This window comes from Exiguobacterium sp. MH3 (assembly GCF_000496635.1).
Classification (GTDB): domain Bacteria; phylum Bacillota; class Bacilli; order Exiguobacteriales; family Exiguobacteriaceae; genus Exiguobacterium_A; species Exiguobacterium_A indicum.
In genome coordinates, this window is the sequence record NC_022794.1 from 230,687 (window position 1) to 288,357 (window position 57,671).

Annotated in this window: 59 protein-coding genes (2 of these 59 running past the window's edge); 30 read left to right on the top strand and 29 right to left on the bottom strand. The window is 48.6% G+C overall.

Going from position 1 to position 57,671, the window contains the following annotated elements; all coding sequences use genetic code 11:
* A protein-coding gene (gene speB, locus U719_RS01275) for an agmatinase (RefSeq protein ID WP_023466800.1) crosses the window boundary here: on the top strand, positions 1-24 show its 3' end. 849 nt of this gene lie to the left of the window's left edge; only the last 24 of its 873 coding nucleotides appear in the window; the start codon falls outside the window, past its left edge; the stop codon is at positions 22-24.
* Positions 25-69: 45 nt separating this feature from the next.
* On the opposite strand, the gene U719_RS01280 is transcribed toward speB, so the two are convergent.
* Positions 70-663 (bottom strand): LysE family translocator, encoded by a 594-nt coding sequence (locus tag U719_RS01280; protein WP_023466802.1) that lies wholly within the window; start codon positions 661-663, stop codon positions 70-72.
* Positions 663-1,121 (bottom strand): Lrp/AsnC family transcriptional regulator, encoded by a 459-nt coding sequence (locus U719_RS01285; RefSeq protein ID WP_023466803.1) that lies wholly within the window; start codon positions 1,119-1,121, stop codon positions 663-665. The genes U719_RS01280 and U719_RS01285 overlap by 1 nt, the downstream gene beginning before the upstream one ends.
* A gap of 220 nt (positions 1,122-1,341) precedes the next feature.
* Between U719_RS01285 and U719_RS01290 the strand changes: the two genes are divergently transcribed.
* Both U719_RS01290 and U719_RS01295 read left to right on the top strand, forming a co-directional pair.
* A complete protein-coding gene (locus U719_RS01290) occupies positions 1,342-2,130 on the top strand; it encodes a DUF4397 domain-containing protein (protein WP_023466804.1) in 789 nt (262 codons plus the stop codon).
* Positions 2,102-2,710, top strand: a complete 609-nt coding sequence (locus U719_RS01295; RefSeq protein ID WP_023466805.1) for a class F sortase — start codon at positions 2,102-2,104, stop codon at positions 2,708-2,710. The genes U719_RS01290 and U719_RS01295 overlap by 29 nt, the downstream gene beginning before the upstream one ends.
* 56 nt (positions 2,711-2,766) lie before the next feature.
* Here U719_RS01295 and U719_RS01300 read toward each other — a convergent pair whose 3' ends face one another.
* From U719_RS01300 to U719_RS01340, 9 genes are all read right to left on the bottom strand, one after another.
* Positions 2,767-4,068, bottom strand: coding sequence for a globin-coupled sensor protein (locus tag U719_RS01300; RefSeq protein ID WP_023466806.1), 1,302 nt, complete (start codon positions 4,066-4,068; stop codon positions 2,767-2,769).
* 172 nt (positions 4,069-4,240) lie between these two features.
* A complete protein-coding gene (locus tag U719_RS01305; RefSeq protein ID WP_023466807.1) occupies positions 4,241-4,465 on the bottom strand; it encodes a hypothetical protein in 225 nt (74 codons plus the stop codon).
* Positions 4,466-4,551: 86 nt separating this feature from the next.
* Entirely contained in the window at positions 4,552-4,758 is a 207-nt protein-coding gene (locus tag U719_RS01310) for a heavy-metal-associated domain-containing protein (protein WP_023466808.1), read from the bottom strand.
* Complete coding sequence (locus U719_RS01315) at positions 4,755-6,884, bottom strand: cation-translocating P-type ATPase (protein ID WP_023466809.1); 2,130 nt, start codon at positions 6,882-6,884, stop codon at positions 4,755-4,757. The genes U719_RS01310 and U719_RS01315 overlap by 4 nt, the downstream gene beginning before the upstream one ends.
* 13 nt (positions 6,885-6,897) lie before the next feature.
* Positions 6,898-7,194 (bottom strand): metal-sensitive transcriptional regulator, encoded by a 297-nt coding sequence (locus U719_RS01320; RefSeq protein ID WP_023466810.1) that lies wholly within the window; start codon positions 7,192-7,194, stop codon positions 6,898-6,900.
* Between the two features lie 119 nt (positions 7,195-7,313).
* On the bottom strand, positions 7,314-8,849 hold the full coding sequence (locus U719_RS01325) for a DHA2 family efflux MFS transporter permease subunit (protein ID WP_023466811.1): 1,536 nt from the start codon (positions 8,847-8,849) through the stop codon (positions 7,314-7,316).
* Between the two features lie 304 nt (positions 8,850-9,153).
* A complete protein-coding gene (ytxJ, locus tag U719_RS01330; protein WP_023466812.1) occupies positions 9,154-9,480 on the bottom strand; it encodes a bacillithiol system redox-active protein YtxJ in 327 nt (108 codons plus the stop codon).
* A gap of 5 nt (positions 9,481-9,485) precedes the next feature.
* Entirely contained in the window at positions 9,486-11,114 is a 1,629-nt protein-coding gene (locus U719_RS01335) for an acetolactate synthase large subunit (protein WP_023466814.1), read from the bottom strand.
* Positions 11,111-12,547, bottom strand: coding sequence for an NAD-dependent succinate-semialdehyde dehydrogenase (locus U719_RS01340; protein ID WP_023466816.1), 1,437 nt, complete (start codon positions 12,545-12,547; stop codon positions 11,111-11,113). The genes U719_RS01335 and U719_RS01340 overlap by 4 nt, the downstream gene beginning before the upstream one ends.
* Positions 12,548-12,938: 391 nt before the next feature.
* Between U719_RS01340 and U719_RS01345 the strand changes: the two genes are divergently transcribed.
* The 11 genes from U719_RS01345 (at position 12,939) to U719_RS01395 (ending at position 25,954) form a co-directional block, all read left to right on the top strand.
* Positions 12,939-14,597, top strand: coding sequence for an alpha-glucosidase (locus U719_RS01345; RefSeq protein WP_035399261.1), 1,659 nt, complete (start codon positions 12,939-12,941; stop codon positions 14,595-14,597).
* 501 nt (positions 14,598-15,098) lie between these two features.
* On the top strand, positions 15,099-15,521 hold the full coding sequence (locus U719_RS01350) for a DUF1934 domain-containing protein (protein ID WP_235147615.1): 423 nt from the start codon (positions 15,099-15,101) through the stop codon (positions 15,519-15,521).
* Entirely contained in the window at positions 15,511-15,930 is a 420-nt protein-coding gene (locus tag U719_RS01355; protein ID WP_023466820.1) for a hypothetical protein, read from the top strand. The genes U719_RS01350 and U719_RS01355 overlap by 11 nt, the downstream gene beginning before the upstream one ends.
* A 55-nt stretch (positions 15,931-15,985) precedes the next feature.
* Positions 15,986-16,423 carry an NUDIX domain-containing protein gene (locus tag U719_RS01360; protein WP_023466821.1) on the top strand — a complete coding sequence of 146 codons (438 nt, stop codon included), beginning with the start codon at positions 15,986-15,988 and terminating at the stop codon, positions 16,421-16,423.
* Positions 16,424-16,527: 104 nt separating this feature from the next.
* Positions 16,528-17,862 (top strand): alkaline phosphatase, encoded by a 1,335-nt coding sequence (locus tag U719_RS01365; RefSeq protein WP_023466822.1) that lies wholly within the window; start codon positions 16,528-16,530, stop codon positions 17,860-17,862.
* A 177-nt stretch (positions 17,863-18,039) separates the two neighbouring features.
* On the top strand, positions 18,040-20,175 hold the full coding sequence (locus U719_RS01370) for a (Fe-S)-binding protein (protein WP_023466823.1): 2,136 nt from the start codon (positions 18,040-18,042) through the stop codon (positions 20,173-20,175).
* Positions 20,176-20,331: 156 nt separating this feature from the next.
* Entirely contained in the window at positions 20,332-20,700 is a 369-nt protein-coding gene (locus U719_RS17060) for a MerR family transcriptional regulator (protein ID WP_035399153.1), read from the top strand.
* A gap of 36 nt (positions 20,701-20,736) precedes the next feature.
* Positions 20,737-22,053, top strand: coding sequence for a hemolysin family protein (locus U719_RS01380; RefSeq protein ID WP_023466825.1), 1,317 nt, complete (start codon positions 20,737-20,739; stop codon positions 22,051-22,053).
* A gap of 178 nt (positions 22,054-22,231) precedes the next feature.
* On the top strand, positions 22,232-23,908 hold the full coding sequence (locus U719_RS01385) for a LytS/YhcK type 5TM receptor domain-containing protein (protein ID WP_023466826.1): 1,677 nt from the start codon (positions 22,232-22,234) through the stop codon (positions 23,906-23,908).
* An 89-nt stretch (positions 23,909-23,997) separates the two neighbouring features.
* Positions 23,998-25,029: an aldose epimerase family protein gene (locus U719_RS01390; protein ID WP_023466827.1), complete on the top strand. Its 1,032-nt coding sequence runs from the start codon at positions 23,998-24,000 to the stop codon at positions 25,027-25,029.
* Between the two features lie 70 nt (positions 25,030-25,099).
* Positions 25,100-25,954 (top strand): DegV family protein, encoded by an 855-nt coding sequence (locus U719_RS01395; protein WP_023466828.1) that lies wholly within the window; start codon positions 25,100-25,102, stop codon positions 25,952-25,954.
* A 54-nt stretch (positions 25,955-26,008) separates the two neighbouring features.
* Here the strand turns inward: U719_RS01395 and crcB (U719_RS01400) are convergent, their stop codons facing one another.
* Together crcB (U719_RS01400) and crcB (U719_RS01405) are read right to left on the bottom strand one after the other, a co-directional pair.
* The gene (crcB, locus tag U719_RS01400; protein ID WP_023466829.1) at positions 26,009-26,359 is read right to left on the bottom strand and encodes a fluoride efflux transporter CrcB; all 351 of its coding nucleotides are present in this window, start codon (positions 26,357-26,359) and stop codon (positions 26,009-26,011) included.
* Positions 26,360-26,758 (bottom strand): fluoride efflux transporter CrcB, encoded by a 399-nt coding sequence (gene crcB, locus U719_RS01405; protein ID WP_023466830.1) that lies wholly within the window; start codon positions 26,756-26,758, stop codon positions 26,360-26,362.
* 152 nt (positions 26,759-26,910) lie between these two features.
* Between crcB (U719_RS01405) and U719_RS01410 the strand changes: the two genes are divergently transcribed.
* The 3 genes from U719_RS01410 (at position 26,911) to U719_RS01420 (ending at position 30,181) form a co-directional block, all read left to right on the top strand.
* Entirely contained in the window at positions 26,911-28,380 is a 1,470-nt protein-coding gene (locus U719_RS01410; RefSeq protein ID WP_023466831.1) for a methyl-accepting chemotaxis protein, read from the top strand.
* Positions 28,381-28,492: 112 nt separating this feature from the next.
* The gene (locus tag U719_RS01415; RefSeq protein ID WP_023466832.1) at positions 28,493-29,428 is read left to right on the top strand and encodes an NADP-dependent oxidoreductase; all 936 of its coding nucleotides are present in this window, start codon (positions 28,493-28,495) and stop codon (positions 29,426-29,428) included.
* 168 nt (positions 29,429-29,596) lie between these two features.
* Positions 29,597-30,181: a DUF4352 domain-containing protein gene (locus U719_RS01420; protein WP_023466833.1), complete on the top strand. Its 585-nt coding sequence runs from the start codon at positions 29,597-29,599 to the stop codon at positions 30,179-30,181.
* Positions 30,182-30,441: 260 nt separating this feature from the next.
* Here the strand turns inward: U719_RS01420 and U719_RS01425 are convergent, their stop codons facing one another.
* Positions 30,442-31,224 (bottom strand): nucleotidyltransferase domain-containing protein, encoded by a 783-nt coding sequence (locus U719_RS01425; protein WP_023466834.1) that lies wholly within the window; start codon positions 31,222-31,224, stop codon positions 30,442-30,444.
* A 103-nt stretch (positions 31,225-31,327) separates the two neighbouring features.
* A complete protein-coding gene (locus U719_RS01430) occupies positions 31,328-31,678 on the bottom strand; it encodes a helix-turn-helix domain-containing protein (protein WP_023466835.1) in 351 nt (116 codons plus the stop codon).
* A gap of 121 nt (positions 31,679-31,799) precedes the next feature.
* Between U719_RS01430 and U719_RS01435 the strand changes: the two genes are divergently transcribed.
* On the top strand, positions 31,800-32,648 hold the full coding sequence (locus U719_RS01435; protein WP_023466836.1) for a VOC family protein: 849 nt from the start codon (positions 31,800-31,802) through the stop codon (positions 32,646-32,648).
* Between the two features lie 48 nt (positions 32,649-32,696).
* Here U719_RS01435 and U719_RS16375 read toward each other — a convergent pair whose 3' ends face one another.
* On the bottom strand, positions 32,697-33,482 hold the full coding sequence (locus tag U719_RS16375) for an NUDIX domain-containing protein (RefSeq protein ID WP_023466838.1): 786 nt from the start codon (positions 33,480-33,482) through the stop codon (positions 32,697-32,699).
* A gap of 281 nt (positions 33,483-33,763) precedes the next feature.
* Between U719_RS16375 and U719_RS01445 the strand changes: the two genes are divergently transcribed.
* The 3 genes from U719_RS01445 to U719_RS01455 all read left to right on the top strand — a co-directional run bounded on the left by U719_RS01445 (position 33,764) and on the right by U719_RS01455 (position 36,458).
* Complete coding sequence (locus U719_RS01445; RefSeq protein WP_231681698.1) at positions 33,764-34,336, top strand: DedA family protein; 573 nt, start codon at positions 33,764-33,766, stop codon at positions 34,334-34,336.
* Between the two features lie 276 nt (positions 34,337-34,612).
* Positions 34,613-35,980 carry a PepSY domain-containing protein gene (locus U719_RS01450; protein ID WP_023466841.1) on the top strand — a complete coding sequence of 456 codons (1,368 nt, stop codon included), beginning with the start codon at positions 34,613-34,615 and terminating at the stop codon, positions 35,978-35,980.
* Positions 35,973-36,458, top strand: coding sequence for a FixH family protein (locus tag U719_RS01455; protein WP_023466843.1), 486 nt, complete (start codon positions 35,973-35,975; stop codon positions 36,456-36,458). The genes U719_RS01450 and U719_RS01455 overlap by 8 nt, the downstream gene beginning before the upstream one ends.
* Positions 36,459-36,524: 66 nt before the next feature.
* Here U719_RS01455 and U719_RS16380 read toward each other — a convergent pair whose 3' ends face one another.
* On the bottom strand, positions 36,525-37,544 hold the full coding sequence (locus U719_RS16380; protein ID WP_023466844.1) for a hypothetical protein: 1,020 nt from the start codon (positions 37,542-37,544) through the stop codon (positions 36,525-36,527).
* Between the two features lie 245 nt (positions 37,545-37,789).
* On the opposite strand from U719_RS16380, the gene U719_RS01465 reads away from it, so the two are divergent.
* The 3 genes from U719_RS01465 to U719_RS01475 all read left to right on the top strand — a co-directional run bounded on the left by U719_RS01465 (position 37,790) and on the right by U719_RS01475 (position 40,737).
* Positions 37,790-39,160, top strand: coding sequence for a hypothetical protein (locus tag U719_RS01465; protein WP_023466846.1), 1,371 nt, complete (start codon positions 37,790-37,792; stop codon positions 39,158-39,160).
* Between the two features lie 63 nt (positions 39,161-39,223).
* The gene (locus tag U719_RS16385; RefSeq protein ID WP_023466847.1) at positions 39,224-39,751 is read left to right on the top strand and encodes a copper resistance CopC family protein; all 528 of its coding nucleotides are present in this window, start codon (positions 39,224-39,226) and stop codon (positions 39,749-39,751) included.
* Positions 39,685-40,737 (top strand): copper resistance D family protein, encoded by a 1,053-nt coding sequence (locus tag U719_RS01475; RefSeq protein WP_081637447.1) that lies wholly within the window; start codon positions 39,685-39,687, stop codon positions 40,735-40,737. Before U719_RS16385 ends, U719_RS01475 begins: the two co-directional genes overlap by 67 nt.
* Before the next feature lie 50 nt (positions 40,738-40,787).
* Here U719_RS01475 and U719_RS01480 read toward each other — a convergent pair whose 3' ends face one another.
* From U719_RS01480 to U719_RS01495, 4 genes are all read right to left on the bottom strand, one after another.
* A complete protein-coding gene (locus U719_RS01480) occupies positions 40,788-42,581 on the bottom strand; it encodes an acyltransferase family protein (RefSeq protein ID WP_023466851.1) in 1,794 nt (597 codons plus the stop codon).
* Between the two features lie 135 nt (positions 42,582-42,716).
* On the bottom strand, positions 42,717-44,066 hold the full coding sequence (locus U719_RS01485) for a sensor histidine kinase KdpD (RefSeq protein ID WP_023466852.1): 1,350 nt from the start codon (positions 44,064-44,066) through the stop codon (positions 42,717-42,719).
* Positions 44,063-44,752, bottom strand: coding sequence for a response regulator transcription factor (locus U719_RS01490; RefSeq protein WP_023466854.1), 690 nt, complete (start codon positions 44,750-44,752; stop codon positions 44,063-44,065). Before U719_RS01490 ends, U719_RS01485 begins: the two co-directional genes overlap by 4 nt.
* Complete coding sequence (locus U719_RS01495) at positions 44,730-45,305, bottom strand: class I SAM-dependent methyltransferase (RefSeq protein WP_023466855.1); 576 nt, start codon at positions 45,303-45,305, stop codon at positions 44,730-44,732. Before U719_RS01495 ends, U719_RS01490 begins: the two co-directional genes overlap by 23 nt.
* A gap of 162 nt (positions 45,306-45,467) precedes the next feature.
* Between U719_RS01495 and U719_RS01500 the strand changes: the two genes are divergently transcribed.
* Genes U719_RS01500 through U719_RS01510 form a run of 3 tightly spaced genes read left to right on the top strand, consistent with a single transcriptional unit; the run spans position 45,468 to position 47,896 of the window.
* Positions 45,468-46,511 (top strand): bifunctional transcriptional activator/DNA repair enzyme AdaA, encoded by a 1,044-nt coding sequence (locus tag U719_RS01500; RefSeq protein WP_023466857.1) that lies wholly within the window; start codon positions 45,468-45,470, stop codon positions 46,509-46,511.
* Positions 46,508-47,554, top strand: coding sequence for a DNA alkylation repair protein (locus U719_RS01505; RefSeq protein WP_023466859.1), 1,047 nt, complete (start codon positions 46,508-46,510; stop codon positions 47,552-47,554). Before U719_RS01500 ends, U719_RS01505 begins: the two co-directional genes overlap by 4 nt.
* Positions 47,555-47,896, top strand: coding sequence for a GNAT family N-acetyltransferase (locus U719_RS01510; protein WP_023466860.1), 342 nt, complete (start codon positions 47,555-47,557; stop codon positions 47,894-47,896).
* A 38-nt stretch (positions 47,897-47,934) separates the two neighbouring features.
* Here U719_RS01510 and U719_RS01515 read toward each other — a convergent pair whose 3' ends face one another.
* Positions 47,935-48,513, bottom strand: a complete 579-nt coding sequence (locus U719_RS01515; RefSeq protein WP_023466862.1) for an AAA family ATPase — start codon at positions 48,511-48,513, stop codon at positions 47,935-47,937.
* A 132-nt stretch (positions 48,514-48,645) separates the two neighbouring features.
* On the opposite strand from U719_RS01515, the gene U719_RS16390 reads away from it, so the two are divergent.
* Entirely contained in the window at positions 48,646-49,173 is a 528-nt protein-coding gene (locus tag U719_RS16390) for an NUMOD4 domain-containing protein (RefSeq protein WP_023466864.1), read from the top strand.
* 48 nt (positions 49,174-49,221) lie between these two features.
* Here the strand turns inward: U719_RS16390 and U719_RS01525 are convergent, their stop codons facing one another.
* Both U719_RS01525 and U719_RS16900 read right to left on the bottom strand, forming a co-directional pair.
* Positions 49,222-50,865, bottom strand: a complete 1,644-nt coding sequence (locus U719_RS01525) for a methyl-accepting chemotaxis protein (protein ID WP_158408682.1) — start codon at positions 50,863-50,865, stop codon at positions 49,222-49,224.
* A gap of 95 nt (positions 50,866-50,960) precedes the next feature.
* Positions 50,961-51,137 carry a hypothetical protein gene (locus tag U719_RS16900; RefSeq protein WP_023466867.1) on the bottom strand — a complete coding sequence of 59 codons (177 nt, stop codon included), beginning with the start codon at positions 51,135-51,137 and terminating at the stop codon, positions 50,961-50,963.
* A 145-nt stretch (positions 51,138-51,282) separates the two neighbouring features.
* On the opposite strand from U719_RS16900, the gene U719_RS01530 reads away from it, so the two are divergent.
* Positions 51,283-52,374: a GGDEF domain-containing protein gene (locus tag U719_RS01530; protein ID WP_023466869.1), complete on the top strand. Its 1,092-nt coding sequence runs from the start codon at positions 51,283-51,285 to the stop codon at positions 52,372-52,374.
* A gap of 47 nt (positions 52,375-52,421) precedes the next feature.
* Here the strand turns inward: U719_RS01530 and U719_RS01535 are convergent, their stop codons facing one another.
* From U719_RS01535 to U719_RS01555, 5 genes are all read right to left on the bottom strand, one after another.
* Positions 52,422-52,829, bottom strand: coding sequence for an NUDIX domain-containing protein (locus U719_RS01535; RefSeq protein ID WP_023466871.1), 408 nt, complete (start codon positions 52,827-52,829; stop codon positions 52,422-52,424).
* Positions 52,826-53,476, bottom strand: a complete 651-nt coding sequence (locus U719_RS01540; RefSeq protein ID WP_023466873.1) for a Type 1 glutamine amidotransferase-like domain-containing protein — start codon at positions 53,474-53,476, stop codon at positions 52,826-52,828. The genes U719_RS01535 and U719_RS01540 overlap by 4 nt, the downstream gene beginning before the upstream one ends.
* 21 nt (positions 53,477-53,497) lie before the next feature.
* Complete coding sequence (locus U719_RS01545) at positions 53,498-55,576, bottom strand: methyl-accepting chemotaxis protein (RefSeq protein ID WP_081706885.1); 2,079 nt, start codon at positions 55,574-55,576, stop codon at positions 53,498-53,500.
* 73 nt (positions 55,577-55,649) lie between these two features.
* Positions 55,650-56,681, bottom strand: a complete 1,032-nt coding sequence (locus U719_RS01550; RefSeq protein ID WP_023466877.1) for an ABC transporter permease — start codon at positions 56,679-56,681, stop codon at positions 55,650-55,652.
* Complete coding sequence (locus U719_RS01555; RefSeq protein WP_023466879.1) at positions 56,674-57,354, bottom strand: ABC transporter ATP-binding protein; 681 nt, start codon at positions 57,352-57,354, stop codon at positions 56,674-56,676. Before U719_RS01555 ends, U719_RS01550 begins: the two co-directional genes overlap by 8 nt.
* A 149-nt stretch (positions 57,355-57,503) precedes the next feature.
* Here U719_RS01555 and U719_RS01560 point away from each other — a divergent pair, with 149 nt between their 5' ends.
* Positions 57,504-57,671: the 5' end (the start) of a hypothetical protein gene (locus U719_RS01560; RefSeq protein ID WP_023466881.1), read on the top strand. 213 nt of this gene lie beyond the right edge of the window; 168 of the gene's 381 nt are visible here — the first part of the coding sequence; the start codon lies at positions 57,504-57,506; its stop codon lies beyond the right edge, outside the window.

Sequence of the window (57,671 nt, forward strand, 5' to 3'; positions counted from 1 at the left end):
ATGATGATTGGATTCATTAAATGAAAAAGCAAAAGAGACAGGACGTGATGTCGGTCTCTTTTGTTTTGTTTAGAGGAAGAATTGAATGATCCCGAACGCACCGAATCCGATGATTAGACTGGCAGACGTCCACTGGATGATACGTAAAGTGGGTGTCGCAAGCTGGTGCTTGAGCAGGTGTGTGATGTTCGCCAAGATGACCCACCAAGTGGCAGAACCGAGAAAAATACCGATTAGAAACAAAAAGGCATCCTGTCCGTTCGTCATCGTCAATTTAAATCGTGCGAACAACGCCAGGAATAGCGTGATCGTCATGGGGTTCAAGAACGTCAGGAGTAAGACGGATAGATAGCTACTTAACCGTGACGAGGCTGTATCGGAAATTGAGGCGGTCGAAGAAGCTTGAAACATCGACCAGCCGATGTAACACAAAAACAGACTGCCGATCAGTTGCATCCAGGATGCTTGGGTGAGTAAAGATTGGACGAGTGAAAAACCAGATAAGGCAAGCAATCCATAAGTAAAGTCTGCCGTTGCGGCTCCGAGTCCGGAAACAATTCCGGAAATTCGTCCATGTCGAAGAGTTCGTTGCATGCATAAGAGGCCAATCGGACCGACGGGGGCGGCTAAGGCAAACCCGATTCCAAAACCAGTCGTAAACATCAGTCGACCTCGGGTAACGGAAAATGAAGCGACTCCTTTTCCGTTCGCATGATGATCGTCGTTTTCGTCCGCAGGATACCCGCTAATTCTTTGATGTGGTAGGTGATGATTTCATCAAGTTGTTCTGTATCCCGACAACGGATTTTAAGTAGGTAATCATCGTCCCCGGCGACGTGATGGCATTCCAGTACATACTCAAGTTCTTGAATCCGTTTTAGAAATGGCGCTCGATGTTCCGGTCGCTCGAGTGAAACAGCGACGAATGCAGCAAGACGATAGTCAAAGGAGGAGGGGTCTAGAACCGTCGTCAACTGACGGATGATACCTTGCTCTTGTAAGCGTGCGACGCGCTCTGCAACAGCCGGTGCCGATAAGCCGATGTGTTGTGCAAGTGTTGACCATTTCATCCGGGCATCCCTTTTCAAAAAAGTAATAATTTTTAAATCGTAGGAATCCATAGGTTTTAACCTTCTTTTCTATTGTTATTTAAGATATTTTATTTCGAAAAGAAAGAAAAAGTCAATGTGTTTGTAGAACAAGTTCATAGCACACTGAAATCTTTACACATTTACGGCAGTATCTTAAGTTTAAGATGTCACCACGAAGGAAATGTTCTGAAGTGTAAGAACATTGGTTTGAGAGCGATGTACATTTGACAATCAGAAAGGTGGAAAAAAGATGAAGAAACTCTTATCGTTTGTGACCGCTACGTTGCTGTTTGCACTATTCGTGCTACCAGTAGGCGCAGCAGATGACGCAATGGTTCGTGTCATTCATGCTTCACCAGATGCTCCGGCAGTCGATATCGCGGTCGATGGCAAAAAAGCGGTATCAGGAGCAAAATTCAAAGATGTCACAGATTATCTCACACTACCAGCTGGCGAACATAAAGTAGAAGTATTCGCTGCAGGAACTACGAAAGATCCTGTGCTCTCTCAAACACTCAACGTAGAAGCTGGTAAATTCTATTCGGTCGCAGCAATCGGCAAATTAGCTGATATCAAACTCGCGGTCATGGAAGACAATGGTAAAGGCGAAGATGGAAAATCAATGGTTCGTGTCGCACACTTTGCACCAGATGCGCCAGCTGTTGATGTCGCACCAAAAGGTGGAGACCCACTCTTCAGTAACCTTGAATTCTCAAAAGTCTCTGACTACGGTACACTCGATGCAGGTACGTATGACCTTGAAGTCCGTCCTGCAGGCGCAACGGATGTCGTCAAAGCACTGGATGGTGTCAAACTCGACAGTGGCAAAAACTATACAGCACTCGCAATCGGCTTACTTGAAGGCGAACCAGCATTTGAAGTCCTCTTGATCCCAGACGGTGGTGAAATGGCATCAATGCCAGAAACAGGACTTGGTGGTTCATCTGATACGGCTTCTGCTACACCATGGGCAGTCGCAGCAGCAGCTGCCTTGTTAGTAGGAACAGCGTATGTCGTCCGTCGTAAACAAAACGCTTAAGAGTAGTCTTCTTCTCTTACTCGTATTAGCCGGATGTCAATCGGGATCACCTCCAGATGCTACAAAGCCGGAAAAACCAAAACAAACCGAAACAAAGACGTCTTCTTCGTCCACGCCATCCGAAAAGGTGGACGAAGAGGCGTTCATACCAACGCGTATTACAATTCCGACGCTCGATGTGAAAGCGAACATCGAAGTCGTCGGGAAGGATAAACAAGGACGGATGGATGTTCCGAAACAGACCGATCAGGTCGCTTGGTATAAATACGGAGCAAAAGCCGGACAAACCGGAAATGTCGTGCTAGCCGGACATTTGGATGATCAAGAAGGTCCCGCTGTTTTTTATGATTTAGCCAAGATGAAAAAAGGGCAACGGATTGAAGTGACGGGAAAAACAGGACAACAGGTATCGTACGTGGTGACGAACGTCATGTCCTATCCTGTCGATGAAGCACCTGTCGGATCAATCTTCGGTGCAACCGTCATGAATAAACTGACGCTCATTTCATGTATAGGTACGTTTTCAGAATCAAAAGGATACGATCAGCGTCTTGTCGTCACAGCAGAACAAGACGAGTAAAGTAAAATAGGCAATTCTTATTTCGGTTAAAACCGAGAATAAGAATTGCCTATTTTTTAATGTGTTTCGGAAGCAGCGACAAGATCCGTCGTCAGTGTCGTCAAGCCTTGTGTCGTCTTACTGAGACCTTGGATCGTCTCGACGATTTGCCCGAGGTTTTCTTTGTTGCGTCCAAACAAGGTGAGGGAATTCTCCATTTCACTCTTAACGGTTTGAATTCCTTGTTTAACTTGTTGCAATTCTTGCTGAGATGCGGTGTTGGCACGTGTAATGTCTTCCATCTGAGAAACGAGTTGTGTGATATTACCATTGTTCTTTTGAATCAGACCGTTGATACTGCTACTCAACGATTTCGCATTCTCGGCAAGGTTTCGAACTTCCGTCGCGACGACAGCAAATCCTTTACCGTGTTCACCGGCACGTGCTGCTTCAATCGAAGCATTCAACGCGAGTAAGTTCGTCTGATTGGCGATCGCTTCGATGCTTTGCGTCATCTGGACGATCTCATCCGATGTCGTCTTCAATTCATGGATGCTTTCAAGCGAAGTACCAACTTGTTGTGTCGATTGAGCGAATTGTTGCTCCATCTGTTGCATCTGTCGTTCGTTAGCAATCGTCATTTGAACGAGTTGCTGGCTTGTCTGCTCCGTCTGAGCTGTTTCTGCTAATACTTGTGAAGCACGTCGGCTCGTCTCGATGATGGCATGATCCGTGTGCTCAACTGAGCTTGCGACTTCTTGACTGACACGAACGACGTCCGTCAAAAGTTGACGGCGTGACTCGTTCGCCGTCGTCACTTCATTCAAGCGAGAATCGACGTACTGGCTCGTCACGATCTGAGCGTCTAAGTTCATTGCGTGAGTCAATGCAAGCACAGCTGTTGTCAGTTGTGCTGGGTCATGCTGATAGTGTTCGACGATTTTTGGAATCAACAACGTCTGAAACGCAGCATACGAAGCGATGAACCAAGTGACGGGAACGAAGTTGTGTTTATGTGTCTGTCCCATTCGCGTACGCATCGCGAGGAATGACTCGTTCATATTTCCTGTCAGTAGACTCGTGAAGTAGTCAGCAAAGACTTTCTTCAGTCGTTCGCGTGTCGACGATTGTTTTGCGATGGTTGCCATCTCAGGATTTAATAGAAGATGATCGAGGACCTGTTCAAGAACCTCATCTAAGATGCCTTGAACGACAGGTGCCATCGATTTAAGTGTCTGTAGCTGTTCTTCTGTATACCCCATGTATACGAGACGGGATGTGAGATCAGGATCTGCCGTCTTCGTAATGAGACGGGAATCAGGAAAGCCGATGGTAGCTTGATAAGCCGAAGTAGTCTTACTTTTAAAAGGATTACGCACGTAGTTGCCTCCAATACTCAAGATGTGAATAAAATGATGTCTGTTTCTTATCGGTTCATCTTGCCGAAGCGATACTGGTTTTCGAAAAAAAAGACAAAAATATTGAAAAACATTGACCGGAAACAAAAAAACTCATGGCAAGCGCCATGAGGAGAATGGAAAAAGAACAGGATTAGACTGGTTGGTCTTCCTGAAATGCTTTTTTGGCGTCCACGATCGAGCGCATTCGTTGAACGCAAGCTTGAACGAATTGAATGTCAATGGAGGTGAAACGGGTGACAGGTCCACGAGCTGACTCGGCACTGAATGTGAAGGTTCCGAGATTCCAAAGTTCGATTTTAAATCGTTTTCCTTTGTTGTCGTCGAAGTGTTCTACGAATTCGATTTTCGGTACCATACGAACCCCTCCTTACTCCGTACATTCCCGCTTTTCAAAAAATAAAAAAGCCAAACTGCGTGTTAGAAGCAGTTTGGCATGAAAATTTAAGCAGTCGGTACATCGTAGCCGATTTCTTCGATCGCATCGACGAGACGTTCACGAGGAACATCCTCGTGCTGGACTGTAACCTGGTTTTGTTCGAGTGAGACAGTAGCATGTTGTACACCTTCGACTTCAGATAAAGCTGATTCGACACTTGCTTTACAGTGATTGCATGTCATACCGATAACAGATAATGTTGTTTCTTTCATGATGATGTTCCTCCTTCAGATAGTGGGGTACGTTTTAATCGTAACGCATTCGTCACGACAGAGACAGAGCTGAATGCCATCGCGGCACCCGCAAGCCATGGGGCAAGCAGACCGAGAAAGGCGACCGGAATACCAATCGTGTTATAACCGAGTGCAAAGACGAGATTTTGACGAATGTTTTTCATCGTCTGCTCACTCAGCTCGATCGCAAGTAAAACTTGTTTTAAGTCGTGTCCAAGTAGCGTCACGTCGGCTGCTTCAAGGGCAACGTCCGTTCCGCTACCGAGCGCGATGCCGACATCTGCTGTTACGAGAGCAGGGGCATCATTGATACCGTCTCCGACCATCGCGACACGTTTCGTTTGTTGAAGTGACTGAATGACATCTGCCTTTTCAATCGGCAAAACGTCAGCAAAGACGAACGCTGGATCCAGTCCCAGTTCTGTTGCTAAATGATCAGCGACTTCACGACGATCACCGGTCAAGAGATATACTTCTTTTGTCTCGCGCAACCGCTTGATCGTTTCTTTCGCTGAATCTTTTAGCGCGTCACGGATGGCGTATCCGGCTGCAACTTCTCCATCGACAGCGACGTATACGAGAGTCGCTCCAGGTGATGTCCAATCAGGAAGAACGATGTTTCGTTCCTGCATCATTCGCGCCGATCCGACGATGAGATCATGTCCCACGATTTGTCCCGTGATCCCACGTCCTGATTCGACGTGGAACCGTTCGATATCAAAGACGACATCCCGTTCTGCTGTGATGGCGCGAGCAAGAGGGTGTTCCGATTGCCGTTCAAGCGCAGCAGCGAAATCGAGCGCTGTCTCCGTACCGAACGTTTCGACGACGACAGGGCGACCGACTGTCAGTGTTCCGGTCTTATCAAAGACGACAGCATCGACATGTTGAAGATTCTCGAGTTGAGCGCCCCCTTTAAAGAGAATCCCTCGTTCAGCCCCTTTTCCAGTTCCGACCATGATCGAAGTCGGTGTCGCAAGTCCGAGTGCACATGGACAAGCGATGACGAGCACCGCGATGGCAGGACGAATCGCTTCCGCAAAGGATCCACTGATCATCCACCAAGCGGCTAACGTCAGAAGCGCGATGGCAACGACGATCGGCACGAACACACCAGAAATCCGATCGGCTTGTCGTTGAATCGGTGCCTTTTCAGTCTGCGCTTGTTCGACGACACGAATGATTTGTGAAAGAACCGTCGCTTGTCCGATCTTTGTCGCTTCGACTTGTAAAGATCCGTTCGTATTCAGCGTACCACCAATGACGGATGCCCCAACCGTTTTATGAACAGGCGCAGATTCACCGGTTAACATCGATTCATCGAGATACGCGTCGCCTGAACGAATGACACCATCTGTCGGAATTTTGTTCCCAGGTTTTACGAGTAAGATCATCCCGGTTTGAATCGCATCGATGGAGACAGTTCGTTCCTGTCCGTCCTCTAAGAGGACGGCTTCCTTTGCTTGTAGGGAGAGCAGGCTTTTAATTGCTCCCGTCGTCTGTTGTTTCGCACGGTCTTCGAGGACCTTGCCGAGTAAGACGAGTGTAATCAGAATCGCACTCGTCTCAAAGTAGAGATGCGGCATATCAGAGACGAGTAGCATTTCAGCAACGGAATAAAAGTAGGCTGCCGATGTTCCGAGTGCAACGAGGACATCCATGTTGGCACTCCCACTCCGTAAACTTTTATAAGCCCCACTATAGAAGGGCGCTCCGATGATGAATTGCACCGGTGTCGCTAAAGCAAACTGTAGCCACGGATTCATTAAGAATGGAAGGTGGAACGGACTGTTTGGAATATGCGTCAGCATGCTCGCGAGCAACGGTAACGATAGAATGGCCGCGATCATAAAGCGATACAGCATCCGGCGATTCGATTTTGTTGCGTGTGGTGCTTGTTTGACCGTTGCCCCGTAGCCGATTTTTCGGATTTTTTCGATGATCGCTTGATCGTCATAAGAATCAGAAATCGAAACACGAGCGGTTTCAAGCGGCAAGTTGACCGTTGCTTCAACCCCGTCCATCCGGTTGAGGACTTTTTCAATCCGGGCGGAGCAGGCGGCACACGTCATGCCTTCAATATCAAACTCAATCGTTTTTGACATCAGAAAACCCTCCTTACTTTTTCAATCGAGCGATGACCGACATCAATTCATCGACGTAAGCGTCCGTACTATCTTGACGGGTGGCGACTTCATGCATGCACATCTTAACGTGGCGTTCGATGATTTGTAGTTCGACTTGCCGCAAAGCTGCTTGGATTGATGCCGTTTGCGTCAAAATGTCGATACAATACCGATCTTCAGCGACCATATTAGCAATCCCGCGGACTTGTCCTTCGATGCGCTTCAATCGCTTCATCAACGCATCTTGTTCTTCATTCGTTCGTGGAACGACGGGGTGATCGTGTGTCATAGTCGTGCCTCCTTTGGTGATCTTGTTGTTATCTTTACTCTAACATATAGGTATGGGGGGTACCAGTATATAGCTTAAGAAATAAAAAAAGCAGTCGCGAGAGGCGACTGCTTTTGCACTTACTGATTGGAAACTTGTGGTTTGACGATCGTTTCGTTCAATGAGCGTTGATCGCTGATGATATCTTCGGCTTGTGTCGCCCGTTTAATGAAGAAGGCAAGGACGAATGCTAGACCAGCGATGAACGTCGAGATGAAGAACGCATAGTTGATTCCGTCAAGCGTCGCTTGCATCGTAATCTGCTGTTTCAGAGCAGCAGCCGCTTCAGCTGTCGGTTGACTCGTCATGTTCTTCGCCGCTTCAGCCGCGAGTTCTGTCCCACGTGTCTTCGCATGCGTCGACATGATCGTTACGAGCAAGGCTGTTCCGATCGCACCGGATACTTGTTGCAACGTATTGTTCATCGCTGTTCCGTGTGGATAGTAGCGCGTTGGTAACTGGTTTAAACCGTTCGTCGAGACTGGCATCATGACCATTGACATCCCGAACATCCGTAACGAATACAGGACGATCAGATGCGTATACGTCGTATCCATCTCGAGCTGACTGAAGTAGTAACTGGTAACGACTGTGATGAACAAACCAGTCAACGCAAGAGGACGTCCACCGATCTTATCAAACAGTTTCCCGTTGATCGGTGACATGACGGCCATCAAGATGGCACCTGGTAATAGCATGAGACCCGCATCAAGTGGTGAGATACCGCGAATCGTCTGGACATAGATCGGAAGCAATAACATGCCCGAGAACATCGCCATCGTGACGACCATCGAGATGGCAGAAGACAAGGCGAACATCGGGTAACGATAAATCTTGAAGTTGAGCATCGGACGTTCCATATGGAGCTGACGGTAAATGAATGTCACGAGTGCGATGACTCCGACGATCAGCGCTCCATAGACGTGGAAGCTATCCCAACCTTTAGAGCCGGCAGAACTGAAACCGTACAATAAGCCACCGAAACCAAGTGACGAAAGTGCCACGGAAGCGAGATCAATCCGAGTGGCAGACCGCTCCTTGACGTCACGAAGTAAGAAGAAACCAGCAACGAGCACGATCAAGGCGATTGGTGTGATGAAGTGGAACAACATCCGCCAATCATAGTGCTCGATGATCCAACCAGACAACGTCGGTCCGATTGCTGGCGCCCCCATCATGATTAATCCAAAGAAGCCCATTGCGGTTCCGCGTTTTTCAATCGGGAAACTGACGAGCATGACGTTCATCAGTAACGGCATCATGATCGCAGAACCAGATGCTTGAATCATCCGTCCTGCAAGCAAGACAGGGAAGACTTCTGCGAAGCCGGCAAGAATCGTTCCAGCCGAGAAGAGAGTCATCGCGAGTAAGAAGAGGCGACGAACCGAATATTTTTGAATCAAGAACGCAGATGTCGGAATCAAGACACCGTTGACGAGCATGAAACCAGTCGACAGCCATTGAGCAGTTGATGGTTCGATCGCTAGGTCCTTCATGATGGAAGGCAGGGCGATGTTGAGCAACGTATTATTTAAGAAAGCAATGAATGCCCCGATCATCAAAACGGCGAGAATGCCATAAGGAGCTCGAGCTGTGTGAGTTGCACTTTGTTGCATGAATATCCTCCTAACTAAACTAACGGTACATATTTCTATACGGTCGTTCTATCTGTAGTTTATCTTAATCCGATTTAGTTCGAATTACAAATAATAATAGCTAAGAAAGATAATTTTATTTTTTATGTAAGATTGAAAGCGTTTTTCTAGTGAAGTAAACAAGGAAAGAAGCATGTTGTACACTCGACATCGCTTCCTAGGATAACGATTCGTGGTAAACAAAAAAGCGCAATCTTTCTCGTTAAAGAAAAATTGCGCTTTGTCTTCAGTTTGAAACAGCCGGAGGCTTGTTTCACAGCAAGCATTACTGGACGTTCGTTTCGAGTGCATCTTTCGTGATGTCGTAATGCGAGGCTGTCCAGACCGATTTACCGTCTTGAATGAACAAGACTTGTGGTGACTCGTGCCGAACGCTGTAATGTTCGGCGATGTGATTCGATAAGGTCCGAGCTTCTTGGACGAAAAGATACGCTGTTGGAACAGACGTTTCATCTGCAAATTTCGTATACTCCGAGAATCCTGCGGCACTGATCGGACATGTCGTGCTGTGTTTACAAATCACGAACGCGTTGTGTTCGGACGCAAATTGATCAAAATCAGAAATGGATTGCAGCTTACGTGGTTGTGTCATGTATATCATCCTCCATACGTCCGGAGACGTTCACTTAACTTTAGATTTTCCCGGTAATCGACCGGACAGTCAATCAAAACGGGTCCATCACTTGCAAATGCTTGGTCAAGACAATGTGCGAGGGAGCCGTGTTCACCGACACGGAGACCGAGTGCGCCGAAAGCATGAGCCAGTTGAACGAGGTCTGGATTGTCAAACGTGATGTAAGACGAACGCCCAAACGCTTGTTGTTGTTTCCATTCAATCAGTCCATAGGTTCCGTCACGCCAAATCAATACGACGAGCGGAAGCTTCAGACGAACAGCGGTCTCGAGATCTTGTCCATTCATCAAAAAGGCACCATCTCCAGCGGCACAGACGATTCGCCGGTCCGGATATAACAGCTTGGCTGCGAGCGCACTCGATAAACCATAGCCCATCGAAGCAAATCCGTTGGAAATGAATAACTGATCCGGACGTGTCGTTTGATAATGGCGTGCGAGCCAGACTTTGTGTGCACCAACGTCCGAGAAGACCATGCCATCCTCCCCGACGGTTCGTTCGAGTTCACGAACGATACTTTGAGGATGTAAAGGCAAGGCAAGCGAGTACGTTTCTTGAATCTCGTCGCGTAATTTATCGCGATCTTGTTGCCAGTCGTTCCACGCTCGCTCGGGCAGTAAAGGAGTCAATGCAGTCAGCATATCGACGAGTGGTCCGACTACGTTCGCGACGACCGGATAATAGGCATCGATTTCGTGAGGATTCGTATCCAAATGGACGATCGGTGTCTTTTTCGGGTTCCATTTTTGCGGAGGTAACTCCGTAATATCGTAGCCCACCGTAATGATGAGGTCACTCGCATCGAGAATCCGCTGGTTGTAATCGACGTCTGGTAAACCGATCGTGTGTGCAGCAAGCGGATGGTGTGAAGAAATCGCTCCTTTTCCCATCATCGTCTCGACGACGGGAGCTTGGAGCTTTTCGACGAATGCTCGAAACGCATCGAGTGCTTGCTGCCGATGGATGCCAAATCCAGCAATGATGACCGGACGTTTTGCGCGCTCAATCAGACGTAAGGCATCGGGATCATCAATCGTCAGGGAATGGAGATGTGTTGGCGTGCTATCTTGTTGCAAGGGTGTCGCTGCTTGATCACGTTCTTGTGTTGCGATGTCTTCTGGAAAAGAGATATGGGTTGCCCCTGGTTTTTCACTTTTTGCTGTCGCGAAGGCACGTCGCACGATTTCCGGAATGACCTCCGCCGACAGAACGGATGTACTAGACTTCGTGACCGGACGATAGAGGTCTACGAGGTCAAATATTTGATGCGATGCTTTGTGTTGCCGTGCTGTCGCTCCTTGACCTGTGATCGCGACGACAGGGGAATGATCCATCGTCGCACTTGCAATACCGGTCATCATATTGGTCGCACCGGGACCAAGTGTCGATAGGCAGACACCCGGTCGTCCACTCAGGCGACCGAACATCGCTGCCATGAACGCAGCATTCGTTTCGTGACGCGTCGTGATGAACGTGATCGACGAACGACTGAGTGATTCGAGTAATGTGATGTTTTCCTCACCGGGAACACCAAAGATATGCGTGACGCCCTCTGCCTCTAAACATTGGACGAACCAATCCGCCGCGTTCACGCTAGTCCACCGATTGAAATGTACTTCGTCTCGAGATAGGCTTCGAGTCCTTCACTACCACCTTCGCGTCCGAGACCGGATTGTTTCATTCCACCAAATGGTGCTTGCGCAGCAGAAGGAACACCATCATTCCAGCCGACGATTCCGTAATCAAGCCCTTCGATCGCGCGAATCGCACGGGCGTAATCCTTCGTAAAGACATACGAAGCGAGACCGAATGGTGTCTGGTTGGCGTAACGAACCGCTTCCTCATCAGAACTGACACGCTGGACGGGAGCAACAGGTCCGAACGTCTCCTCGTTCATGATCAGCATGCCGGGTTTTACGTCCGCGAGAACGGTTGCTTCATAATAATAGACATCGTTCTCCTCATCCGTCGTTCCTGTTCCGCCCGTGACGACTCGTGCACCAGCGGATGTCGCATCATCAACATGTTTTTTGACTTTATCGTAACCCGCTTTATTGATCATCGGTCCAATCTTCGTCTCAGCATCAAGACCATTTCCGGTCTTCAGCTTCGCTGTCTCTTGCCCGAGTTTTTCAACGAACGCATCATAGATCGAGTCGGATACGTAAATCCGGTTTCCGCAGACGCACGTTTGACCGCCATTACGGAATTTCGACTTAATCGTCTCAGCGACAGCTAAATCGAGATCACAGTCATCAAAGACGAGAATCGGTGCATGTCCGCCAAGTTCAAGCGACATCGCTTTGATCGTCTCTGCTCCTTGAGCCATCAGCGTCCGTCCAACTTCGGTTGAACCAGTGAAAGTGATCTTATCGACATGTGGATGTGTCGCGAGTGATTCACCAAGCGCTTTCCCGCTACCTGTAACGGCATTGACGACGCCTTCTGGAATCCCGACTTCTTGACAGAGTTCAAGAAGACGAAGCGCGGTAAGCGGAGTCGCTGTTGGTGGTTTGATGACGAACGTACATCCGGCGACGAGTGCCGGAGCAAGCTTTCGGGTAATCATGGCAGCCGGGAAATTCCATGGTGTGATCGCAGCAACGACACCGACCGGCTGTTTGATGACTTGAAGTCGTTTGCTCGCATCATGCGTTGGAATGACACGCCCATAAGCGCGTTTTCCTTCCTCTGCAAACCATTTGACGAAGTTTGCGGCATACTGCACTTCACCTTCTGACTCAGCGAGCGGTTTCCCCATTTCAAGCGTCATCAGGCGAGCCAGTTCATCTTTTTTCTCAATCATCTTCGCATATAACTTCTCGAGAAGTTCGGCACGTTCGTAGACTGTCCGCTTCGACCAGTCAGGAAATGCCTTCCGTGCTGCTTCTACTGCGTCGTTGACGTCTGATTTTGTTCCGTTTGGTACACTACCGACGACTTCTCCAGTTGCTGGATTCGTAACATCCGTCCGTTCTCGTCCGTGATCTAGCCATTGCCCACCAATAAAGAATTGTCCCTTCATCCTGAAAATCCCCCTTTTTTACATGCATTGGTAAGGGTATACCCGAACGAAGAAAAAAAGATTCACTTTCGGAAGGAAAGGTTATGCAAAAGGGTAGAAATCGACCGATAAACAGTGTAGGATAATTCAGTAAATGTAATGTAAAACGATCTGAAATATTCAGTGTGAACGAAGAGTGACAACCGTTGATGTGAAATGGTGGAATCACCCCCGAAACATTGACTTTAAAAGTGGATTTGATAAGATGAAGGTAGAGGAATTGCGCAATCGGTTGCGCTATGTGTATAGAAGTTCAATAACTGATGAAAACAACACCCCAAAGACTGACCTACGAGAGGATTCACGACACATGACACAAATGATACCGCGCCCTGAAACGGCCCAACAAACAATTACACGAGCTTGGTGGAAAGAAGCAGTTGCTTACCAAATCTATCCACGCAGCTTTTACGATGCAAACAACGATGGAATCGGCGATATTCCGGGTATCATCGCAAAATTGGATTATTTGAAGGATCTTGGCGTCGACGTTCTTTGGATTTGCCCGATGTTCAAGTCACCGAACGACGATAACGGATATGACATTAGTGATTATGAAGACATCATGGATGAGTTCGGTACGATGACGGACTTCGATCTCTTGATGGAAGAAGCGCATAAGCGCGACATCAAGGTCTTGCTTGATCTCGTCGTTAACCACACATCGGATGAACACCCGTGGTTCCTTGAATCACGTTCGTCAAAAGATAATGAGAAACGCGATTGGTACATCTGGAAAGATGCGGTCAATGGTGGAGAACCGAACAACTGGGAAAGTATTTTCGGTGGATCAGCATGGGAATATGACGAAAAGACTGAGCAGTACTTCCTGCACGTCTTCTCTCGTCGTCAACCAGACTTGAACTGGCAAAACCGCGACATGCGTCAAGCCGTCTATACGATGATCAACTGGTGGCTCGATAAAGGTATCGACGGTTTCCGAATCGATGCGATCAGTCACATCAACAAGGATCAATCATTCGCTGATCTCCCGAATCCGCTCGGTATGCCGTATGTCCCTTCATTCGATATGCACATGAACGTCGAAGGCATCCATGCGTATCTCGAAGAGTTGAAGGATGAGACGTTCTCGAAATACGATATCATGACAGTCGGAGAAGCAAACGGCGTCACACCGGAAGAAGCGGATCTCTGGGTCGGAGAAGAGAACGGTAAGATGAACATGGTCTTCCAGTTCGAGCACATGGATCTCTGGCGTGCAGATGCAGAAAAAGGCGTCGACGTCGTCAAACTGAAACAAGTGCTGACGAAATGGCAAAAAGGACTTGAAGCAACAGGTTGGAATGCGTTATACCTCGAAAACCACGATAAGGTTCGTTCGGTCTCCCTTTGGGGTGACGAGGAACAGTACTGGAAAGAGAGCGCGAAGTCGCTTGCGATGATGTATTTCTTCATGCAAGGCACACCGTTCATCTACCAAGGACAAGAGATCGGGATGACGAACGTTCAATTCCCGGACATCTCGGATTATGATGATGTTGCGACAAAAAACATGTACGAGATGCAACTCGCTTCCGGGAAGACACATGAGGAAATCATGGAAGTCATCTGGAACTCGTCTCGTGATAACTCACGCACACCAATGCAATGGACGAATGAGCAAAACGGTGGCTTCTCAAATCAATCTCCATGGTTCGGTGTCAACCCGAACTACGCGGACATCAACGTCGCGTCGCAAGAACAAGATGAAGATTCGATCTTGAACTTCTACAAACGAATGATCCAAATCCGTAAGATGGAAGAGACGTTGATCTACGGCGCGTATGATCTCATCTTACCGGAAGATACGAAAGTCTACGCGTATACACGGACGTTTGGTGACGAACAATTCTTGATCGTTACGAACTTAAAAGGTGAAACAGCAGAAATCGATACGGACATCATCTTGCACTCGGACAATATGTTGCTTGGCAACTATCCGACGATGCACCATGAAGGAACAGAACTGGAACTTCGTCCATTCGAAGCTCGTCTGTACCGTGTGCGCTAATATGTTTTGAACGGATTCGAAGTACATCGAATCCGTTTGAGACTGAAGATAAGTGCAATTGTTCTCTAACGAGAAGGATTGCGCTTTTTTTGTTCGTCTCGCATCGTTTTCCTGGGACAAGCATCGCGCCGCTTCGCTTCGCTGCAGGGTCGCTCTTGCTTGTTTTTCCCTAGGAAGCGATGTCGAGTGAACAAAACGCTTCTCTGATTGTTCTTTCGATGTAAAAAAATGACACGTTACACGCCACTCCTACAGGAAAAAGCGCAATTTTGCGCTGTCAGAGACAAACAAGACCCGTTTTCCTGCTCGAATGGAGCGGGAAAACTGGCTTGTGTCTCGCCTGAGGAAAGGGCGTGAAAAGGTGCGTCATTTTTTGAGTCAGTCCATTTGTCTACAATCTGGAATGGATTCGAAGTACATCGAATCCGTTTTTTTCTTGCATGTAAGCAGAAGGTGCATCAGACGAAAAAATCGTGTACGCTAAACGATGAGGTGATAGAAGTGAAACCAGTAAAGTACCCGGTGTCATTACGACAAGTGACGACGATCGAAGATGGTCCGATGCGTGAATCGGTCGAACTTGAGGCGGACGGCACATTGTTCGAAACAAAAGACGGTTTTGCCGTGAAGTTCGTTCAGCCGGATGAACAACCGATCGATACGACGATCAAATGGTCAAAAGACCAGATCGCTTTGAATCGCAAAGGTCCTGTTGCGATGCATCACGTCTTCATTTTAGGAGAGACGACCAAAAGCCAATATGGCAGTCAATTCGGTCAGATGTTGATGGAAACGGACACGAAGACGATTGAGATGAAACGGCAGCAGATGCAGTTTCGCTATACATTAAAGATGAATGGACAAGCAGTCGGTACGTATATGATTGATTTAACTTGGGAACGGAGTGAGACGAATGGCATTTGAACAAACAGTACGTCAAATGGAGCAGATGTTGGAAGAGGAATGGTTTGAATGGCTCGAGAACGATGAGCCGCGTTACAACGAATGGCGCGATCAACTCGAAGGACTCGCAGAGCAGGTCATCACGGAATATAATCCGAAGGTCGATCCAGAAGCGATTGATACACTGCTTTTAATTAACGAAGAACTACCTGTCTTATACGGTGAAGATACCGTCATGCTGTATACAGCACTCTTGAAAGCACGTCAGGAAGACGATCAAGTATACGAGCGTTACTTGACGATTCTTGGTGCGTTCGCGGACGAACAGCATCCAGCAATCCGAGAAGTCGAAAAGTTAGTCGCGAAAAAGGACTATAAAAATGCCTTCGCACGTGCAGTTCGTCTGCCACAGTCGCTCGGTCTAGAATAAACAATCAGTGGACCATCTTGTTTTAGGCAAGCTGGTCTTTTTAGGAGGAAGCACCATGTATCCACTTTATCGAATCATCGTCGCGATCATCCGCAAGGGCGATCAACTGCTCATCGTCCATAATCAATCGGGTCAGGAGAAACGCTGGAGCTTACCCGGTGGACAGATTGAATCTGGAGAGACCCTCGAGCAAGCACTGCGTCGCGAGGTGGAAGAAGAAACCGGCTTGACGGTCACATCGTCGTCGTTTGCCTTCTTAACGGAGAACTTCATGCCGACCTATCAAGCGCACAGCCTCGTGACTTATTTTGATTGCGAAGTGAGTGGTGTACTTGATCCAAATGATCCCGATGAAGAAATCATTGAGACGAAGTGGATCAACCAAACAGAGTTAGCGGAGTACATCACGAGTGAAGACGTCCGTCTTCCATTATCGGCATATTTAGAAGAACAGCACAAAGGCTATTACATGTTTGAAGAGATGAAGTGGTAACTCGGCTGTTATCGTTTCTTTACATTCCTTAAAGCCGTCTCCATCGTTCATTTACATTCGCTCGGTATGATGAAACCATCATCGTGAACAGGGAGGAAACACAAATGAACAGGAAATGGATGGCGACAAGTATTCTCGGAACAGTGCTTATGACGGGAGTTGCGGGCTATACATATGAATCGGCTCAACCGGTCGAGGCAAAACAAAACACGAAACAAGCGAAGGTTAAAAATGTCATCTTCATGATCCCGGACGGTTATTCGGCTGCCTATGCAACGAATTATCGCTGGTATCAAGGAGGCGAGGAGACGGAACTCGACGGTCACTTAAAAGGAATGATGCGGACGTATTCGGCAAACACGAAAGTGACCGATTCAGCTGCTGCCGGAACGGCGATGGCAACAGGAACAAAAACAAACAACGGAACAATCGGTATGGATCCAAGTGGAAAAGAAGTGGCGTCTATTCTTGATCGGGCGGATCAAGCGGGCAAAGCAACAGGACTTGTCTCGACATCAGCTATCACCCATGCGACACCAGCTGTTTTTGCATCACACGTCGCAACGCGCGCGAACGAAGCGGACATCGCGAAGCAATACATGGATGAAATGAAAGTCGACGTCTTACTTGGTGGCGGTCAGAAGTTCTTTTTTGATCAGAAAAATGGTGGCGTTCAAGAGGCTGGTAATCTAGTGAAGAAAGCAGAACGAGCAGGATACCAGTATGCGGATTCACTCGAAAGTCTAAATGAGACGGACGGTCGTAAAGTTCTTGGATTGTTTGCAGAAGAAGGAATGGCACCAGAACTGGACCGGGAAAACACGAATCAACCGAGTCTTGCGACGATGACATCGAAAGCCCTGCAAACATTGAAGAAAGATCGCGATGGCTTCTTCTTGATGGTAGAAGGAAGTCAGATTGACTGGGCGGGTCACGCGCATGATGCTGCTTGGGCGATGAAGGATGCAGAAGCGTTCCACCAGGCTGTCGAAAAAGTGCTTCGTTTTGCTGCAAAAGATAAACATACTTTAGTCGTCGTTGCCGGTGACCATGATACAGGTGGTATGTCAGTCGGTGGATACGATGAGTACGTAGCGAAACCGGAAGTCTTGAAAAACGTCAAGGCGACGGGAGATGAGATGGTTCGTCAGTTCAACGACGACTTATCGAACATCGCAACTGTCGTCAAACGAGAAACGACGTTTGATTTGACGGCTGAAGAAATTCAGACGTTGCAAAAAGTGGATGCGAAGAAACGCGTCATGACATTGAATGAGATGATCAGTAAACGAGCGTATGTCGGCTGGACGACTGCCGTGCATACAGGTGTTGACGTTCCGCTCTACGCGTACGGTCCACAAAGCGAACAGTTCAGTGGATTGCATGAAAATACGGACATCCCTGGTCTGATGGCCAATGCGATGAAATTAAAAAAATGATGTATTGGACGTGATTAAATCAAGCGGTGGATGGTCCACTGCTTGATTTTTTTGAGTACTTTATCTGCTTGTGTGACACAGTAAAAACTAAATGAAAAAAATGAATGAATAGCCATTCATTATATGCTATACTCATTTCAACACAACTGCTTTAGGGGGAAAGGGGTTTGTTCGAACATGAATACGTTTTTACTCATCAACTGGATTGCCTTCCTACTCGTCATCGGCTATGCGGGCTATCTGTTCACGTCACTCGTCAAAAGTCGTTATGCCGCCATTAAACGGGGGAAAAAGGCGGAATGGACACTGACGAACAAAGAACGAATAGACGCAGTCTTAGTCAACGTCTTCGGTCAAAAGAAATTATTAAAGGATAAGAAAAGTGGCGCCATCCACGTCATGATGTTCTATGGCTTCTTACTCGTTCAATTCGGAGCGATTGATTTTATCTGGAAAGGACTCGCAGTCGGTCAGCGTTTCCCGCACGTCCCACTCGGTCCGCTCTATCCGATTTTTACATTCTTCCAAGAAATCGTCATGCTCGTCATCTTGATTGCCGTCGTTTGGGGATTTTATCGCCGGTACGTCGAAAAACTCGTCCGTTTGAAACGAAACTTCATGGCAGGTCTTGCGTTGATCTTCATCGGTGGTTTGATGGTCGCCGTCCTGTTCGGGAACGGATTCTTCCTTGTTTATGAGAATCATTCGACGCTCGGTGAACCGGTTGCTTCAAGCATCGCGTTCTTATTCAGTTGGGTGCCGGAGTCAATTGCGTTCGGATTATTCGTTTTCTTCTGGTGGGCACACTTATTGTTCTTACTTAGCTTCATGGTTTACATCCCGCAAGGTAAACATGCGCACTTGATTGCCGGTACAGCAAACGTTTGGCTCGGTCGAACGTCGAAAGTCGGGCGTTTGGCACCGATCGATCTATCGGTCATGGAAGAGGCGGAAGACGACGAAGCGGAATTCAGCTTCGGGGTCAACCGAATCGAAGATTTCAATCAGAAACAGCTCGTTGATCTATATGCCTGCGTCGAGTGTGGACGCTGTACGAATATGTGCCCAGCAAGCGGAACGGGGAAGATGCTGTCGCCGATGGATTTGATCGTTAAATTACGAGACCATCTCAACATGAAAACGGCAGCGATCACACAGCGCTCGCCATGGGCACCTGCCTTTGCGTTCGAAGGATCGCAAGGCAATCAGATCGCTTCACTGGCAGCAGCCGGACAGATGGATATTGTTCCCGATTCATTGATTGGGAATGTCATTACGGAAGAAGAGATCTGGGCGTGTACGACATGCCGGAACTGTGAAGATCAGTGTCCAGTCATGAACGAACATGTCGATAAGATCATCGACCTCCGTCGTCACCTCGTCATGATGGAAGGCAAGATGGATCCGGAGATGCAACGGACGATGGCGAACATCGAACGTCAAGGTAATCCGTGGGGGATGAACCGGAAAGAACGCGAAAACTGGCGGAAAAACCGTGATGAACTCGTCGTTCCGACAGCAAAGGAGAAGAAAAAAGCGGGCGAAGACTTCGAGTACCTGTTCTGGGTTGGTGCGATGGGATCGTACGATAACCGAAGTCAAAAAATCGCGATGGCGTTTGCACGTATTCTTAACGAGGCCAATATCTCGTTTGCGATTCTCGGAAACGATGAGAAAAACTCGGGCGATACACCACGTCGAATCGGGAACGAAGTCTTGTTCCAAGAACTCGCAGAAGCAAACATCAAATCATTTGAGAAATACGGCGTCAAAAAGATTGTCACGATTGATCCGCATGCCTACAATACATTTAAAAACGAGTATCCCGACTTCGGACTGAGTCCGGACGTTGAAGTGTATCACCATACGGAATTGCTCGCACGACTGATTGACGAGAAACGGATTACACCGCTCCATGAAGTCAAGGAGCGTGTCGTTTATCACGATTCGTGTTATCTCGGTCGTTACAATGATATTTACGACGCACCACGTTATATTCTCGAGAAGATTCCAGGAATCACGCTCGTCGAGACGGAACGCAATCGGGAAAAAGGGATGTGTTGCGGTGCTGGCGGCGGGATGATGTGGCAAGAAGAAAAAGTCGGCGCACGCGTCAACGTCGCACGGACGGAACAATTGTTGACGGTCCAACCGTCTGTCATTGGGTCAGCATGTCCGTACTGTCTGACGATGCTCAGTGACGGCACGAAGGCGAAGGAAGTCGACGAGGCGGTTGCTACGTACGATGTCGTTGAATTACTGGAACGCTCGATCGTCGGTGTACCAGTCGAAGAACCTGTAGCAACCGTATGAAAAAGTGGGATGAAACGATTATTCTCGTGCGAACGGGAGTAGTCGTTTTTTTTCTCTTAAAAAGCGCGACGTTTTACTGTATGGTTTTGACATGATAAGATAAAAGAACTAGCTATAGAAAGGAGGTGAGAATCTTTTGGGAAGGCGTTACTTCGAATCGGTCAGGTCGCGGAGACCACCGGCTTATCAAAACGAACGATCGATTACTACACATCACTCGGTCTGTTAACACCAGAGCGTACCGCTTCTGGCTACCGTCTGTATGACGAATCGGTCATTCATCAAATCGAAAAGATTGAATATTTGAAGTCTCAACGGCTTTCCCTGCAAGAGATTCTTGCTTCTTTTACGGAACGGGAACAAAAAACAGGGGAGACGATTTATCAGGAAGTGAAACAACTTCAGGCGACGGTTGAAGGACTCGAGCAGCGTTTGTTACATTCGACGGACGTCGAAAAACAAGCGATCCGCTTAGAACTGTCCCGGCGTCTAACATTGATTGCTTCCTTGATTGCACAGCTTTAATACAAAACAATGGAGGTGACCCCTGTTTAGGGGATTTTGGATACTATATTATTCATCAATTTATTTTTAGTGGTCTTGTTGATTGCGTTGACGGCGTTTTTCGTCGGATCGGAATTTGCTGTCGTTAAGGTTCGGATGTCGCGTTTGGATCAAATGATTCAAGAAGGGAACAAAAGTGCCGTCCTTGCGAAAAAAATCGCGGGCGATCTTGATTACTACTTGTCTGCCTGTCAGCTTGGGATCACGGTCACGGCACTTGGTCTTGGGGCACTTGGTGAACCAACTGTTGAAAAGATTTTGCACCCTGTCTTCGATGACTTCGGGATCTCTGCTGCTGTTTCGACACTCTTGTCGTTTGGTATCGCATTCGTATCCGTCACGTTCTTACACGTCGTCATCGGTGAACTCGCTCCGAAGACGCTTGCGATTCAGTATGCAGAACGCATGACATTGTTGTTCGCCCGTCCACTTTATGTGTTCGGTAAAATCATGTACCCATTCATTTGGTTACTCAACGGTTCAGCGCGCTTATTCCTCGGTCTGTTCGGTGTCAAACCAGCAGGGCATGAACAAGCCCACTCGGAAGATGAATTGAAAATCATCATGGCGCAAAGTTTCCAAAGTGGTGAAATCAACCAAACAGAACTTGCCCTCATGCAAAACGTCTTTGCGTTTGATGAGCACATCGTCAAAGACTTGATGGTGCCGCGGATGCGGATGGAGACGATCTCGGAACGTTTGACAAAGGATGAACTGATGGAAATCTTCATGGATAATCCATACACGCGTTACCCGGTCACAGAAGAAAACGATAAGGACCGGATTCTCGGATACGTCAACGTCAAGGAAGTCTTGACGGATTATGCGAACGGCAATGAGCATCCGGTGACGCATTACATCAAGGATTTACCGGTTGTTTCGGAAGTGACGTCGCTTCAAGAGACACTTCGCAAGATGAAACGGACCCGGACCCATCTCGTTCTCGTCGTCGATGAATACGGTGGAACGGCAGGTCTCGTCTCGATGGAAGACTTACTCGAAGAAATCGTCGGTGAAATCCGTGATGAATTCGACGCAGATGAAGTCGAGGAAATTGAACAGGTCAAATCGGACGAGTTCCTACTCGACGGTACAGTCTTGCTCGCTGACTTGGAAGAACGTTTCAACATTCGCTTTACGAATGTCGAAGATGTCGATACGATCGGTGGCTGGATTCAGATGCACAACATCGATCTTCAGCCAGGTGAGCATATCGATACACCAGACTTCTCTGTCGAGGTGATGGAGATGGAGAACTATCAAATCAACCGCGTCAAGATTTGGTTGCATCCAGCTGAACAAGCAGAAGCATAAGATGGTCGGTTCCTCATGGAGGAGCCGGCTTTTTTATATCACATCAGTCAAAAAATCAAGAATAGACGGATTGTGCGAACTTTGGGTAGTCGTGATAGGAAAATGCAGAGAGGAGCGGGAATGTAATCTACAGCTACTTTATTGTTCAATCGCGTCCTATGAAACGAGGAGGTATTCCGTGCTCGAGCAGATTCCATTCTTACTGAGTCGTTTAGGTATGTTAGCACTGTTAGCCTATTTATTGTCCCAGTGGCGCATTTCCCGATACATATTCAAGATGGACCGCGGAATGAATCTTCCACTGCTCTTCGCATTCGTGTCATCCGGTATTTTGATGAACTACGCAGGAATTGAACTTTCGCAAGATACGACGATTGATCCGTTACTCGGATTAGCCGTCGAAAAAGATGCCTTGTTGCTTGATACCCGACTCGCTGTCATCGTGACGAGCGGATTGATTGGTGGACCCGTGATCGGCGGCATCACGGGATGTTTGGTTGGTCTACACCGCTACGTACTCGGTTCGTTAGGGGCAGAAGCCGGTTGGATCATCGCCATGCTCGCTGGACTTGCGAGCGGCTGGTATCGAAAACGCTGGCGTTTGCATGATGGTTATGCAATTGTTCCGCCCATCGGTATCGTCTTGACAGCATTGCTGTTTGAAAGTGGAATCACGCTATTACTTGCACCGGATACGGCAAAAGCACTTGATTTGATGAGTCGTGCCGCTTTTCCGTTACTGTTCGCAAACATATGTGGGGTCGTACTGTTCATCATGATCTTACGGACACAACTTCGACTCGAAGGAGCACTCTTCGTCCGGCAAACCGAGCGATCCGATCGTCTATTGCAAGCATTACAACCCTTACGAAAGCAGGGATTGACTTCGGAAGTCGCGCGACAGATCGGAGCGACGTTATTGAAGGAGACAAAGATGCAACGGATCGTCGTGCTCGGGGCGACAGAGGTCGTCATCGATATGACGGACCAGCAACCAGCAGTCTGTGGCGAGCAACCGAGACGCGAGGAGCAACGATGGATCGAAGCAGAAGAACCCGTCCGACAGGAAGACGAGCAGACGGGACAAATTCTCAGTTTTCATCCGATGCGCATTAACGGTCAAAAAGCAGGGGTCATCTGTTACTTTTCGAAAGACTTATTTGACGACACCGTCGAGCGGATGACGGAACAACTCGTCCGTTTATTAGCACGAGAGTTGCATATGTACCGAGAAGATCAGTTGCTCCGGTTAAGCGGAAGAAAGATGAAACCGATGTTACACGTCAGCTATCTGAAAGGCATCATCGAAGAAATCCAGCGGACAGCTGATCCGGGAACTCCCGTGAAACATCAATTGAATGCACTGCTTCAACTGTTGACGACAGCGACGCGGCATGATGAACATCCACTACGCGAGGAACTGGCGACCCTGAAAGCCTATTTATCACTAGAAGGAACACGACGTCGCCCGAATCAACTGACCTCCGCCGATATCACGGTCGATCTTGATATCGAGACCGCTGTTGAAGAATACTTCGTTTTCCCGTTCCTTGTGACACAGCTCGTCGATAATGCACTGCGTCATGCGTTCGTAAAGGCAGGGCGCCATCACCGGATTGATGTCCGTGCCTTCAAGGCGACGACAGACTGGGTCATCGAAGTCACGGATAACGGACAAGGGATGCCGCTTGCCGTGATGCAACAACTGGATCAACAGGAGGCGGGGGATTCGAATCTGTTCCTGATTCGACGCGCATTAGACGTGACATACGGTCCGACTGCAACATTACACGTCCACTCGATCATCCATCAAGGGACTCGGATCGAAGTGCGATTACCACTTCCGTCTCTGTAACAACAATGGTCTTTTGCCATTGTTGTTTTTTTGTCTCGTTCCGAGGGTAAATACGAAAACAGGAAAACGTATCGTACAGGAGGAAGCAAATGATGATTACGACAACAGAAGTAGGGCAACTAGGAGATCAGTCCTTGTTACGATTCACGTTACAGAATGTGCATGGGCATAGTATCGATATCTTGAACCGAGGCGCAAAAATTCTTGCCATCCGGGTTCCGGATCAACATGGAATGGTCGAAAATGTCGTACTCGCGTTTGACGACCTATCAGAATACCAAGATGATCCGCATCACTTAGGCGCCACGATCGGACGCGTCGGCGGACGAATTGCGAATGGTGCGTTTGCGTTGGAAGGAATGACGTATGTACTCGAACAAAATGAGGGTGAACATCACCTCCATGGAGGAAGCGAAAATTGGGCGAACCGAATGTTCACGCACGAAATCAACGACGACAAACTTGTTCTACGTTTAGATAGTCCGAGTGGGGAGAACGGCTATCCGGGGCACTTGTCGTTCACGCTGACGTTCGAATGGACGGACGAGAACGTCCTGCATATCCATTATGAAGCGGAGACGACAGCTTCGACACCATTCAGTCCGACGAATCATACGTACTTTAACTTGACGGGTGAGGCGAAGACGACGATTGAACAGCATCTGTTACGAATGGATGCACCTTTTTATGTTCCGTTGACGAAAGATGCGGTACCGACCGGTGATATTCTCCCGGTGACAGACACCGTCTTTGATTTTCTCGATACCCGTCCCCTGCATGAAGTGACACATGCATCAGATGAACAACTCCGCCAAGCAGGTAGTGGGGTTGATCATCCCTTCCTGCTTAGAGAGGGTGGAGAAATCGTTCTCGATGAGCCAATCAGTGGGCGGCGATTGCGCGTCGTGACGGATCAACCGGGAGTCGTCGTCTACACTGCTAATCATTTGTCGGGCGAGTTTACGATTTGTGGAAGACGCGCAACCCCATACCTCGGAATCTGTTTTGAGACACAAGGATTACCGGATGCGATCAACCAACCGAATTTTCCTTCCGTCGTCTTGCATGCCGATGAGCACTATCATAAGCGTACATCGTTTCATTTTCAGATGATGTCATGACGTTTCTTGCGATTTCCACTTCTGTATATGGTAGGATAAAGCGAGAAGAATCTAACGGAGGCTAAGGAAAATGACTAAAATAGCATGGGTGACCGATAGTATGGCCTATTTCAAGAAGGAAGAGGCAGAAGCGATCGGCGTCAATGTCGTACCGATTCAAATCTTACTCGGTGATACGGCGTACCAAGAGAATGCGATCACGGTCGAGCGTTTGTTCCGTGCGCTAGATGCGGACAAAAAGCTGATTGCCAAAACATCACAACCAATCTTTGGGGAGTTCGTTGGAACATATGAACGTCTGAAAGAAGAAGGTTATGACTGTGCCATTGCAGTGCACTGTACGAACGGGCTCTCAAGTACCGTCCAAAGTTCAGCATCAGCAGCGGAAGCAGCCAGCTTCCCGGTTCATATCATCGACTCTCATACAGCGTTTGAGAACCAACAAGAGTTCATTCGTTACGGGATGGAGCTCGCGGCACAGGGGAAATCCGTCGAGGAAATCGTCGCAGCCTTACAAGCGTTGACGAAAAAGACCCATTTCTATATGATCGTCGGTAATATGGAGACGATGCGCCGGGGTGGACGTGTCTCATCTGGTGACTTGTTCCTTGCGAACCTACTCAGCATCAAACCGATCATCACGACGGATGAAGCAGGAAAAATCGTACCATTCAAAAAAGCACGTTCTTTAAAGAAAGCTTACATCGAAATGGTTAAACAAATCGATGAATCGATGCGTCAGCACACGTTCTACAAGAACCGGATTTATGTCGCGACGACGATGGCACCGGAAATGGCAGCGGAACTGCGGCAACAAGTCGCAGCGAAGTTCCCAGATTTGACGATTCTCGAAGGCACGTTCGGACCAGCAATCGGGACGCATGCCGGAGCAGAGACGGTCGGTCTATTCTGGATGAATGATTAAACTGAAACGGATACGACAAGAGGCGACGGATTTTTCCGTCGCCTCTTGTTTCGTTCAAGCTGTAAGTGTAATTCCAAGGAACGCTGCAAGAATTCCGAAACCGTAGCTCGAGATGAGGTAGAGGGTAAGTACTTTACGATTTCCGTCCTGAAATAACTGCAACGTCTCGATTTTGAACGTCGAGAACGTTGTAAATGATCCAAGGAAACCGGTACCTAAGAGTAACGTCCATGTCGTATCGAGATGCGCACCGATGACGAGACCAAGCAAAAACGAACCGATTACGTTAATCAGGAACGTCGCTAGTGGAAATTCACGTTTCCAAACCGTCTTCATCCATTGACTGACGGCAAACCGACTGATGGCGCCGCAAAAAGCACCGATGGCGAGAGCAAGTAGCATCATTCACTCACGTCCTTTCGTCACGTGACGCAGTCGTCGTGTTCCGAGCGCGTAACCGACATAAGACAGGAACAAACCGCCAAATAGGCTGACGAGTACGTAGAGGAACGCGTCCGCTAAATGATGTTCATTAAGTAAGGTCACCGTCTCAACGCTGAATGTCGAAAACGTCGTAAAGGAGCCGATGAAACCCGTGCCGATGGCTGTGATCGCATATTGATGTAAGAGTTTCGTTCGAAATAAAAAGTGTGTCGCATAGCCGAGAAGAAAACTCCCGATCAAGTTGATCGCAAGCGTCGCCCACGGAAACGGACCAGTCGTGAAGTCGCTAATCAGCAGTCCGAGCCCATACCGTGCCGAGGCACCGAGAACACCTGCGAGACCTACGAGTACATACAGCATAGAAATCCTCTTTTCTGAAAAGTCTACGTTAACCGTACTCCCGCTTTCAAGAAAGCGTCAAGAAAAAAAGTCACTCGAGAGACTTAACGAATGAATTCTTTCTGCCGATGAACAACTGTATGACTTTAATAAGGTGAAGGAGTTTGAACAAGATGGTATCTGCCCTCGAGCAACAAAGTACAAAGATTTTGTCCCGCCTGATTGCAACGTTAATTACGATTGCGCATCCATTGATTTTCTTATTTGCGCAAATGAATTACGTCCCAATCAGTGTGTTTTATCAGTTTTTAGTCGGTGGTTTGATCTTGACGGTCGCGTTGCTTGTGGGCAACCGCCTACTTGGACATCGTCCGAGCGGGAAGTACGTCCAAGTGACGTTAACGTATTTCGTACTCGCTCTCGTTTTGGTGACATTGCCGTCGCCAAGCATTTGGACGATCGTCTATCTCTACTTGACGATTTCAATCGTCTATTTAATTCCGCGTTTGGTCATTCTCGCCGGAATCCTTGGACTCATTGAGATGGCAGTATTCACAATGCTAGGAACGATTGTCTTTATGAATACATTCGATTTGATCGTCGCCTATGTCATTTATTTGATGATTTTCTCGGCGGCTGTTTTTGTCGCCGTCTTTGGACGGAACGTCATGTTAGCCGTCCGCCAAGAACAAGAACGGTCGGAAGCCTACGCGGCGACGTCGCAAATTGCCCTCGAGCAAACGGCAGCAACCGCAACGGAAGTAACGACGTTCACGGAAGAGATGAGTGAAACAGTTGATGCGGCAAAGGATTCCTTCAGTCAGGTTGATCTGGCGATGCAACAGCTAGCACATGATGCAGCGGGAAGCGTCCAAGCGATTCGTGAAATTCGTCAATTGAATGATCAGCAAGTCAATCGGATGGAGGATGTGACCGTTTCGGTCAATCACGCACTCGAGCGCAGTTCGTCCTCGCGAACGACAGCCGAAAAGAGCAGACAGACGATTGGTCTTGCCGGACAATCCCTGCAACAATTGACGACGAGCATGGATGATTCGGTCACGTCGTTCGGACAGCTTGCTGGACGTTTCCAGGAAATCGTCGCCATCACGTCGAGCATCAATGCGATTGCGGCGCAAACGAACCTGCTTAGTCTTAACGCATCGATCGAAGCAGCTCGTGCCGGCGAGTTCGGAAAAGGCTTTACGGTCGTTGCGCAAGAAATTCGTAATCTATCAGCACAGACGGCAGAAGCGTCGAAGGAAATCAATGCGATCATCGAACGTGTTGATCAGGACGTCACGCAGACAGGGAACTCGATTCATGCGAGTACGACATTGTTACGTGAGCAGGAAGAGCGTATGGCCGAGAGTCAGTTAGCGCTACAGACGATCGAGACGGATACAACGGAAGTTGTTGGATCAATCCAGTCGGCGCAGACTCAGTTCGCGACGATGACGAGTAGTCTTACTGCTATCACGACAGCAGCCGGTCAACTTGATACGTTCATGAATGCGTTGCTCGCACAAAGTGAGTCACTATCCGGCTTGACTCGTCATCAAGTCGGTCAGGTCATGGAGCTGCAGCATGCGATCCATGCCTTGAACGAAACGGCATCCACTCTTCAGCAAACGAATCGTTAACGAAACAGCTCCTCATCGATTGATGGGGAGCTGTTGTGTATCTTCAGACTGTTTGTCGGTAGGACGGACGGGGAAGAAGATAGGGAACGAATATTGAAGGAGGAGTCAACGGATGAAGGCAGCTTACATTGAACAGTATGGTGGATCGGAACAATTCAAGGTCGGAGAACTGGACAAGCCGGTCATCGGACCGGATGATGTTTTAATCGAAGTCTATGCCGCGAGTGTAAACCCGGTCGATTGGAAACTACGCGAAGGATACTTGCGTCAGATGTTGAGCTACGAAATGCCGCTCGTCATCGGTTGGGACGTTGCCGGTGTGATTCAGGAAGTAGGAGAAAACGTCTCCGATCTTCAAGTCGGGGACGCTGTTTTCAGCCGTCCGGAAATCGCTCGCCAAGGAACATATGCCGAGTACGTCGCGGTCGATGCCCATCTCGTCGTCAAAAAACCAGAATCGCTCAGCTTCGCAGAAGCAGCGTCTCTTCCACTCGTCTCACATACAGCGTGGCAGGTCATGTTCGAAGTGATGGATGCGAAGCCAGGTGACCGGATCTTTATTGGTGCCGGATCAGGCGGCGTCGGAACGGTCGCGATTCAACTCGCAAAAGCGAACGGTTTGTACGTCATCACGTCAACAAGTACGAAAAACGTTGACTGGGTAAAAGCGCTTGGAGCCGACGAAGTCATTGACTACAAACAGGAAAATCCGGCCGATCGTGTTCGCGACGTCGATTTTGTATTTGATACGATGGGTGGCGACAAGCAAGGGGAACTGTATCAGATGCTGAAGCCGAACGGCATGCTCGTCTCGATTTCCACACCACCGGATGAAGAGCAAGCGAAAGAGCATAATGCGCGATCTGCATATGTCTTCATGCAACCGACGGGTGAGCGTTTACAGCATATCGCTAAAGCTGTCGAACGTGGCGAGCTACAACCTGTCGTTGACCGGATCTTTGATCTGGATCAAATCAAGGAAGCACATGATTATGGCGAAGAAGGGCACGCAAAAGGAAAAATCGTCATTCGGGTCAAGGGAGAATAAGAAGAGGAGGACGCTGAAATCAGCGTTCTCTTTTATTTTTTGTCAATCTTTTTATCGAACCATAAACAAAAAATAACCTGGTTAAAAAAGTATAAAGGATAAGGGGTTGCTTCTTCCTATACTAGGGCTATCAGACGTGAGTCAGCCACATTAAAAGGAGGAAGTAACATGAAAAAAGGATTGAAGTGGGCAGGAATTATCGTGATTGGCGCAGTTATTCTCGGGAATCTAGGAGATGACGAAGAACAAGCAGCACCGGAGAAAAAAGTAGAAGTCGAACAAGAAGCAGTCAAATCAGAAGCAAAACCAGTGAAGGCAAAAGCAGTTGCAAAACCGGTCAAGAAAACGTACGGGGTGAATGATCAGGTAAAGGTCGGGAAACTGACGTACGTCGTCAACGACGTCAAGATGGTCGATACGTTGTCGAACGTTCTCGGAGAAAAGAAAACATCAGGACAATTCTTAGTCATCGGTCTGACGATTCTAAACGGAGATAAGGAAGAGCGATTCGTCGACAGCAACATGTTTAAAGTCAATGTCGGCGATACGGAATACTCAGCCGATACGGAACTCGATCTTTATGCGAATGAAGACGGGATGGGCTTCTTCTTAGAGACGATCAACCCGAATATCGAGAAAACCGGCAACATCGTCTTTGAATTACCGAAACAGGTGAAAAATCCGATGCTTGAAGTCTCGTCTGGCTTTGGCTGGGCAGGTGGACAATCAAAAGAGATTCAATTGACACAGTAATGAGTGACCATAGAAGAGACTCAATATAAGAATGACGCGTCTTTTCACGCCCTTTCCTCAGGCGAGACACAAGCTAGTTTTCCTGCTTCATTTAAGCAGGAAAGCGGGTCTTGTTTGTCTCTGACAGCGCATAAATGCGCTTGTTCCTGTAGGAGTGGCGTGTGACGCGTCATTCTTTTTGTTACGAGATAAGGGTGGCAGATCATCATTCTGATACTCTTATCTTTGTGGAAACTGACTTTTGAGTCAGCCCGTTCTTGTTACCATCCTGATTGTTGGATCGAGAGTTCAGGCGTTAATCGATCGAGTAAAGCGAGCGTCTCTGGATGAGAGGCGAGCGTCTGGTCGAGCGTGTTCCGTTCAGTCTCTAGACATGCTAGATAACGTTGAGCCGCTTCAGCATGCGTTGCGGGTGTCAGGACGTCGTAGATTGCTTCAAGAGCAAGGCGTGGATGGTCTGGCAATGTTGTCGGAATCGTCTTTAATCCGAGTTGCGCTCGTTCAGGAGCATGATGATGGAGTAATACTTTTGCGAACTTGATCAAGGCACTACGGAGCATCTCGACTGCCCATAAGTCATTTCCCCGTGCTGCTGCTTTTTTATATTGGAACAAGAACCAGACTGCGTCGATCGCTTCATCGGTCGCTTCCTGAGCAGAAAGCGTTAAGTCGCAAGTATTCGTAAAGTCCGTCAACTGTTCTTGTGGATCATACAAGACACGTAATTGATCCTTATGGTTCAGTGAATCAAGCGTCACCGTAAACAAATCGATATGTAGCAGATCATCATAGACGACGATCATTTGTGGGGCGATGATATCAATCTCATCTTTCCAGATGATTGAACGATAAGCAGAAAGGTGGGACAAACGACGCGATAAGAATGTTGTTTGACGTTCTTCTGAGACGAGACAGTATAGATCGATGTCTGAATGAACATCTTCTTCTCCCCGTCCAAAAGATCCTTTCAAGAAGATAGCTTCGACTGCAGGATCTTGTTTGAGTCGAGCAACCAGTTGCTCGATCGCATGAAGTTGATGCATGAGGACTCATTCCTTTCTAAAAACAGAAGTCTATTAAGTCAGTATACGGGAAAATAGACAGGTTTTTCCATGGAAAATGAGAAATCACATCGAAATGGATTTCTCATTGGGAAGCAGAAGCGAGTTTTTCTTTATGTTCGAGATGAAGGACGTGTTGTTCACCCCATGCATTGATCGCGTCAAGAACTGGAATGAGCGTCCGACCATAATCCGTCAGAGAGTACTCGACACGGGGTGGGACTTCTTGATAAATCTCGCGATGGACGATATCGTTCAGTTCGAGCTCACGCAGTTGAGCCGTCAGCATCTTTTGCGTAATGTTCGGCAATTGTCGTTTCAATTCACTGAAGCGGAGCGTTCCGTGTGTAATCAAGACGAGTAAAATCGACGGCTTCCATTTTCCGGTCAAGATTTCGAGTGCTGTCTCGACCCGACAGCTTGGTGTCTCTTCCATCGGTCTTCCTCCTTCATGGTATCGTTTAGGATACTATACCACTTATTCGTGCCTACTTCCGCTTCGATCGCTTCCGCGTAATAATAGGGATACGAGCTATTTCATTGAAGGAGGAAACACCATGTCCATTCATCCACAAATCACACTCGGTCCTGTTCGCTTGCGTATCACGGACCTCGACCGTTCGATTTCATTTTATACAACGTCACTCGGATTACGCGTGCTAACGCAAACGGATCAGTTGACGGTGCTCGGCGCACAAGATACACCACTCGTTGAACTTGAAGTTCATCCGAATGCCCGCCGTTTTCCACCGAACTCGGTCGCCGGATTATATCATTTTGCGATTTTGCTACCGAACCGAAAAGAACTTGGTTTCGTCATCCGGAATTTAATTGCACAAGGGATCGAGATTGGTCAAGGCGACCATCTTGTCAGTGAAGCCTTTTATCTATCGGATCCAGACGGGAACGGAATCGAGATCTATGCCGATCGTCCACGTGAGACATGGACGTATGAAGCTAATGGTGATGTCAAGATGACGACGGATCCCGTCGATTGGCAAAGTATGCTCGTCGAAGCTGGAGAAGAAGACTGGTATGGCATGCCGAGCGATACGGTCATGGGACATGTCCATTTCCACGTCAAGACACTCGAAGCAGCACGGTCATTTTATGTCGAGACGCTCGGCTTTGAAGTTGCCGCTGACGCTTCGCGGATGCGTGCATTGTTCGTTGCTGCCGGTGGCTATCACCATCACATCGGTCTGAACGTCTGGTCTGGTGTCAACGCACCGACGAATCCGGAAGATGCGGTCGGACTCGTCTACTGGACACTACGTTATCCGGATCAAGCGACGCTCCAAGCAGCGATCGAGGCGTTGAAGTCTTCCGCTTATACCGTTACCGATCAAGCAGGCGATTTCTATGTCACCGATGATGCCGGAATTACCGCTCGATTGACAACGTAACCGAAAAAAATCCCCTTACAGTGAAAACACTGTAAGGGGATTTTTGGTTTACCGTGAAGACGACGTTGCGTTACCGTCGTACCGACTGATCAGTTCATACGGTCTGACTTTATATAAGGCATGCGGGAAGTAATGGGGATCCATCGCATCAAGCGTCCGCAACTGGAAGTGTTCCCGTTTGATATACTCACTCAGCGAGTCACGTGTCAGTGGGAAGAAGCCGACATCCGTCGTTTCGCCTTCTTGTGTCGCGAGTTCACCACCAACGGCTTTCCCACGGAAGCAGACACACAGGACGTGACTTGAGACATTTTGATAGATACCGGTGATGCCATCGATTGTGACATCAACACCGGTTTCTTCTTTGACTTCCCGTTTAATGGCGTCAAGAATCGACTCGTGATTTTCGACTTGTCCACCCGGCATCTCATACGTATCACCCCGGTGGAGGTTGCGGACGAGCAGGACTTCACCGGCATCGTTCGTGATGTACGCGGTCACGCTGACGATCGCGCGAGGGGGAGCATACGTACCGGTCGCTGTCATGAAATCTTCATAGGATTTGATATAGAGGTTTTTGCCGAGACGCGCGCGCTTCTTCATCGCTTCGCGACGTAAAGCACTGTTGCGGACATCACGATCGACTTGTTCGTAATGTTCACGGTCGCGATATTCCCAAATGGCGATGACTTCATCTTCTGCCTCGGTCACCCAGCGACCAACAAGACGGGCACCATGGCTGACTTGGAGCGGGTACAAATAGGTATGGAAAAACTCAGTGAATTCTTCTAGGCGTTCGGGACGAATCGTATAGGTCTTCCGGCGATGTAACATGGAAATTCCTCCTATCAGATGAGCGTTCAGATGTACGTTGTACCCCTTCTCGAACGGACGGATGAAACCCTTTTTCTCGATGTGGGAAAAGGATTTTTTATTGAACGGTTGCGTATACATGTCTTACGGTCTACGTGACTTTAAATCATCGATGATGATCTCTTTTGATCGGAAAAGTATAACTAAAGAAGAACTTAAGAAATGGATAGGGCTCAACTTCAGAAAAATCGGGGATACTGAAAGTAGAGAGAAACAGAAAGAAGGGATACGTGATGGATATCATGGCACTCGTCCGCCTGGCTGGCGGAATCATGTTCACCCCATTGTCGGACGATGTCTTGATGATGAGTTTTGCAGCACTTCGATTACGAGAGGGGATGTACCCGGTCGTCATCTGGTTGACCGCATGGCCGGTCTTCTTCATCGCCTTTACGTGGTTTTATCTACTTGCTCGGTTCTTCCGTGAGATTCCGCTCGTCAAACGGTGGATGAAGTCACGTTTCTTAGAACGAGCAGAAACGATCATCGAACGGCGCGGGTTATGGGCGATCGGACTATCGTTCTTCTTACCCGGCGTCAGACATCCGATTCATTATGTCGCTGGACTCCTCGGTTATCCGTTACCGCGTTATTTAGTGATGACATTCTTAGCAGCAGGCGTTTATACAGGACTCTGGACTTTTTTGATCGTTCGGATCGGAGAAGCTGTGACGTGGTCAGAGCTGTGGAACTGGCTTCAGGTGAATCCCGGAATCATCAGTGCGATCGTAGTCATCTTAATCGGTCTAGTAATAACAGGTATCGTATATCATCGGCGTCAAAAGGAATCAGTCGAGGAAAGTTCTTCAATATAAAAACATCACACGAGCAAGCGAATCCAGATCAGGATTCGCTTTTTTAGATGAAGTTTGGTTTTATAAATAAGGATAGTTTTTTGAAATAAGAAGTAATCTACAAGAAAAGTGAAATCATTGTCAAAAAAAGACGTTTTTCACTTCTTAAAAGCTACGTGATTTACACACCGTATTGGCAATTTATCGTCACAAGCAAGTGGCTGAAATTGGATTGTAAACGCTTATACTAGGAGGTGTTCACAGAGTGGACATATTTATTGCCAGAGGAGGATACATATGAATCTCATGCAGACGGAAGAGACGGTCAAAAAAGCACCGACTTCTTCTGCTTACCGGACGATTTGGCGGTGGCATTTTTATGCTGGTATCATTTTTGCACCGTTCCTAGTCATGCTTGCTGTGACAGGATCCATTTATCTTTTTAAGCCACAAATCGAAAACGTCCTGTATCAATCGTATTATGAAGTTACACCACAAGCAGATCGCATCACTGCGACGGAACAGATTGATCGCGTCAAAGCGAAGTATCCCGATGCACTTGTCACGTCGTACCGACCGGGTGAATCCGACGATCGATCCAGTGAAGTGAAGGTCTCGTCACCAGACATGTCGGCGACGGTCTTCGTCAATCCGTATTCCGGTAAGATCATCGGAACATTATCAGACGATGACCGGATCATGAATAAAATCGAAGAGGTCCACGGGGAACTGATGGCGGGAACGACTGGCGACCGGATCGTTGAACTCGTCGCCTGTTGGGCAATCGTCTTGATCGTGACGGGACTGTTCCTATGGTTCCCGCGTAAGCAAAAGGGACTGTCAGGTGTCTTGTTCCCACGTCTTCGTCAAGGCAAGAAGTTATTCCGTCGTGATCTCCACGCTGTTCCAGCATTCTGGATCACAGCAGGGATGCTGTTCCTGATCTTGACTGGCTTACCGTGGTCCGGTTTCTGGGGAACGAACTTCCAGTCCCTTGTCACGAACCAAGGGCTTGGTTATCCACCGTCCATCTGGGGTGGGGAGGCACCGACGTCAACACTTCAAACGAAGGATATCGCGGAAGTCCCGTGGGCTGCCGAAACACTTGATGTCCCGCAATCAAAAGTCGAAGGTGCTGTTCCAGCTTCGATCGATGACATCGTTGCAATCGGCAAACAACAAGGGATGGATCCAAGCTTTAAGATCAGTATTCCAAGTGACCCGAGCGGTGTCTATACGCTGTCTGCATATCCAGCGAAAGCACAGAATGAAGCGACGATCCATCTCGATCAATATTCCGGTGCCGTGCTCGCTGATTATCGTTATGACAACTATGGTGTCGTCGGAAAGATCGTCGCGACCGGGATCACACTCCACAAGGGAACGGAATTCGGCTGGTTCAATCAGTTAATTAGTCTGTTGATTTGTCTCGGAATCATTCTCGTGGCAGTCAGTGGTTTCTATCTCTGGCTGAAGCGAAAACCAAGTAAAGGGATGGGGGCGCCGAAAGGACCGAAAGCATTCATGTTGAAAGGATTCCTCGCTGTGCTTGTCGTGCTGGGAATCGTCTTCCCGCTCGTCGGTCTATCGTTGCTCGTCGTCTGGCTGGTCGATTTCCTCGTCATCCGTCGTATTCCGAGTGTAAGGAGGTTCTTCAATGCGTAAATCGATACAAACACTCATGCTCGGCGGACTGCTCGTCACGACGACGAGTCTTGCTGGCTGTGCGGTCGATTCCGATGCAGCAGAACAGTATGCCGTAGCTAAGCCGTTATCGATCAAAATGAATATCCCAAAGGACTTACAACCGGATGCCAAGAAAAAGCAGACGTTTGAAGCAACAGTCTGGCGTGAAGCCAAACCGGTTCAAAAAGTCGATTATGTACATTTCGAAATCTGGAAAGCGGATGGAACAGTACGCTATAGTATGGAACCGGCAGAGGAGACAAAGCCAGGTGTCTATACGATTGCGAAGGCACTACCGAAATCCGGCTTGTATTATGTCAAAGCGCATGCAAGCAGTGAAGGTGCGATGATCATGCCAACACGGCAGTTCATCGTCGGTGAGTTATCGAAAGAAGATTTAAAAATCTTACAAGGTGGAGCAAAACCAGCTGGCGGAAGTAGCGGTCACCATCATTGAAGAATAATGAAATAAAAAATGAGAGGGCGGAATACTATTCCGTCCTCTCATTTTTCGTATAGACGATTAATCGTCATCACCATGATCTCCGTGATCATCCCCGTCATCGTCTCCATGATCGTCTGAATCATCATCTTGATCATCATCTTCTGAGTCATCCGAAGAATCATCGTCATCCGAGTGCTCATCTTCTGATTCGAGTTCCTGTCCATTATAGAACTTGATCTGGACGTGTAACGTTTTGATGTTTGGTAATTGAAGCGCCTGTGCGACTAACGTTAATAATTCTTCTTCCGTCATCGATGGTGTGACGAGAAGACGATCTTTTAACGTCGCAACGTCAGTAATACCGATCTCATCTTTAAAGCGCAATTCTTTCCGTTGATGTTCATTACTGTAACGCCACTCGAACTTTTTCTTATTCGTATCCGTCACTTTGATCATGATCCGTTTGAGTTCTTGATTATTTTGAACGCCGTCTTGATCCGTATCTTCCTGATCATCTCGTGTTCCATCCTGATCGCTATCTACTTTTGTTGGATCAGAACCGAGTTCAAATTCGTCTTCATTCAAAAGCGTATCTTGATCGCGGTCCTCTTCGTTATCTTTGATGCCATCGCGATCTGAATCTTTTGTCAGTGGTTGCGTACCGACGATGAACTCTTCTCGTGTCGTCAATCGATCCTGATCTTGGTCTTCTTTATCATCAGAAATACCATCTTGATCAGAATCCTTCTTCAACGGATTTAGATGCGCTGTGTATTCTTGTTGATTCGTGAGTGAGTCGCGGTCCGAATCCTCTTTCCCATCCTTGATCCCGTCACGATCCGAATCCGATTTAGTTGGGTTGAGACGAAGTTGATACTCTTGTACATTCATCAAACCGTCGCGATCGTGATCTTTTGTTGCGACTTGTTTTCCATATCCCAAATGATATTGTTTTTGCCAAGCATCTGGAATCCCATTTTTGTCTCGATCGACTTGCACGACAGGTTTCTTCTTCGCTTTACTTTTTGCTTCGACAGGTCCAACTGCTTGCGAGACGACGAGCGAAGCAAGTACTGCGCCAATGACAATCCGTTTCATAAGTCCACTCCTGTTCTATAAAAGATAAAAGATGAGGTTATAAGAAGATTCTAATGAAATGATTAGAAAATAAGTTGGCTATTTCGCGAAATGAGTAAATAAAAACTAAAAAATAATGAAAGTGCTACATAAGTTTATTTCGTCAGAAAAAATATTTTAAATAAAAAATGTAAAAAGATAAAACCATTCGTGAACTCCTTACGTTATCTATGTGAAGTCCAAAAAATCAAAGGGGTGTTCATAAGATGAAGATGAAAAAGTCGTATCTCGCTGTTCCGCTTAGTGCCGCATTGTTGATTCCAGCAGCAGGTGTCAGTGCTCACGGTCATGAGGACCATAGTAAGATGTCTCACAGTTCAGGAAAAGTCTCCCTCGATGTCTCATCTCCAGCATCGGATTTACGAGCGACACTCGATCAAATTCTATCTGAACACGCGTATCTCGCAGTCGTTGCGATGCAAAAAGGAATTGATGGTAAAGAAGATTTTGAGCAGGCAGCCGGTGCCTTGAATCAAAACACGGATGATTTAGCGGCAGCTGTTGGTTCCGTCTACGGGGAAGAAGCAGGCGCTGCCTTCAAAGAAATCTGGGCGAGCCATATCGGTTACTTCGTCGATTACGTCAAAGCAACTGGTGCCAAGGACGAAGACGCGAAACAAAAAGCATTGAAAGAGCTTGATGAGTATCGTGTCGAACAGGCTGCGTTCCTCGATAAAGCAACGGAAGGACGTCTGAAGGCAGCGGATCTCGAAGCAGGACTAAAAGTCCATATCACGCAACTGTTAACATCGTTTGATAGCTACGTTGCTGGTGATTATGATGCTGCCTACAGTAATCTACGTAAAGCAATCGAGCATATGTATATGGTGGGAGAAGGGTTATCTGGTGCGATCGTCGATCAGTACCCAGATAAATTCAAAAATACGAAAGTTGATACACCAGCAGCTGATCTTCGTGCCGGACTGAACCGAAACTTCTCTGAACACGCGGCGCTTGCAGTGCTCGCGATGCAAAAAGGAATTGACGGAGCAAAAGACTTTGACGCTGCGGCCGGTGCCTTGAATCAAAATACGGATGACCTGACAGCTTCGATTGGCTCTGTTTATGGTAGTGAAGCAGCGCAACAATTCAAGAAGATTTGGTCGAGCCACATCGGCTACTTCGTTGACTATGTCAAAGCAACAGGTGCGAAAGATGATCAAGCACGCGACATGGCTGTGAAGGAACTTGATGAGTACCGTGTTGAACAGGCAGCATTCCTCGATGCAGCAACAGAAGGACGTTTGAAAGCGAAAGATTTGGAAGAAGGATTAAAGGTTCACATTGACCAACTCTTGCTTGCTTTCAATAGCTATAATGAAAAAGATTACGACAAAACGTACCCAGCGATTCGTGAAGCGTACGCGCATATGTACGGTGTAGGGGAAGGGACTGCGACAGCAATCGTCGATCAGTTCCCAGATAAATTCAAAGGTGCACCATCAGGAATGCCGAACACTGGTCTCGGTGGTATGCAAGAAAAAGCATCGACGACAGGTATCGTCTGGTCACTGCTTGGTATCGCAGCAGCATCGATCCTTGGATTCTTCGCACTCCGTCGTCGCCCGCAACAATAAAGGACGACCCGCTGGTGACAGCGGGTTTTCTTGTACACATCAAGCAGAAAGGAGGTAAACGACATGCGCATTATCCGATTTGCCCTTCTGTTCCTCATTTGTCTGTTGCCCATATCGGTCGAAGCACACACGAGTTTAAAAAGCTCGAATCCGGCAGATGGATCGGCATTATCTGAACCCGTCGATCGGATCCGCTTGACGTTCAGTGAGGCTGTTGAAAAAACGAGCACCTTACGTGTAGTAGACGCGAATGGAGTTGAACAAGCCCTTGCGAAACCACTTATCATCGGAAATGAACTGAGTGCTGTCGTCTCAGAGCCTTTAACGGAAGGGAAATACACGATCAAGTGGGCGTCGATTTCAGATGATGGTCATCCCGTGAAAGGAACGATCCGTTTTACGGTACTGGGTGCGGCAAAAGCTGAAACAAGCACTGTAGAAAAGGCTGAGCCGATGGAAAAAAAAGCAGCAGTCGTTCCTGAAGCAGAGCCTGTTTCAAAAGGACTCGTTCCGACACTGCTCCCATGGATCGTCGGGGGACTGTTAATCAGTATCGTCATCCTTCTCGTGTTACGTCGTCGTTCGACATGAGTGCGTTTCTAGGAGAACTACTCGTCTATATGGGTGGAGCGCTTTGGATGGGCTATTTGGTATTATGCTTCATCCCAACGAAACGAAAACCGCTATTAATGGACGGTACGTCGTGGGCGGTAGCGGGACTCGGGATGCTCGTTCTTGGAACGAGCATCCCGGTCTTTGGTGCCGTTCGTTTTCTACTTTCGACGCAAACGATGACAGAGGCTCTTCGAACAGGATTACTGGAGTTGCATATCGGTCGGATGTTTCTTGTCGTTTACTTCTCTGCTTTACTCCTATTGATCGTATTCGCATGGCAAAAGCGACGATCCATCCTGCTCGCACTCTTGACGATCCCGTTATGGATTGGCATCGCAGGAACGAGTCACGCGGCGGCCAAATACGGTGCGCTCGGGTGGACGCTTCAGTTTAGTCACTTCTTATGTGTGACAGCTTGGATCGGTGTCGTGTTTTGGGTAGCCATCGGTGCTCGCTCGACCGTTCATTGGTCTGCCTTTTTAAGTTGGTTCAGTCCGTTTGCCCGGATCGCCTTTACGGGTGTCATCCTGTCAGGGCTGTTACTGATGCAACTGGCGATTCCGCTTGAACGTTATCCGAATCTCTGGGGCGTGCCATACGGTCAAGCGTTGTTGCTGAAGCACCTTTTATTGTTACCGCTTTTGTTCTATGCTTTCTGTAATGGCACGCTTGTTCGGCGTCGGTTGCGTTTTGACTCAACGTACGATCCGCGTCCGTTACTCCGGATGGAGAGTATCATTTTAGTATTGCTGTTCATGGCGAGTGCTTCACTCAGCCGTCTCGAACAACCGACGCTAGGGCAACTACCGACCGGTGATCCAGTGGGGAATGGATGGGTTTTGATGATGGGGATTGCAACCTTACCACTGCTTTTACTCGGATATCGTCGGCATGCAGTGGGTATCTTGCTGAGTTTATTCAGCGTCAGTTTGATTTATCTTGGGTTGCTAGCGACAGGATGAGTATAAAAAACAAGGTAGCGGATCGTTCCGCTACCTTGTTTGACGTGGTCTTATTTCGTTGAAACAGCGCAATTCGTTGCTTTCGCAAGAATCTTCGAATAGGCACGTGCGCCCTTGATATTCAAATGGACACCATCTGCTTCGAAGTAAGATGGATGTTTGACGGCAACAGCATGCCAGTCGATCAGTTCGACTCGCTTCCGTTTCGATGCCTCGCGTAACATCTGATTGACCTCTGCTTCCCACGGACGCGGGACGCGTGCAGTGACCAGATAGACGTGATCGGCATTTGCGAATTGATCGAGCAAACTGTTCAACTGATCCTTTCGGAAGCTACCGTTCGTTCCGAGGTGGAGAATGACTTGGCGTCCATGTCGATTATACGCGGCATACTGCTCACTCAGCGGAATCGCTTCTCGCAGCTGACGACCGAGTTTTGCATCAATCGTCAATTGCTTGAGCGTACTGCCGAGATAATCTTCGACACCGAGTAAGACCGAGTCCCCGATCGCAAGCGTCGGTCGACAGATTTTTCGCTGATCGGGCTTTGCTTTTGGTGTCGTCGGTTTCAGGATTGGCTTCGGTTTTTCTTTTGGTGCCGCTACCTTATGAAAGGCAGGTTCTGGCTTTGGCGTATCGGAGACAGCAAGAATCGATAAGTTACCGATGAAGCTGACGATGAGAATCGTCAACACGGCAACACTCGTCCACTGCATCGTTGAAAACTGACGTAACTGCCGCGGATGTAACGACAGACGTTCTAAATAACCGGATAGTCCGTGCTGACGAATCGGACGTTCGATAAAGCGATACGATGCTTCGGTTAACGCAATCAGCACGACGACGATCAATACGGTCCGAAGTAATGAGAACGTGCCGATTTGCTCGACTGGCGTCATCAGTGTGATGACGGGAAAATGCCACAGATATAGACCGTACGATCGTTTACCGATCGCAACAAGTGCTGGATGCGCAAACCATCGACTCCAAATCGACGCCGGATGAGCAATTGTAGCAATTATTAGTGCAGCAAGGACGGCGACAAGGAAAAAACCACCCCGGTATAAGAAGCTTCCGAACTCACTTGTGACAATCATCAATATAAGCAAGAGTGGCAAAGTAACGGCACCTATTTGATTCAGTAACCGGACACCACGTTTTGGGATATCGAGCTTAAAGCGGGTTGGTTGCCACGCGAAAGCGAGTAGACTCCCAATCAATAGGGCGAATAACCGAGTATCCGTGCCATAGTAGACACGACTTGGATCTTCACCAGGTGTGAACTGAATCGCCATCGCAAGCACGGATGCACCGATCGCAACGCCCATCAATTGCAGGAACAAGCGACGATTTTTCATTCCGAACCAAAGTAAGATCGGGAATAGCAGGTAGAACTGCTCCTCGATTGCGAGCGACCAAAGGTTTTGAATCGGTGATGGCTTACCGAACGACTCGAAATAGGAGACGTCATGGAAGATATACCACCAGTTCGTCCCGTAAATGAGCGCAAAGGCACTATCTTGGCGAACCGTATGCAACAGTTCGCGTTCAAAGATGGTTACGTACCCGAGAACGAGTAACAGCATGACGAATAGGGCCGGGAACAGGCGACGGAAGCGATGAATCCAAAATCGTTTCAAATCGAGGCGTCCGGTCGTCTGCCACTCGCGTAACAAGAGACCGGTAATCAGATAACCGGATAGGACGAAAAAGAGATCAACACCGAGGAAACCACCGGAGAAGAATGAAACCGACAGATGGTAGAGAATGACAGATAGAACAGCGAAGGCACGTAAGCCATCAAGCCCTGGCATATATGTAATCGAACGAGACGAGGATTTCATAAGACACGAACAACTCCTTTAAAACGACAACTAATTTCTAACAGTCTTTAGTGTATCGAATTCCAATTTCAAAGAAGTGTCTAAGAAGTAACAACCTGACCAAAAAAGCACCCGATGCGCACATCGGATGCAGGCTTATGAAATATGTGGAAAACGACAGGTCACGATGAAGCGGTTGTCTTGTGAAGTCAACGCGACGTTCCCCGCATGACGCGCCATGATTTGCTGAACAATCGACAGACCGATGCCGGAGCCACCAGACGAGCGGGAAGCATCGGACGTCCCGAACGGTGTTAGCCATTCGTTTAGTTCCTCTAGCGTATAAGTCGATTCAATCGCATTTGAACAGATCAGCTGGATACCTTCTGCGTCGTCGTTGATGGTAATCCGAAGATCACCGGTCCCGTGAAGCGTCGCATTGCGAATCAAATTCTCAAGCAAGCGCCGTAAGAGCATCGGATCGGCGAAGAGAGTCGCGTGTGCAGAACCATTGACAGTAGAAGAAGTGCCAGGAAACAGTTCCAGGACTTGTTCCGTCAGTGTGACGAGATCAAGCGATGTCCGTTCGACTGGATAATCGGTGTTCGATAATTTAGCGAGCGTGAACAATTCGTCGATCCGGGAAGCGAGCGTTTCTGACTGTCGGGTGACAATCGCTAGAAGCTCCGTCCGTTCCGTCGCGGATAACGTCTCGTGTTTTTCGGTTAGCCACTGGATGAAGCCTTGGATTGAGGTCAACGGAGTCCGTAGGTCGTGCGACAGACTCGTGATCAATCGCAACTGCTCGACGAACCGCTCCTGGTCGCGTACGCGTAAGGTGCGGAGTTCCTGTTCGATTCGTTCGATCGATTGGGCGAACAACTTGAATTCCTTCGGTCCTTTGACGGGAGGTAACGGTTCCGTTGGCGCTGGTTCGACCGTCAACCGCTCAAGCCGTCGCTCGAGTTCGCGGAACAAACCAGCGATCCAACGTGTTAAAAGCAGTAAAAAGACGATGAACAAGACGACTTGTAAGATGAAGAAGGCGTTCGAATTACCGACTTGATATTCATTGAGTGTTGGTTTATCGGACTGAACAGTCAAAAAATAGCCAGGCTCACGGGTTCCAAGATTGATCGCTTCGATATGGTGCAATGTCCTAACCTTTCCTGTGTCTGATGGCTCCCGCTCGGTTGGTGTTTGCTCAGCAAGCAGTCGGCTCGGTGTTAAGTCTTTTGGATACTTGTCGGAAGCGCTGACCAGACGACCATTGGCATCGTATACTGCCCACTCATAGGGCCCGGTCGGTATTTGTCCATTTTGATAACGTATAATGTCCTCTTTAACAGCGCTCACCGTGTCTTCTTCCGTCGTGTAGTAGTAACGGGGAACCGTTTTTCCACCAAGCGGCAATTGACTCGCCAGCAACCAGGCAAGTGCCGTACTCAAAAATGCAGCGAGCAGCAACAAGACGAGCATCCAAACAGTTAGTTTGATCCGTCTCATGGCTCAACCTTATAACCAACGCCCCAGACCGTCTGGAGGTGGCGCGGTTCTTTCGGGACATCCTCAATCTTGTCGCGGAGCTTATGGATCAGGACCATGACAGCGTTCGACGCGGAACCAAGTGCTTCCTCCTGCCAAACTCGTTCATACAGGTCTTCAGCCGAGAAGACACGACGGGGGTGACTCAAAAAGAGCGCCAGGCAATCAAATTCACGGCGTGTCAGGGCGAGCGGTACATCGTATTTAAAGATGACGCGTTCGTCTTCTTTGAGTGTGAACGGACCGACCTGAATCGCTGAAGCAGTAGTCGGGACATGATACTGACTGACGCGGCGTAACAGCGCCTTGACGCGGGCGACGACTTCAAGCGGATTGAACGGTTTACCGATGTAATCGTCCGCCCCGAAGGTCAAACCTTGAATTTTATCCATGTCTTCGCGTTTCGCTGTCAGCATCAAGACGGGTAACGTGTGACCGGCAGCGCGCGCAGCTTGAACGGTCGAGAAGCCATCGCGAACGGGCATCATCACGTCGAGTAACATCGCATCAACTGGACGCGTTGCAAGAGTCGCTAACGCTTCCTCACCATTTTCGGCTTCGAGGATCTCGTACCCTTCATTGGTTAAATACAGTCGAAGCAATTGACGGATGTCTGCTTCATCGTCAACGATCAAGAGCGTGGGCATGTGTAGATTCCTCCTGTTGTACCCCCTCGAAAACATAAGCCGGGGGCAGATTGTAGAGCGTGTGCGAATAACTGTGTTCTTGGAAATAGTCCCGGAACATCTTGAACTGGAACCGGGTGTATTGAAAGGCGATGAAGTGACCGCCTGGTCGTAGTAACGTTTGGAATTGTGCCAATAAGTCATGCCGCAACGCTGCCGGGAACGAGGCGAACGGGAGACCACTGACGATGACGTCGATCTGTCCGCTCCATGAATCGGATAATCCTTGAACGTCACCAATGAAGAGAGTGACATTCGTTTCTTGAGCTAGCAACTGCTCGAGTGCCGGGCGGAACGTTTCGCTCCGTTCACAAATCAAGAGATGTGTCTCCGGTGAACGAGCGGCCAGTAAAGCTTTGGTGATCGCTCCGTCACCCGCTCCGACTTCAAGAATTTGGCGTGGACGATCGGCGACGGCGCGTCGTGCCATCATTTCAGCCAGACGTGGACTGCTCGGTGCGACGGCTCCGACACGGAGTGGTGCGTGAAGTGCTTCTTTTAAGAAATCAAACATGAAAACCCTACTTTCCGTTGAGTATATCATGTAGTATGCACATCGTCCCTTTCGAAAACAGGACGATGTTTCTTAAGTGAATCTTAAACATATCAATGCCTGATTTTCGGCGACATGATGACCGGACAAGCCGGTATACTAAGGACAAAGGAGGGGAAGGCGATGGAACATCACACGTATTATGAAGCGCTCGTTCGCCGGGACGCGACGTACGAAGGAACGTTTTTTGTTGGTGTCAAGACGACCGGCATCTTTTGCCGTCCGACGTGTCCGGCACGAAAACCGAAAGCAGAGAACTGTGAGTTTTTTGAGACGGCGCAAGAGGCATTACTTGCCTCTTATCGACCGTGCCGTCGTTGTCATCCGCTTGCTTATCCCGGCGATCATGGTACGATTCAACGCTTGATCGAAGCGGTCGAGGCAGAACCAGACAAACGATTCAAGGAAGCCGATTTTCGAGCACTTGGTCTCGATGAATCAACGGCACGCCGCCAGTTCAAGAAACGCTTCGGAATGACGTTCGTCGCGTATGCTCGGGCACGACGGATGGGGCTTGCGATGAAGGAGATCCGGACCGGTAAGCCGATCATCGAAGGGCAGTTGGCTGGAGGTTATGAATCGAGTAGTGGTTTTCGTGAGGCGTCAGCACGGATTCTCGGGCAGGCACCGTCGCGCTTTGACGGGCAGGTCTTACGCGCGAAATGGCTTGATACACCACTCGGTTCGATGCTGGCGATTGCTGACGATCAACTCTTACATCTGCTCGAGTTCGTCGACCGACGTGGACTGGAGCGGGAAATCGAACAATTACGTCAAAAAGCGCGCGCTGTCATCGTTCCCGGGGAATCACAGGTCTTTGGACAAATTGAAGCGGAGCTCCGTCGTTACTTCAAAGGAGAGCCGGTATCGTTTCAAACACCTTTGATGCGATACGGGACGCCATTTCAACGCCGCGTCTGGGAAGAACTCGAACGGATTCCGAGTGGGGAGACGATCTCGTACCAAGAGCTGGCGATCCGGATCGGTCAACCGACCGCTGTTCGTGCCGTCGCACGAGCGAATGGAGCGAACCAACTGGCAATCGTCATTCCGTGCCACCGGGTCATTCGGACGAATGGAGATTTAGGTGGATACGCGGGTGGACTCGCACGCAAGGAAACATTGCTCAAACTGGAGCGCACACAGAGAGGACTGGATGAAGGATGAGTTTGATTAAAGATGTGTTTTCACCGAGTTGGCTCGACCGCTTAGGAGCAGCGGTCGATGTATCAGATTTTCGAAGACGAGTCGAACAGAGGGACTGGGAAGAACTCGCGTTTAAACAACGCGTCCGTCGTGTGGCGAAGACACTAGAGACGATCTTGCCAGCGTTTCCGGATGCAGCGGGGGAGCTAGAGCGACTCGCACCGCAGTTTACCGGGCTACCGGGGATCGTTTTTCCGGAGTACGTCGAACGAACGGCAGACCTTTCTGACTGGTCGCTTGCATTAGAGACACTCGCCAAGTTGACGTCACATTCGACGTCGGAGTTCGCCGTTCGGCGTTTTCTACTTGTCGATCAGGAACGATATCTCGACCAGGCACTCAAATGGACAACATCAGATGATGAACATGTCCGGCGCTTAGCGTCTGAAGGAACACGCCCTCGTCTGCCGTGGGGACAAGCGATTCCGCGTTTGATTGCTGATCCGCGTCCAGCATTACCGATTCTTGACGCCTTACTACAGGATCCGTCACTCTACGTCCGAAAAAGTGTCGCCAATCACTTGAACGATATTTCAAAGACACATCCGGAATACCTGATCGAGCGAATCGAACGTCACTTAGGAACAGATCCGAATACAGACTGGATTTTACGTCACGCTTCCCGGACGTTACTGAAGCGCGGAAATCCAGAAGTATTACAGTTGTTCGGACACGTCACGCAAGGTGAGGTCGAGGTGACGGACTTGGTCGTCTCACCAGTGACGATTGGTCAAGAGTTACAGTTTTCGTTTCAAGTAAACAGTTCCGTCGAGCAACGTCTGCGTCTTGAATACGCGATCGATTACGTCAAACAACGCGGAACGAGTCGGAAGGTGTTTCAACTGCGGGAGCGGGAAGTCAAAGGTGTCTTACAAGTCGAACGACGCCAATCGTTTCGGAACATGACGACGCGTGTCCATTATCCCGGAACACATACATTGACAATTTTGATTAACGGAGAGGCTTACGCGACAGCAACGTTCGAGGTCGAGGAGGAGAGCTGAATGCAAGGGAGACATCCGGATTTTACGACGTCACGCCTGTTTGTCGAAGCAACGGATGACGAATCGGGTTGTAAGTGGACGTTGCACGCGTTACGTGAGAAAACAATCGTCGGAACGATTACCTTCACATGGAATGGATCGACCGGAAACTTACGTTATACAACGACGGATGAGAAAGATCAGCGCGGATACATCACAGAAGCGTTGACGTCGATTCTATCATATCTCGCGCGGACGTTATTACTGACGCGTGTCTACGGCGAAGCAGGCAGTGAGACAGTCTGGCGTCGAAACGGATTTCAGTTGCAGGCGAATCGATATGCACGCGAACTCCATCACTAAAGCCCCGTCTGCTTAAGCAGGACGGGGCTCGTTTGTGCTTAGACCGTTGTTTTGGACCAGTTGAAATGGTTGCAAATCGCTTCAGCGCTTTCGCGTGCACTTAATTGTTCCGTATCAAGGAAGAGATAGTTGACGTCCGGTAGTTCGCCCGGCAGCGAACGTGTCCGGTATCCGTCCGCCGTCTCACGTAAGTCTTGTTCAGAAGCAGCGAGGTCACGCTTCGTTACTTTGTGTGTCAATCGGTTTTCGGTCGTGTTGCGGTGAAGACGGGTTGCGACCGGCGCATCCAGTTCAACGATATAGACGTCAGCACCCGCTTGTTCGAATAATTCGACTGTCTCTTCAATGAACTCGAGACCACCGCCTTCGACACCGAATAGACAGAGGAATGTAAACAGCACACCTTCGAGCGAACTGTTCGCCATTTCCTTGAACATCTCGCGCCGGATCGTATCCTTTAGGCGATGGTGTGCAGGTTCAGAGAAATCAAAATAAGGCAATAACAGATCGATTGTCTGATGGTTATGGAAGACTTTCATCTCCGTCAATCGTTCGATTTCCTGACCGATCGTCATCTTTCCGACCGCTTGGGGACCAAGTAACAAGACAAATTTCATAGATGAACCTCATTTCCTTTTTCTGCTAAGAATAGCACATTCCGACGAGTGACATCACTAGAACGTTTGTTCGTAATTTGATATAATTCAAGTATGAAGTCCCGTCGTGTCCTTGTCTGAAGGAGGACAATCATGCAAGAACAATGGAAAGCCGTCATCGGCTATGTAGGTATATATGAAGTCTCATCGTTTGGTCGCGTAAGATCGCTCGACCGAACGATCGTAACGTGTCGCGGTGTCCAGCAACGCCGAAAAGGTGTCTTGCTCCGTCCACGGCTCAATCGGGAAGGGTACCGGAAAGTCACGCTTTATCAACGTGGTCGAGGAGAACGTGTCCAGGTCGGTGTACTTGTTGCACAAGCTTTTCTGACGACAGATGTTACAGAGGCGCAACTCGTCCGGCGCAATGGTAAACGGGCTGACGATCAGTTGTCGAACTTAGACGTCTTGCCTTCAATCGATCAGCAGTATACTGAACTGCTGGGTGAATTTGATCTCTTGTTAGGTCAACATGTGACGCTGTCGCCATTTCAGATTCGAACGATTCGCACGCAGTATGAGAAAGGGAAAACGATTCGTCAATTGGCAGAGCAGTATCAGGTGACGGAGAACCGGATCCGCAACATTATCGATAAAAAGGAAGCACGTTATATCGGCTGAAAATAGAGGAAAGGAGCGCTTACCAGAGATGGGAGGCGCTCCTTTGATTTAAGACGGCGATTCACTCGAGCGAACGGTCTGTTGCAACGAACTGATCCGTGACTCGAGTACCGCACTATGTGTCTTCAGTTCCGTCTGTTGAGTGACGTGGTGTTGCATCTGTTCCCCAAGCACCTGGCTGTAAGAAGAGAGCTCCGACATCAACTGCTGAACGGACTGCAGATGTTCCTGCATGTTCGACTGAACATCTGCGACGATTTGACGTTGGTGTTCCACGGTACCCAGTGTCGTTTCGATCGTCGTCGCTTCAGTCAGCATCTGTTGCAAGTGTGCCGTTGCCGTCTCGAGCTGTTGCGATGTTGAGAGAAAACGTTCCGTCATCTGCACGATGGCATGTTCGACTTGATCGAGTCCCGCCGTCCATGTCTGATTGACTTGACGGATGTGATCTGTACTCGTTCGGATATCGATTGCGAGTTTTTCGACTTCCTTGGCAACGACGATAAAGCCACGACCGGCTTCTCCAGCACGGGTTGCCTCAATCAGCGCGTTCAGCGACAAGCGGCGCGTCTCTTCAGCAACGCGCTGAATGTGCGAGATTGAGGTCTCCATCTGTTGCTGTAGGTGTGAGGTCTGTTGCAAAATCTGCTCTGTCGTCGCGGATTGTTCCTTCAGTAACTGGCTTTCCTCTTGTAAGGTCTCAAGTGTCGTGTGATTCGTCTGAACAGTCTGTTGAAAACGGGTTACGGCATGTTGGCTGTTGAGAAGTGTCGTTTGCATCTCACTTAACGCATCGTGCCCTTGAGCGGTCAAACGTGTCGAGGCGACGATTGTCTGATCCATTTGCGACGATTGCGCAAGTAAAGAACCGGCGACTTCATCGACGGCTTGGACTGATTGATCCATCGCGGATAAGCGCGAAGAAAAGTGGGGTTGGACGGATTCGAGTTCCTGACTCGCTTGTTGCATCTCAGCCGTTAAATCTCCGATCTGTTGCATCAACTGATTGTATTGAAACGTCAGCTGTTGTAACTCAAAGGTCGTCGTCTTGAGTGTTAATGGACGATACGATCGCTTCGCATGCGCTTCTTCAATCTGTAAGGAGAGTTTCGATAGTGGGGCGAGTTGTCTTCTAATTCGTGAGCGAATCAAGAGGCTGATACTGACAAGCGTAATCAAACTGACCCAGACGAGTGTCCAAGCTAAATCTCGAGCAGGGGCGATTAATTTATCGCGATCAGTCGTCAGCAAGATGACGTCATCGAGTTCCGGAATCGTCATTGCGACAAGAAACTGGTCTTGATTCGAAAAAGCATATGTACGGGCTGTTTTTAAGTGCTGTAGTAGTTGTTTTCGTTTTGCCGGTTCGAGTGTTAGCGGTCGGAACGCCTCACTCGTTTTCAGGCTTTGAAAGCGAATCGAATAGTCGTCACGTGATAAGTCGGTTCGCTGTTGCTGTTGCAATCGTTTGATGGCACGCGAGCGGTCTGTGGTGTCATCCGGATACGCAAGAAACGTTGCCCGGACATTCGCGTCGAACATCGTTAACTCACGCATCAGCCGTTCCTCAGTTGCTGCGACGGATTGTTGATACGATGCGTAAACGCTTAGACCGCTGATCACAATCAGTCCGATGGCAACGATCGGAATCAGCCATCCATTTAGTTGTTGTGCTAATAATCGTTTTTTCATAAGCATAAAAAACATCTCCTCCCGTGTACCTATCGGAAGGAGGGGTCGCAACATGTATGAAGGTGTTGTACGGCTTGTGTAAAGGTCTTGTGAATCTAGTTCACGTAAATCGGTAGGACAGTCGCAAGGTGTGTCATAAGTGCTTGTGTCTCTTCTTTTGGTTCGGATGTGACGTAAATGATCAACGCAGCAGCAACGATGACGAAGATAGCGATAACGAGAATAATGAAGAATGGCATCTTACTTTTTCGTTTTTCAGCTTGACGGTCCATAAAAGATTCCCCCTTAATGATGTAGACGATAGACATATTTGTTTGATTCCCTCTCCTCTTGTTTGAAAACCTTGGAAAAAGAGGGGAATGTGTAATTTGGAGGGAATAGAGTAAACATCTGAAATGGAATGAGGAGGATGTCGTCGTGCTTACGTTGCTTAATTCATTGTTGTTGAACTTCTCACTGTTGATTGCGACATTGCTGTTTGCGTTTTTACCGCTACGACGGATCGAGAGAATTTCGCCCAACTCCTCCTTACAAGTCCGACTCGTGATTGGTTGTATCGCTGGTGTGATTGGTGCGCTGTTGATCTTTAACAGTATCTCCTATGACGTTGCAAAGATTGATTTGCGTCTTGTTGCGCTCGTCACGGCGTACTTTTACGGCGGATTAGTCAGCGGTAGCATCACGATGCTATTCATCATCGGCGCCCGATTTGCGGTGACACCAGCTGGTGAATACCAAGGACTGATTCTGACGACCTTGATCTGTGTCGCGTTACTCGTGACAGCGACGATTTATCGACGGTTCGCTGCTCAACGGATGAAGGATTATCTCGTGTTGCTTGGAACAGGGATCGCATACAGCTTACCGGCGCTCTATTTATTAACGAACACGTTCGAGCGGTTTTTAGAGATTGCGCTCGTCTATATCATCGTCATCATGATTGGTGGCTACGTCACCTATCGTTTCTTACAGGAATTAAGGAAGCACTTTTTGTTCGTCCACACACAACAGGAACTGGCTTTAACGGATGGGCTGACGCAACTGGGAAACCGCCGGAAGCTAGATGAAACGTTAGCCGAGTACGCTCAGAACGGAACAGTCTTCTCCGTCCTCATTCTCGATCTCGATCATTTTAAATCAATCAATGATACATACGGACACGAAGGGGGTGACGTCGTTTTACGACAACTCAGCCATCTCTTGCAATCGTATTGTCCAGAACAGGGCGTCGTCGGTCGGTACGGTGGTGAAGAGTTTGTCTTACTGTTGCCGGACGTACCACTTCGACAAGCGGAACGACTGGGGGAACGGATTCGATCTGCCTGCGCCGATCAACACTTCGTTTATAAAGAGCACCCCGTTTTTCATGTCACGTTATCGCTAGGTGCCGCTTCATCCGATCAAGCATCGACTGTATTTGAGACCGTCCAGAAAGCCGACTTAGCATTGTATGAAGCCAAACAAACTGGCCGAAATCGTGTTGTCTGTTATCGAGATCCTTTACTGTAAATATAAACTGCCCCGCTCGACCAACTGGTCAGGCGGGGCAGCTGTGTTTAGCGATGCAATAACGAAAATACATCATGGCGTTTAAAATCAGCCAAAATGTTCGGGGCAATTAACTGACGAATTGTTGTTTCGTCCGCCCAGAGATAAGCGTCGTGTTCCACTGATAATTGAACGTCTGTCTGATTCGTCGAACAGATGTACATCAAGAGAATGATTTGCCGATCGGGATGCGTCAGGAAGCTCGAGGCATAGAGGAGACGCTCTTGGGTAACCGTCAACTGTGTCTCTTCTTTTATCTCGCGAACGAGACTATCGACTGGCAATTCACCGAAGTCGATCTTGCCACCCGGACATTCCCACGTGCCGCCACCGAAGTCAGCAGCAGCCCGGCGGACGATCAGAAGACGTTGCTCGTGAATGATGATGCCTTTGACGGCAGGAACGATTGCTGTCATTTGACGGGACTCCGCGACAATATGACGGGATCGATTCCTTCTGTTTCGACGAGGTGCTGATCGCGTAGATAGATCCCACTCTCGTCAGCAAGTCCGAAAGCACGGTCTGCACTTTCTTCCGTAAACGATTGCACGAGATGGGCAGCTTCGCCCCACGTCTCGTAATGGACACAGACGACCGCGTCGTTCAGTAAGGCAAGACCAGGCAAGCGAAGACGTCGATTGTCGCGTTGGTCGATCTCCGGAATGATACACCGTTCGGGCGAAACGAGGGCACCAGCTGAAAAACCGACGACCGGAACACCATCTGCGAAACGCGACTGAATGATGTCACCGATCGGTGTACCGACCAAGTATTGCTGATACAATTCGGTCTCGCCACCGGAGATGATGATGCCTTGACACTGTTTCAGTTGCGCGAGTTGTCCGTCTGTTGGTGCGTCAGATAGTGGCAGATGGACGAAAGACGAAATGCCATCTTCCTGTAACGGCTTCGTATAGATCGAGGCGTAACGCGTCCAGTCCTTACCGGTTCGTGGAACGTATAGAATCGCGACCGGTCCACCGTTCGTTAATGTAGCAAATCGTGTTCGTAAGTTCGGTGTAAAAGGAGGACCGCCTCCAAAGAGGAATAAGTGAGTCGGCATGAGGCATGTCTCCTTTCAAGTTTAATCCAGTGTATAGCGGTTGATCGTCTCGTGCAACTCACGGGAGAGCGTATAAATCTCTTCCGTCAGCGTATGGACGACATCCATTCGTTCGCTGAAAGCGAGTGATTGCTCGGATGCATGTTGGTTGTCTTGAGCGCTGGCGATGATTCCGGCACGCAGCTGTTCGGCTTGTGCGACGAGGTGGGAAGCGGTCGATAAGACATCCCGGTTCGTTTCCGAAAGGGCGGCCATATCAACAGTGACACCTTTTGACTGGGTGACGATCGAATCAAACGATTGCGTCGCTTCCGTGACGCGAACGACACCGTCTTGAACGGCAACGGTTCCGCGTGCCATGGCGTCTTCGAGTTGTTTTGTCTCCAGTTGGATCGAATCGATTGTTTCCTGGACGCGAACCATTGACTGTTTCGATTGGTTGGCAAGATTCTGAATCTCGCGTGCGACGACAACGAATCCTTTGCCTTGTTCCCCGGCACGTGCGGCTTCGATCGAAGCGTTTAATGAGAGAAGATTCGTTTCGTTAGCGATCGATTCGATGATGCTGATGATCTCTAAGATATTCTCGGAAGCGATTTGGACGCGACGTGATTTATCGGCAGCCTCATCAATCGCATTTTGAATCGATTGCATCTGTTCCGTGACGGCATGGAGATCCGAACGTCCGGTCGTTGCAAGATTTTCTGAACGACTAGCGCTATCGACGACGAGAGCCGACGTTTGCGCGTTCTGCTCGATTGTTGCCGTCAAGGATTGTAAGGACGCTGTATGCCCGTCGAACGCGCCAGACTGTTGCTGGGCGGTTGCGGCAATTCCAGTCATTGCTGTTGCCATCTCTTTTGTTCCGTGTCCGGTCTCTTCGGCTTCAACGACGAGCTCAGCGAGAGAGTCATCAATCGTCCGTGACATTGCATCGACTCGCTGTACCAAATTGATTAAAGAGAGGCGCATTGTCTCGAATAAACGGGAGAGCTGTCCAATCTCATCACGTGACGTCGCAACGACCGGTTGTGATAAATCGTGTTCGGCAATCGCGCCCGCACTATGCAGTAACGCGCGAATTGGTCGGACGAGCGTGCGTGTGAAGAGGATCGCAGCAAGTGCTACCAAAGCAATTAACGCCACTAACGCAATCAATAGCTTTTGGACGAAATCAGATAAAGAAGCAAACACTTCTTCCGTATGGACTTCTGTGATCAGTCCCCAGTTGAGACCAGCGATTTTTAGTGGTGTGAAGGACGTCACGACTTCATGACCATCGGTGTCCGTTGTTTCTGTCGTTTTCGTCTGACCGGCAATGACTTGTTTGACTGGCGTCGATTGAATGCGTTTTTCGCCGACTTCGGTCTGTTTCGTTGCCCGGAAATCAGACCGTAGACGTTGATCGGCACCAACGAGATACGATTCACCGGTCTTACCGAGACCAGCCGTTGTTTTCATGATTTTATTAATTTTATTTCCGTCGAGCTGGAGCGCAAGCACCCCGCGTGGTTGCTTCGTCTTTGGGTCAACATAAGGGATCGCAAAGAAGGCAGCGGGAGCTTGTGATGGTTCGTAATACGCATAATCGGCGATGACGCCTGTTTGTTGTGTTAAGGCGTCCTGATACGCTTTTCCGAGCCCTGACGATTTGAGATCACCGGTGACGACATTCTGACCGAGATCCGGTTCTTTGAACGCCGTATAGACGACATTTCCGTCCGAGTCAATGAAGAAGACATCATAGAAGCCGAACTGCTCGATATATTGATTGAAGTAGGTATCGAATTTTTTGGCTTCTTGCTGATACGAATCATTCGTAAGTCCACCATCTGCAAACTGTTTCGTCAGCGGTGCGAAGGCTTGCTGGACTTGTTCGTTCTCTGCTAATGCTTCGAGGTTCAAAAATTTCTCATCGATATGTTGTGTGACAGTCGCTTTTTTGGCATCACGAATCGCCTCAAGTTTCGCGTAAGCTTCGTCCGTTAAGGCACTCTTCGTTTCAACATACAAAAACGAACCGATCAAGACGATCGGTACGATTGCAAGACCGAGGAAAGCGAGTAACATTTTCGGATACAGACCCCACTTCATACGCATACACTCCGTTCGTTTTAGATTACCTTTAGTGTACGAAAGGAACACGAGAAGAGATATTGGATTTCCATATCTTTTAAATGACTTTATTTTCCGTAGAAGCTGTAATACGAGAGTCAACGAGCCGATAGAAGCGCTGCTTTCTAAACCACAGGGCGTGTTGTTTTACTTCTTGATACAGGACGAACAGAACGAAGGCGATGACAAGACCACGTCCAATCCATGGTAAGACGAGAAGGCCATAGTTCATCGCAGCAAACAGCTGAAGTAAGAAACGACGTTTACTCGAATCCCGCAGATACGTGATCAGCGGGAGTTGCTGATGCGTCTGATTGAATAATCGCAGATGAAGGAACGGACGCTTTCGATGCGACGATTTTGGTAAGGCACCGTTCAATTCAAGGACGGTCGCCGATAAACTCGACTGTCGTTTCGTCGATAGCAGGATGTCCTCCGTTAATCCGTCCTCGCGCCGTGACCAGCGCCGGACATGAAGGGATCCGAGCAACAACACACACAGTGCGACGACGAAGAGGACAGGGTGCGGTTGCAGCCAAAGCAGGAGTAACAGAGTGATGCGTCCGGTTGCCAGGACGAGGTGACCACTCCATTTTCGCAAGAATCGTTGCCCGGATAACCGGTACGTCCAGAAGCTAAAGAACGGTTGAAGTAAAGCGAGCGTGAGACTAGTCAGCAGTACTGTGATGTTGGACTGATCAAACCGAAGGAGATGTAACGGAAAGCAGAATAGTTGTAAGCCGGCAGTCAATAGAAAAATCCGCACGAAGTGATACCGAACGGAATACCACTTCATTCGAACGATCGCTCCAGGAACCGGTTTGAAGAAGAGGCGATCTGCGGGTTCGAACCAAGCGTAAAAGGCGGGCAGGAATCCAAACAGAATCCATCCGAGTAAAATCCAAGCGACCGGAACCGTTTGAACCCAGTCCGCTTGACCACTTAAGATTTGAATCGTTTCATAGATAATAAACAGCCCGACCGGAACGACGAGATACAGCAAGATTGTCCAGTCGAAGACTTCTCGAAAGAAGCGACGTTGTTCCGCGTGCCGTCGACGGATCCGTTGCTTCAAAAAGGTTTCAATCATGCTCGAGCACCATCGCTTCCATGATGTCGAACAAGCGAGCGCCGGGTTGACCAGAGGCTTCACCGATTTGAGCGAGTGTTCCTTGATGTTTGATGCGCCCCTGATCAATCCAGACGAAGTCGTCACACAGACGTTCTGCGGAATCAAGGACATGGGTGACGAGCAGAATCGCCACGCCACGCGTTCGTTCTGTTTCGAGTAAGTGCAACAAGCGAATCGTCGCGACCGCGTCAAGACCAACGAACGGTTCATCGATGATCAAGCAGTCCGCGCGTTGCATCAAGGCACAGACGAGCATCACCTTCTGTTTCATTCCTTTAGAGAAAGAAGAGACATAGTCATTTGTGACAGCATGCAGTTCAAACGTCTTTAAGAGTCGTTCTGTATAGGCATGATCCGTCTCGTGGAGCGAAGCGACCAGCTCAAGGTGCTCGGCGAGCGTCAAATATTCGTAATAGGTCGGCTGTTCCGGAATATAGGCGAGTGAGATGGGTAAATCGATCTCTCCTTCGACCCACGGTAGCGTTCCAAACATCGCTTGAATCGTCGTACTTTTTCCCGCACCGTTCGTACCAATCAAACCGGTGATGGTTCCAGGCTGTAAGGTAAACTCAATCTCTTGTAAGACAGGCTGACCGACGTCATAACCTGCTTGCTGAATGGATACATGCATAGTAAACATCTCCTTTTACTCCATCTACTGATAGAAGAAGAAAAATGTTTCACAGCAACAGAAATCAGCAGAACCATAGTAAAAAATGTAACAGGTTAAAAATAACAAATGGGCTATAATGGAAATATCAATTTTAGAGGATGATCACGATGCAAACAGTCGAACGAATTTATTACCGGGAGTCCGGCATGGGAAAAGGACAAACGTTTTGGTGGAACCGTGCAAGTCAAACGGTTCGAGCAGAAGATGAAGAAAATCGATTGACAGCACCTGGAGAACGCATACTGACACAAGACGATCTAGCGTTCATGGATACG

What these genes read in the sequence shown, in the direction of transcription:
- U719_RS01280 (WP_023466802.1), bottom strand. Translation starts at nt 663, where the DNA reads ATGTTTACGACTGGTTTTGGAATCGGGTTTGCCTTAGCCGCCCCCGTC.
- U719_RS01285 (WP_023466803.1), bottom strand. Translation starts at nt 1,121, where the DNA reads ATGGATTCCTACGATTTAAAAATTATTACTTTTTTGAAAAGGGATGCC.
- U719_RS01290 (WP_023466804.1), top strand. Translation starts at nt 1,342, where the DNA reads ATGAAGAAACTCTTATCGTTTGTGACCGCTACGTTGCTGTTTGCACTA.
- U719_RS01295 (WP_023466805.1), top strand. Translation starts at nt 2,102, where the DNA reads ATGTCGTCCGTCGTAAACAAAACGCTTAAGAGTAGTCTTCTTCTCTTA.
- U719_RS01305 (WP_023466807.1), bottom strand. Translation starts at nt 4,465, where the DNA reads ATGGTACCGAAAATCGAATTCGTAGAACACTTCGACGACAACAAAGGA.
- U719_RS01310 (WP_023466808.1), bottom strand. Translation starts at nt 4,758, where the DNA reads ATGAAAGAAACAACATTATCTGTTATCGGTATGACATGCAATCACTGT.
- U719_RS01315 (WP_023466809.1), bottom strand. Translation starts at nt 6,884, where the DNA reads ATGTCAAAAACGATTGAGTTTGATATTGAAGGCATGACGTGTGCCGCC.
- U719_RS01320 (WP_023466810.1), bottom strand. Translation starts at nt 7,194, where the DNA reads ATGACACACGATCACCCCGTCGTTCCACGAACGAATGAAGAACAAGAT.
- U719_RS01325 (WP_023466811.1), bottom strand. Translation starts at nt 8,849, where the DNA reads ATGCAACAAAGTGCAACTCACACAGCTCGAGCTCCTTATGGCATTCTC.
- ytxJ (WP_023466812.1), bottom strand. Translation starts at nt 9,480, where the DNA reads ATGACACAACCACGTAAGCTGCAATCCATTTCTGATTTTGATCAATTT.
- U719_RS01340 (WP_023466816.1), bottom strand. Translation starts at nt 12,547, where the DNA reads ATGAAGGGACAATTCTTTATTGGTGGGCAATGGCTAGATCACGGACGA.
- U719_RS01355 (WP_023466820.1), top strand. Translation starts at nt 15,511, where the DNA reads ATGGCATTTGAACAAACAGTACGTCAAATGGAGCAGATGTTGGAAGAG.
- U719_RS01360 (WP_023466821.1), top strand. Translation starts at nt 15,986, where the DNA reads ATGTATCCACTTTATCGAATCATCGTCGCGATCATCCGCAAGGGCGAT.
- U719_RS01365 (WP_023466822.1), top strand. Translation starts at nt 16,528, where the DNA reads ATGAACAGGAAATGGATGGCGACAAGTATTCTCGGAACAGTGCTTATG.
- U719_RS01370 (WP_023466823.1), top strand. Translation starts at nt 18,040, where the DNA reads ATGAATACGTTTTTACTCATCAACTGGATTGCCTTCCTACTCGTCATC.
- U719_RS01390 (WP_023466827.1), top strand. Translation starts at nt 23,998, where the DNA reads ATGATGATTACGACAACAGAAGTAGGGCAACTAGGAGATCAGTCCTTG.
- U719_RS01395 (WP_023466828.1), top strand. Translation starts at nt 25,100, where the DNA reads ATGACTAAAATAGCATGGGTGACCGATAGTATGGCCTATTTCAAGAAG.
- crcB (WP_023466829.1), bottom strand. Translation starts at nt 26,359, where the DNA reads ATGATGCTACTTGCTCTCGCCATCGGTGCTTTTTGCGGCGCCATCAGT.
- crcB (WP_023466830.1), bottom strand. Translation starts at nt 26,758, where the DNA reads ATGCTGTATGTACTCGTAGGTCTCGCAGGTGTTCTCGGTGCCTCGGCA.
- U719_RS01410 (WP_023466831.1), top strand. Translation starts at nt 26,911, where the DNA reads ATGGTATCTGCCCTCGAGCAACAAAGTACAAAGATTTTGTCCCGCCTG.
- U719_RS01415 (WP_023466832.1), top strand. Translation starts at nt 28,493, where the DNA reads ATGAAGGCAGCTTACATTGAACAGTATGGTGGATCGGAACAATTCAAG.
- U719_RS01420 (WP_023466833.1), top strand. Translation starts at nt 29,597, where the DNA reads ATGAAAAAAGGATTGAAGTGGGCAGGAATTATCGTGATTGGCGCAGTT.
- U719_RS01425 (WP_023466834.1), bottom strand. Translation starts at nt 31,224, where the DNA reads ATGCATCAACTTCATGCGATCGAGCAACTGGTTGCTCGACTCAAACAA.
- U719_RS01430 (WP_023466835.1), bottom strand. Translation starts at nt 31,678, where the DNA reads ATGGAAGAGACACCAAGCTGTCGGGTCGAGACAGCACTCGAAATCTTG.
- U719_RS01435 (WP_023466836.1), top strand. Translation starts at nt 31,800, where the DNA reads ATGTCCATTCATCCACAAATCACACTCGGTCCTGTTCGCTTGCGTATC.
- U719_RS16375 (WP_023466838.1), bottom strand. Translation starts at nt 33,482, where the DNA reads ATGTTACATCGCCGGAAGACCTATACGATTCGTCCCGAACGCCTAGAA.
- U719_RS01445 (WP_231681698.1), top strand. Translation starts at nt 33,764, where the DNA reads ATGGCACTCGTCCGCCTGGCTGGCGGAATCATGTTCACCCCATTGTCG.
- U719_RS01450 (WP_023466841.1), top strand. Translation starts at nt 34,613, where the DNA reads ATGAATCTCATGCAGACGGAAGAGACGGTCAAAAAAGCACCGACTTCT.
- U719_RS01455 (WP_023466843.1), top strand. Translation starts at nt 35,973, where the DNA reads ATGCGTAAATCGATACAAACACTCATGCTCGGCGGACTGCTCGTCACG.
- U719_RS16380 (WP_023466844.1), bottom strand. Translation starts at nt 37,544, where the DNA reads ATGAAACGGATTGTCATTGGCGCAGTACTTGCTTCGCTCGTCGTCTCG.
- U719_RS01465 (WP_023466846.1), top strand. Translation starts at nt 37,790, where the DNA reads ATGAAGATGAAAAAGTCGTATCTCGCTGTTCCGCTTAGTGCCGCATTG.
- U719_RS16385 (WP_023466847.1), top strand. Translation starts at nt 39,224, where the DNA reads ATGCGCATTATCCGATTTGCCCTTCTGTTCCTCATTTGTCTGTTGCCC.
- U719_RS01475 (WP_081637447.1), top strand. Translation starts at nt 39,685, where the DNA reads ATGGATCGTCGGGGGACTGTTAATCAGTATCGTCATCCTTCTCGTGTT.
- U719_RS01480 (WP_023466851.1), bottom strand. Translation starts at nt 42,581, where the DNA reads ATGAAATCCTCGTCTCGTTCGATTACATATATGCCAGGGCTTGATGGC.
- U719_RS01485 (WP_023466852.1), bottom strand. Translation starts at nt 44,066, where the DNA reads ATGAGACGGATCAAACTAACTGTTTGGATGCTCGTCTTGTTGCTGCTC.
- U719_RS01490 (WP_023466854.1), bottom strand. Translation starts at nt 44,752, where the DNA reads ATGCCCACGCTCTTGATCGTTGACGATGAAGCAGACATCCGTCAATTG.
- U719_RS01495 (WP_023466855.1), bottom strand. Translation starts at nt 45,305, where the DNA reads ATGTTTGATTTCTTAAAAGAAGCACTTCACGCACCACTCCGTGTCGGA.
- U719_RS01500 (WP_023466857.1), top strand. Translation starts at nt 45,468, where the DNA reads ATGGAACATCACACGTATTATGAAGCGCTCGTTCGCCGGGACGCGACG.
- U719_RS01505 (WP_023466859.1), top strand. Translation starts at nt 46,508, where the DNA reads ATGAGTTTGATTAAAGATGTGTTTTCACCGAGTTGGCTCGACCGCTTA.
- U719_RS01510 (WP_023466860.1), top strand. Translation starts at nt 47,555, where the DNA reads ATGCAAGGGAGACATCCGGATTTTACGACGTCACGCCTGTTTGTCGAA.
- U719_RS01515 (WP_023466862.1), bottom strand. Translation starts at nt 48,513, where the DNA reads ATGAAATTTGTCTTGTTACTTGGTCCCCAAGCGGTCGGAAAGATGACG.
- U719_RS16390 (WP_023466864.1), top strand. Translation starts at nt 48,646, where the DNA reads ATGCAAGAACAATGGAAAGCCGTCATCGGCTATGTAGGTATATATGAA.
- U719_RS01525 (WP_158408682.1), bottom strand. Translation starts at nt 50,865, where the DNA reads ATGAAAAAACGATTATTAGCACAACAACTAAATGGATGGCTGATTCCG.
- U719_RS16900 (WP_023466867.1), bottom strand. Translation starts at nt 51,137, where the DNA reads ATGGACCGTCAAGCTGAAAAACGAAAAAGTAAGATGCCATTCTTCATT.
- U719_RS01535 (WP_023466871.1), bottom strand. Translation starts at nt 52,829, where the DNA reads ATGACAGCAATCGTTCCTGCCGTCAAAGGCATCATCATTCACGAGCAA.
- U719_RS01540 (WP_023466873.1), bottom strand. Translation starts at nt 53,476, where the DNA reads ATGCCGACTCACTTATTCCTCTTTGGAGGCGGTCCTCCTTTTACACCG.
- U719_RS01545 (WP_081706885.1), bottom strand. Translation starts at nt 55,576, where the DNA reads ATGCGTATGAAGTGGGGTCTGTATCCGAAAATGTTACTCGCTTTCCTC.
- U719_RS01550 (WP_023466877.1), bottom strand. Translation starts at nt 56,681, where the DNA reads ATGATTGAAACCTTTTTGAAGCAACGGATCCGTCGACGGCACGCGGAA.
- U719_RS01555 (WP_023466879.1), bottom strand. Translation starts at nt 57,354, where the DNA reads ATGCATGTATCCATTCAGCAAGCAGGTTATGACGTCGGTCAGCCTGTC.